Origin of the sequence: Arthrobacter sp. zg-Y1219, from assembly GCF_030125545.1 — a bacterium.
Lineage (GTDB): Bacteria > Actinomycetota > Actinomycetes > Actinomycetales > Micrococcaceae > Arthrobacter_B.
Map to the genome: position 1 here is coordinate 1 of NZ_JASKLY010000010.1, position 55,249 is coordinate 55,249.

Annotated in this window: 55 protein-coding genes and 1 riboswitch (1 of these 56 cut by a window edge); of the genes, 17 read left to right on the top strand and 38 right to left on the bottom strand. The window is 67.7% G+C overall.

What is annotated here, in order from left to right; all coding sequences use genetic code 11:
* Positions 1 to 102: 102 nt before the first annotated feature.
* Entirely contained in the window at positions 103 to 1,122 is a 1,020-nt protein-coding gene (locus tag QNO00_RS06295; protein WP_284023970.1) for a S66 peptidase family protein, read from the top strand.
* Positions 1,123 to 1,126: 4 nt separating this feature from the next.
* Here the strand turns inward: QNO00_RS06295 and QNO00_RS06300 are convergent, their stop codons facing one another.
* Positions 1,127 to 2,662, bottom strand: coding sequence for an MFS transporter (locus tag QNO00_RS06300; protein WP_284023971.1), 1,536 nt, complete (start codon positions 2,660 to 2,662; stop codon positions 1,127 to 1,129).
* Positions 2,663 to 2,883: 221 nt separating this feature from the next.
* Between QNO00_RS06300 and QNO00_RS06305 the strand changes: the two genes are divergently transcribed.
* Complete coding sequence (locus QNO00_RS06305; protein WP_284023972.1) at positions 2,884 to 4,380, top strand: MFS transporter; 1,497 nt, start codon at positions 2,884 to 2,886, stop codon at positions 4,378 to 4,380.
* Here the strand turns inward: QNO00_RS06305 and QNO00_RS06310 are convergent.
* Positions 4,377 to 4,961, bottom strand: coding sequence for a TetR/AcrR family transcriptional regulator (locus QNO00_RS06310; RefSeq protein WP_284023973.1), 585 nt, complete (start codon positions 4,959 to 4,961; stop codon positions 4,377 to 4,379). The two genes, QNO00_RS06305 and QNO00_RS06310, sit on opposite strands and share 4 nt — an antisense overlap.
* Positions 4,962 to 4,987: 26 nt before the next feature.
* On the opposite strand from QNO00_RS06310, the gene QNO00_RS06315 reads away from it, so the two are divergent.
* Positions 4,988 to 6,157: an MFS transporter gene (locus tag QNO00_RS06315; protein WP_284023974.1), complete on the top strand. Its 1,170-nt coding sequence runs from the start codon at positions 4,988 to 4,990 to the stop codon at positions 6,155 to 6,157.
* A gap of 194 nt (positions 6,158 to 6,351) precedes the next feature.
* A complete protein-coding gene (gene map, locus QNO00_RS06325) occupies positions 6,352 to 7,125 on the top strand; it encodes a type I methionyl aminopeptidase (protein ID WP_284023975.1) in 774 nt (257 codons plus the stop codon).
* 50 nt (positions 7,126 to 7,175) lie between these two features.
* Here map and QNO00_RS06330 read toward each other — a convergent pair whose 3' ends face one another.
* The 7 genes from QNO00_RS06330 to QNO00_RS06360 form a co-directional block, all read right to left on the bottom strand.
* Positions 7,176 to 7,607 (bottom strand): helix-turn-helix domain-containing protein, encoded by a 432-nt coding sequence (locus QNO00_RS06330; RefSeq protein WP_229964754.1) that lies wholly within the window; start codon positions 7,605 to 7,607, stop codon positions 7,176 to 7,178.
* 3 nt (positions 7,608 to 7,610) lie between these two features.
* A complete protein-coding gene (locus tag QNO00_RS06335) occupies positions 7,611 to 8,819 on the bottom strand; it encodes an alpha/beta hydrolase (RefSeq protein WP_284023976.1) in 1,209 nt (402 codons plus the stop codon).
* Positions 8,819 to 9,820 carry a hypothetical protein gene (locus QNO00_RS06340; protein WP_284023977.1) on the bottom strand — a complete coding sequence of 334 codons (1,002 nt, stop codon included), beginning with the start codon at positions 9,818 to 9,820 and terminating at the stop codon, positions 8,819 to 8,821. The genes QNO00_RS06335 and QNO00_RS06340 overlap by 1 nt, the downstream gene beginning before the upstream one ends.
* Positions 9,817 to 10,425, bottom strand: a complete 609-nt coding sequence (locus QNO00_RS06345) for a hypothetical protein (RefSeq protein WP_284023978.1) — start codon at positions 10,423 to 10,425, stop codon at positions 9,817 to 9,819. Before QNO00_RS06345 ends, QNO00_RS06340 begins: the two co-directional genes overlap by 4 nt.
* Before the next feature lie 134 nt (positions 10,426 to 10,559).
* A complete protein-coding gene (locus QNO00_RS06350) occupies positions 10,560 to 11,960 on the bottom strand; it encodes an MBL fold metallo-hydrolase (protein ID WP_284023979.1) in 1,401 nt (466 codons plus the stop codon).
* A 12-nt stretch (positions 11,961 to 11,972) separates the two neighbouring features.
* Positions 11,973 to 12,887, bottom strand: a complete 915-nt coding sequence (locus QNO00_RS06355; RefSeq protein ID WP_284023980.1) for a sulfite exporter TauE/SafE family protein — start codon at positions 12,885 to 12,887, stop codon at positions 11,973 to 11,975.
* Positions 12,884 to 13,486, bottom strand: coding sequence for a rhodanese-like domain-containing protein (locus QNO00_RS06360; protein WP_284023981.1), 603 nt, complete (start codon positions 13,484 to 13,486; stop codon positions 12,884 to 12,886). The genes QNO00_RS06355 and QNO00_RS06360 overlap by 4 nt, the downstream gene beginning before the upstream one ends.
* A 126-nt stretch (positions 13,487 to 13,612) precedes the next feature.
* Between QNO00_RS06360 and QNO00_RS06365 the strand changes: the two genes are divergently transcribed.
* On the top strand, positions 13,613 to 13,870 hold the full coding sequence (locus tag QNO00_RS06365) for a metal-sensitive transcriptional regulator (RefSeq protein WP_284023982.1): 258 nt from the start codon (positions 13,613 to 13,615) through the stop codon (positions 13,868 to 13,870).
* A gap of 363 nt (positions 13,871 to 14,233) precedes the next feature.
* Positions 14,234 to 14,605, top strand: coding sequence for a hypothetical protein (locus QNO00_RS06370; RefSeq protein WP_284023983.1), 372 nt, complete (start codon positions 14,234 to 14,236; stop codon positions 14,603 to 14,605).
* 9 nt (positions 14,606 to 14,614) lie between these two features.
* On the opposite strand, the gene QNO00_RS06375 is transcribed toward QNO00_RS06370, so the two are convergent.
* The 5 genes from QNO00_RS06375 to QNO00_RS06395 form a co-directional block, all read right to left on the bottom strand.
* Positions 14,615 to 15,529, bottom strand: a complete 915-nt coding sequence (locus QNO00_RS06375; protein WP_284023984.1) for an LLM class flavin-dependent oxidoreductase — start codon at positions 15,527 to 15,529, stop codon at positions 14,615 to 14,617.
* Positions 15,530 to 15,592: 63 nt separating this feature from the next.
* Positions 15,593 to 16,309: a class I SAM-dependent methyltransferase gene (locus QNO00_RS06380; protein WP_284023985.1), complete on the bottom strand. Its 717-nt coding sequence runs from the start codon at positions 16,307 to 16,309 to the stop codon at positions 15,593 to 15,595.
* 3 nt (positions 16,310 to 16,312) lie between these two features.
* Complete coding sequence (locus QNO00_RS06385) at positions 16,313 to 16,444, bottom strand: hypothetical protein (RefSeq protein WP_284023986.1); 132 nt, start codon at positions 16,442 to 16,444, stop codon at positions 16,313 to 16,315.
* A 9-nt stretch (positions 16,445 to 16,453) separates the two neighbouring features.
* Positions 16,454 to 16,954 carry a GNAT family N-acetyltransferase gene (locus QNO00_RS06390; RefSeq protein WP_284023988.1) on the bottom strand — a complete coding sequence of 167 codons (501 nt, stop codon included), beginning with the start codon at positions 16,952 to 16,954 and terminating at the stop codon, positions 16,454 to 16,456.
* A 73-nt stretch (positions 16,955 to 17,027) separates the two neighbouring features.
* Positions 17,028 to 19,130 carry a PhoX family protein gene (locus QNO00_RS06395; protein ID WP_229964741.1) on the bottom strand — a complete coding sequence of 701 codons (2,103 nt, stop codon included), beginning with the start codon at positions 19,128 to 19,130 and terminating at the stop codon, positions 17,028 to 17,030.
* Between the two features lie 349 nt (positions 19,131 to 19,479).
* Between QNO00_RS06395 and QNO00_RS06400 the strand changes: the two genes are divergently transcribed.
* Positions 19,480 to 20,196: an NADPH-dependent F420 reductase gene (locus QNO00_RS06400; RefSeq protein ID WP_229964740.1), complete on the top strand. Its 717-nt coding sequence runs from the start codon at positions 19,480 to 19,482 to the stop codon at positions 20,194 to 20,196.
* Positions 20,197 to 20,218: 22 nt separating this feature from the next.
* Here QNO00_RS06400 and QNO00_RS06405 read toward each other — a convergent pair whose 3' ends face one another.
* From QNO00_RS06405 to QNO00_RS06415, 3 genes are all read right to left on the bottom strand, one after another.
* Entirely contained in the window at positions 20,219 to 20,485 is a 267-nt protein-coding gene (locus QNO00_RS06405) for a hypothetical protein (protein WP_284023989.1), read from the bottom strand.
* A 103-nt stretch (positions 20,486 to 20,588) separates the two neighbouring features.
* Positions 20,589 to 20,924, bottom strand: a complete 336-nt coding sequence (locus tag QNO00_RS06410; protein WP_284023990.1) for a hypothetical protein — start codon at positions 20,922 to 20,924, stop codon at positions 20,589 to 20,591.
* A 293-nt stretch (positions 20,925 to 21,217) separates the two neighbouring features.
* Positions 21,218 to 22,267 (bottom strand): o-succinylbenzoate synthase, encoded by a 1,050-nt coding sequence (locus tag QNO00_RS06415; protein WP_502863180.1) that lies wholly within the window; start codon positions 22,265 to 22,267, stop codon positions 21,218 to 21,220.
* Positions 22,268 to 22,371: 104 nt separating this feature from the next.
* On the opposite strand from QNO00_RS06415, the gene QNO00_RS06420 reads away from it, so the two are divergent.
* Positions 22,372 to 23,283, top strand: coding sequence for a phosphatase PAP2 family protein (locus QNO00_RS06420; protein WP_229964737.1), 912 nt, complete (start codon positions 22,372 to 22,374; stop codon positions 23,281 to 23,283).
* Here QNO00_RS06420 and QNO00_RS06425 read toward each other — a convergent pair.
* From QNO00_RS06425 to QNO00_RS06450, 6 genes are all read right to left on the bottom strand, one after another.
* Positions 23,255 to 24,532 (bottom strand): MFS transporter, encoded by a 1,278-nt coding sequence (locus tag QNO00_RS06425; protein ID WP_229964736.1) that lies wholly within the window; start codon positions 24,530 to 24,532, stop codon positions 23,255 to 23,257. The genes QNO00_RS06420 and QNO00_RS06425 overlap by 29 nt on opposite strands.
* Before the next feature lie 59 nt (positions 24,533 to 24,591).
* The gene (locus tag QNO00_RS06430) at positions 24,592 to 25,440 is read right to left on the bottom strand and encodes an MBL fold metallo-hydrolase (protein ID WP_229964735.1); all 849 of its coding nucleotides are present in this window, start codon (positions 25,438 to 25,440) and stop codon (positions 24,592 to 24,594) included.
* Positions 25,441 to 25,623: 183 nt separating this feature from the next.
* A complete protein-coding gene (locus QNO00_RS06435; RefSeq protein WP_229964734.1) occupies positions 25,624 to 25,878 on the bottom strand; it encodes a DUF6480 family protein in 255 nt (84 codons plus the stop codon).
* Between the two features lie 196 nt (positions 25,879 to 26,074).
* Complete coding sequence (locus QNO00_RS06440) at positions 26,075 to 26,788, bottom strand: copper resistance CopC family protein (RefSeq protein ID WP_284023992.1); 714 nt, start codon at positions 26,786 to 26,788, stop codon at positions 26,075 to 26,077.
* Between the two features lie 68 nt (positions 26,789 to 26,856).
* Positions 26,857 to 27,504: a hypothetical protein gene (locus QNO00_RS06445; protein ID WP_284023993.1), complete on the bottom strand. Its 648-nt coding sequence runs from the start codon at positions 27,502 to 27,504 to the stop codon at positions 26,857 to 26,859.
* 180 nt (positions 27,505 to 27,684) lie between these two features.
* On the bottom strand, positions 27,685 to 28,452 hold the full coding sequence (locus QNO00_RS06450) for an enoyl-CoA hydratase/isomerase family protein (protein ID WP_284023994.1): 768 nt from the start codon (positions 28,450 to 28,452) through the stop codon (positions 27,685 to 27,687).
* A gap of 245 nt (positions 28,453 to 28,697) precedes the next feature.
* Here QNO00_RS06450 and QNO00_RS06455 point away from each other — a divergent pair, with 245 nt between their 5' ends.
* Together QNO00_RS06455 and QNO00_RS06460 are read left to right on the top strand one after the other, a co-directional pair.
* Positions 28,698 to 29,075: a PadR family transcriptional regulator gene (locus tag QNO00_RS06455; protein ID WP_284023995.1), complete on the top strand. Its 378-nt coding sequence runs from the start codon at positions 28,698 to 28,700 to the stop codon at positions 29,073 to 29,075.
* The gene (locus QNO00_RS06460) at positions 29,062 to 29,784 is read left to right on the top strand and encodes a hypothetical protein (RefSeq protein ID WP_284023996.1); all 723 of its coding nucleotides are present in this window, start codon (positions 29,062 to 29,064) and stop codon (positions 29,782 to 29,784) included. The genes QNO00_RS06455 and QNO00_RS06460 overlap by 14 nt, the downstream gene beginning before the upstream one ends.
* A gap of 22 nt (positions 29,785 to 29,806) precedes the next feature.
* Here QNO00_RS06460 and QNO00_RS06465 read toward each other — a convergent pair whose 3' ends face one another.
* Positions 29,807 to 30,661 carry a patatin-like phospholipase family protein gene (locus QNO00_RS06465; protein WP_284023997.1) on the bottom strand — a complete coding sequence of 285 codons (855 nt, stop codon included), beginning with the start codon at positions 30,659 to 30,661 and terminating at the stop codon, positions 29,807 to 29,809.
* Positions 30,662 to 30,753: 92 nt separating this feature from the next.
* On the opposite strand from QNO00_RS06465, the gene QNO00_RS06470 reads away from it, so the two are divergent.
* Complete coding sequence (locus QNO00_RS06470) at positions 30,754 to 32,925, top strand: S9 family peptidase (protein ID WP_284023998.1); 2,172 nt, start codon at positions 30,754 to 30,756, stop codon at positions 32,923 to 32,925.
* A 22-nt stretch (positions 32,926 to 32,947) separates the two neighbouring features.
* On the opposite strand, the gene QNO00_RS06475 is transcribed toward QNO00_RS06470, so the two are convergent.
* Positions 32,948 to 33,664 (bottom strand): DedA family protein, encoded by a 717-nt coding sequence (locus QNO00_RS06475; RefSeq protein WP_284023999.1) that lies wholly within the window; start codon positions 33,662 to 33,664, stop codon positions 32,948 to 32,950.
* A 695-nt stretch (positions 33,665 to 34,359) separates the two neighbouring features.
* On the opposite strand from QNO00_RS06475, the gene QNO00_RS06480 reads away from it, so the two are divergent.
* Positions 34,360 to 35,451 carry an SGNH/GDSL hydrolase family protein gene (locus QNO00_RS06480; RefSeq protein WP_284024000.1) on the top strand — a complete coding sequence of 364 codons (1,092 nt, stop codon included), beginning with the start codon at positions 34,360 to 34,362 and terminating at the stop codon, positions 35,449 to 35,451.
* A 40-nt stretch (positions 35,452 to 35,491) separates the two neighbouring features.
* Here QNO00_RS06480 and QNO00_RS06485 read toward each other — a convergent pair whose 3' ends face one another.
* Both QNO00_RS06485 and QNO00_RS06490 read right to left on the bottom strand, forming a co-directional pair.
* On the bottom strand, positions 35,492 to 36,559 hold the full coding sequence (locus QNO00_RS06485) for an ATP-dependent DNA ligase (protein WP_284024001.1): 1,068 nt from the start codon (positions 36,557 to 36,559) through the stop codon (positions 35,492 to 35,494).
* Between the two features lie 10 nt (positions 36,560 to 36,569).
* Positions 36,570 to 37,121 carry an RBBP9/YdeN family alpha/beta hydrolase gene (locus tag QNO00_RS06490; protein WP_284024002.1) on the bottom strand — a complete coding sequence of 184 codons (552 nt, stop codon included), beginning with the start codon at positions 37,119 to 37,121 and terminating at the stop codon, positions 36,570 to 36,572.
* Between the two features lie 88 nt (positions 37,122 to 37,209).
* Here QNO00_RS06490 and QNO00_RS06495 point away from each other — a divergent pair, with 88 nt between their 5' ends.
* Positions 37,210 to 38,229, top strand: coding sequence for an LLM class flavin-dependent oxidoreductase (locus tag QNO00_RS06495; RefSeq protein WP_229965048.1), 1,020 nt, complete (start codon positions 37,210 to 37,212; stop codon positions 38,227 to 38,229).
* A 31-nt stretch (positions 38,230 to 38,260) separates the two neighbouring features.
* Here QNO00_RS06495 and QNO00_RS06500 read toward each other — a convergent pair whose 3' ends face one another.
* On the bottom strand, positions 38,261 to 39,646 hold the full coding sequence (locus QNO00_RS06500; protein ID WP_284024003.1) for an acetamidase/formamidase family protein: 1,386 nt from the start codon (positions 39,644 to 39,646) through the stop codon (positions 38,261 to 38,263).
* A gap of 138 nt (positions 39,647 to 39,784) precedes the next feature.
* A riboswitch (SAM riboswitch) is annotated at positions 39,785 to 39,921 on the top strand.
* Positions 39,922 to 39,936: 15 nt separating this feature from the next.
* Here QNO00_RS06500 and QNO00_RS06505 point away from each other — a divergent pair.
* Positions 39,937 to 40,323: a hypothetical protein gene (locus QNO00_RS06505; protein WP_284024004.1), complete on the top strand. Its 387-nt coding sequence runs from the start codon at positions 39,937 to 39,939 to the stop codon at positions 40,321 to 40,323.
* A gap of 97 nt (positions 40,324 to 40,420) precedes the next feature.
* Positions 40,421 to 40,858, top strand: coding sequence for a VOC family protein (locus QNO00_RS06510; RefSeq protein WP_284024005.1), 438 nt, complete (start codon positions 40,421 to 40,423; stop codon positions 40,856 to 40,858).
* 38 nt (positions 40,859 to 40,896) lie between these two features.
* Here the strand turns inward: QNO00_RS06510 and QNO00_RS06515 are convergent, their stop codons facing one another.
* The 10 genes from QNO00_RS06515 to QNO00_RS06560 form a co-directional block, all read right to left on the bottom strand.
* The gene (locus QNO00_RS06515; RefSeq protein ID WP_229965047.1) at positions 40,897 to 41,622 is read right to left on the bottom strand and encodes a CPBP family intramembrane glutamic endopeptidase; all 726 of its coding nucleotides are present in this window, start codon (positions 41,620 to 41,622) and stop codon (positions 40,897 to 40,899) included.
* An 11-nt stretch (positions 41,623 to 41,633) separates the two neighbouring features.
* Positions 41,634 to 42,509, bottom strand: coding sequence for an NAD(P)H-hydrate dehydratase (locus tag QNO00_RS06520; protein WP_284024006.1), 876 nt, complete (start codon positions 42,507 to 42,509; stop codon positions 41,634 to 41,636).
* Positions 42,493 to 43,221 carry a histidine phosphatase family protein gene (locus tag QNO00_RS06525; RefSeq protein WP_229964718.1) on the bottom strand — a complete coding sequence of 243 codons (729 nt, stop codon included), beginning with the start codon at positions 43,219 to 43,221 and terminating at the stop codon, positions 42,493 to 42,495. Before QNO00_RS06525 ends, QNO00_RS06520 begins: the two co-directional genes overlap by 17 nt.
* A 100-nt stretch (positions 43,222 to 43,321) precedes the next feature.
* The gene (locus QNO00_RS06530; RefSeq protein ID WP_284024007.1) at positions 43,322 to 43,975 is read right to left on the bottom strand and encodes a hypothetical protein; all 654 of its coding nucleotides are present in this window, start codon (positions 43,973 to 43,975) and stop codon (positions 43,322 to 43,324) included.
* Positions 43,972 to 44,568, bottom strand: a complete 597-nt coding sequence (locus tag QNO00_RS06535) for a hypothetical protein (protein WP_284024008.1) — start codon at positions 44,566 to 44,568, stop codon at positions 43,972 to 43,974. Before QNO00_RS06535 ends, QNO00_RS06530 begins: the two co-directional genes overlap by 4 nt.
* 117 nt (positions 44,569 to 44,685) lie before the next feature.
* A complete protein-coding gene (locus QNO00_RS06540; protein ID WP_284024009.1) occupies positions 44,686 to 45,915 on the bottom strand; it encodes an MFS transporter in 1,230 nt (409 codons plus the stop codon).
* A 21-nt stretch (positions 45,916 to 45,936) separates the two neighbouring features.
* Positions 45,937 to 46,782 (bottom strand): respiratory nitrate reductase subunit gamma, encoded by an 846-nt coding sequence (narI, locus tag QNO00_RS06545; RefSeq protein ID WP_502863166.1) that lies wholly within the window; start codon positions 46,780 to 46,782, stop codon positions 45,937 to 45,939.
* Positions 46,779 to 47,477: a nitrate reductase molybdenum cofactor assembly chaperone gene (gene narJ / locus QNO00_RS06550; protein WP_284024010.1), complete on the bottom strand. Its 699-nt coding sequence runs from the start codon at positions 47,475 to 47,477 to the stop codon at positions 46,779 to 46,781. The genes narI and narJ overlap by 4 nt, the downstream gene beginning before the upstream one ends.
* The gene (gene narH, locus QNO00_RS06555; RefSeq protein ID WP_284024011.1) at positions 47,474 to 49,276 is read right to left on the bottom strand and encodes a nitrate reductase subunit beta; all 1,803 of its coding nucleotides are present in this window, start codon (positions 49,274 to 49,276) and stop codon (positions 47,474 to 47,476) included. The genes narJ and narH overlap by 4 nt, the downstream gene beginning before the upstream one ends.
* Positions 49,276 to 53,010 (bottom strand): nitrate reductase subunit alpha, encoded by a 3,735-nt coding sequence (locus QNO00_RS06560; RefSeq protein ID WP_284024012.1) that lies wholly within the window; start codon positions 53,008 to 53,010, stop codon positions 49,276 to 49,278. Before QNO00_RS06560 ends, narH begins: the two co-directional genes overlap by 1 nt.
* 139 nt (positions 53,011 to 53,149) lie before the next feature.
* Between QNO00_RS06560 and QNO00_RS06565 the strand changes: the two genes are divergently transcribed.
* Both QNO00_RS06565 and QNO00_RS06570 read left to right on the top strand, forming a co-directional pair.
* Entirely contained in the window at positions 53,150 to 54,103 is a 954-nt protein-coding gene (locus QNO00_RS06565) for a 1,4-dihydroxy-2-naphthoyl-CoA synthase (RefSeq protein WP_229964711.1), read from the top strand.
* Positions 54,104 to 54,114: 11 nt separating this feature from the next.
* On the top strand, positions 54,115 to 55,249 hold the 5' portion of the coding sequence (locus tag QNO00_RS06570; RefSeq protein WP_229964710.1) for an AMP-binding protein. The gene runs 8 nt beyond the window's last position; only the first 1,135 of its 1,143 coding nucleotides appear in the window; the start codon lies at positions 54,115 to 54,117; its stop codon lies beyond the right edge, outside the window.

A 55,249-nucleotide genomic window follows, 5' to 3' on the forward strand; every position in this document is an offset into this window, starting at 1 on the left:
TTGTCGGGGCCCTCGGTGGGGGGCCCCGCCCCGTTGGGCCCCCCGGGGCGCCCCGCGGTCCCGCTTCCACGGTCTGCCGTACAAGGGCGCTAGGTTGGGGGCATGACAGAATCCTCGACCCGGCAGACCATCGTTCCCGCCCGGCTGAAGGCCGGGGACACGCTGCGGGCAATTGCCCCGAGCTGCTCACGAACCTTCGTGATGGAGTACGACAACACCGCGTGGATCAATCAGCGGATGGAGCAGTTGGGCTTTGCCCTGGAGTTCGGCGTCCACATCGAGGCGCACGACGATTTCCTCAGTGCTCCCATCGCATCGCGCGTCGCTGACCTGCACGCTGCCTTTGCCGATCCCCAGGTGAACGGCATCCTCAGCGTGATCGGCGGCTTCAACGCCAACGAGCTGTTGCCCTATCTGGACTGGGAACTGATCGCGGCGAATCCGAAGGTATTCTGCGGTTACTCCGACTTCACGGTGCTGGCGAACGCCGTCCACGCCAAGACCGGACTGTTGACCTATGTTGGCCCGCACTGGTCCTCTTTCGGAATGCGCGACCATTTCGAGCCCACGGGTTCATGGTTCAGCGCGGCCACCGGCGGCGAGCGCTGGAGCATCGAGCCCTCGGAAACGTATACCGACGACCTGTGGTTCATGGACCAGGACGCACGGACGGTGCGGGACGCGGACGGTCCCTGGGTGCTCCGGGAGGGTGAGGCCGCCGGGGTGGTGATCGGCGGCAACCTGTGCACGTTCAACCTGCTGGCCGGCACCGGGCTGATGCCCGAGCTGGCCGGCTCCGTGGTCTTCGCGGAGGAAGACTCCGGTGCGGACGTGCACGAGTTCGCACGCCAGCTGGCCAGCCTGCTGCAGCAGCCCGGCGCCGAGCAGATCGCTGCTCTGGCCATCGGCAGGTTTCAGCAGGCTTCGGAGATCACCCGCGAGCAGCTGGAGGCACTCATCGCGAAGTTCCCGGTGCTGGCCGGCAAACCCGTGGTGGCGAACCTCGACTTTGGACACACCAGCCCGATGTTCACGCTTCCGATCGGAGGCTGGGCTCGGGTGGAAGCCGCCCGCGGCACCTGCGTTTTGGACTTTGCGCACCGCCGGGTCGACTTGCCCTAGTCCCCTAGTCGCGGTCTCCGACGAGCCGCTGGTCGGATTCAGCCTTCACCGCTGCCGCTGTCGCCGCCTGCTGTTCGAGCGTCTGCACCTCACCGGGGCGCGGACGCAACACGGTGCCCGCAAGCACGAGGAGGATCACGATCAGTCCCGCGGATCCGTACAGCCAGGTGTGGAATCCCTGTTCGCCGTAGACGATGCCGCCCGCCGGGGTTTGCCCGATGTACGGCGCCATCAGCGTGAACATGACGACCGGGGCGATGGCGCCCAGGCCTGTCTGCACCAGTTGCACGGTGCCGGCGACAGAGGCTTGGTCGCCCGCAGGCGACGCCTGGATGACGACGTTGGGCAGCGACGCGTTGACCATACCGCCGGCCAGGCCGGCAACGAGGGCACCGATCGTGAGCAGGCCCTGAGTGTCGTTGATCGTGGCCAGCAGAATCGCGGCACACCCCCACAGCATGATGCCGAGCACCATGAACATGCGGGGCGATCGACCACGGGCAACTAGCCATCCGAGAACGAGGCCGGCAAGGGCGGCCATGAGCGCCTTGGGGGTTTCGATCTGTGCGTACTGGACGGTTGTGATGCCAAGACCATAGGTGACGCCGTCGTCGCGCTGGGTGAGCGCGAGCAACGGGATGAGCTGGCCGATCGTGGCCGACATGGCATAACCAACACCACCGAGGACAGCGGCGAAGATGACTGCCCGACGTGCGAACAGGCTGACGTTGATGATCGGTTCCTCGACGCGGCGTGAGCGGAAAAGCGCAGCGGCGAACAGGACCGCACCCCCGATGAGGAAGGACAGCGCGAGTGAGGATCCCCAGCCGTAGCTGCGGCCGACGCTCACGTAGATGAGCATGCCGGCGACGCCAAAGGCGAGGAGAAAGGCTCCGATAACGTCGGGGCGCGCGTTCTTGCGCAGCTGGGATTCAGGAACAAAGAGCGCCACGAGCAGCAGCATGCCGAACGTCCAGACGACGTCGAACATGAACATGCCCCGCCAGCCGAACTGGGCGATGAGCCAGCCGATGAGGATCGGAGTGAGGATACTGAAGAATCCCATGCCGGTGACCGTCAGGCTGGCCGCGAAAGCTGCAGGCTTGGGCGGAAAGATGTCGCGGATGAGCGAGTAGGTCAGCGACAGCGTCGCGAGGATCACGCCTTGGAACACGCGGCCCAGGATGAGAACGCCGAACGTCGGAGCCAGCACACAGATGACCGTGCCGAGGCCCGAGATGGCCATCGTGATCAGGAGCACGCGCTTCTTGCCATAGAGATCGGCGCACTTTCCGAGCAGCGGTGCGGCAACGGCACCGGCCAGATAGTAGGCCGAAGGCAGCCAGCCGCCCTGGTCGGTAGGGAACTCCTGGAGAATGCTCGGTAGGGCGACCGAGATCATGATCGCGCCAATGGCGACCGCTTCCAGGGTGAGGGCAAGCAGCAAGGTCGTCAAGACCATGCTCTTTGTCCATCCATCGGTTGGGGTGCGGCGCGGCCCGGACATCGGGACTCCCGCGGTGGAATCGAGCGTGCTCATTTGAATTCCTTCGCCATTGAGGGACACAAAATGGCCCGACCGGAAAGGCCGGGCTTGCTGTTCAGAGCAAAGCTTTGTTCCGAGCGACAAAAGTTTGTTCGGGTGCGGATGCTAACAAGCCCGACGGCGGCCCACAAGAGACCACGCGAAGCCTCTCTCCACCGGGGGCCAGGTTCATTAACTTCATGAACCAAATTATTGTTCCGTGATATAAAGATCCCGTGAACCAGACTCGAACAGCGCCCTCTCGAGCCGAGCTCTGGCGCGGGCGTCGAGCGAGGGGCGAGGACGGGACTGCAACAACCCTCCTGCCCCGGAAGGCCCCGACCGGTCTGGTTGTGGGGATCCTGAGTCTGGCCGGCCTGGTCGGCGCGTTTATGCACTCGATCCTCATCCCGATTCAAGCGGAGCTGCCCGAACTGCTGGGAGCGTCACGGGCCGAAACCGCCTGGGTCATTACAATCACGATCCTCGTCTCTTGCGTCTGCACGCCCATCTCGGGCCGGCTGGGTGACATGTTTGGTAAGCGCCGAATCATCCTCACGTTGCTCAGCCTGCTCGTGGCCGGATCCCTGTTGTGCGCATTCTCCTTCAGCATCGTGCCGATGATCCTGGGGCGGGCGCTTCAGGGCATGGGCATGGGCGTGATCCCGATCGGCATTGCCCTCCTGCGCGACACCGTTCCCGCCGCTCGGCTGGGATCAGCGATCGCACTGGTCAGCGCCACCATGGGCGTGGGATCCGCCGTCGGGTTGCCCGTGGCAGCCTTCATCACCTCAGTGGGCGACTGGCATCTGCTGTTCATCGTGTCTACCGCCTTGGGCGCCGTGACCCTTACCCTCTGTGCCCTGTTCCTGCCGCAGAGCCAACCTGGAAAAGGCGGCCGCGTGGACGTCGTCGGAGCGGCGGGACTTGCCGCCTGGCTGACCGCCCTGCTGCTTTTTCTGTCGCAGGGCAACGTATGGGGATGGACCTCTCCGTGGGCCCTCGGCTGCGCCGGTGCTGCCGCATTCTTCTTGGGTGCCTGGACCTGGCACCAGTGGCGCAGGTCCGATCCGCTCGTAGATGTGCGGGTGAGCCTTCAACGCCCCGTTCTCATGACGAACATTGCATCCGCGGCAATGGGCTTTGCAATGTTCGTTCCGAGTATCGCTTTTCCGCAGATCCTCACGCTTCCTGCCGCCTCGGGTGGTCTCGGACTCCCGCTGCTCGCGGCCGGTCTCATCCTGATGCCCTCCGGACTCGCCATGCTCGCCATGTCGCCGATTGCCGGCGGCATCATCGACCGTCTCGGGCCTCAGCCTCTCCTGGTCGTCGGGAGCGTGGTGCTGACCGCGGCCTACCTCATCGCCTTGCTCGCACCGACCACGGACTGGACAGTCGGCCTCGTCATGGCGGTGGTCGGCGTCGGCATCGGGCTCGGTTACGCCGCGATGCCGACACTCATCATGCAGGCCGTCCCAGTGACCGAAACAGCCGCCGCAAACGGGCTCAACACACTTGTCCGCGCCCTCGGCACGGCGACCGCGTCGGCGATCGTTGCCGGCGTGCTTGCCCACTCGGCCAGCGCCTCGGGCACCGGAGATCCGACCTCCGGCGGATTCCGCTACGCCTTGTTGCTCGGTGCCACAGGCGCGGTCATGAGCGTCATTCTCGCGCTCGCCGTTCCCCGCGGACGAAAGTCATGGCGGACACACCGCCGGGGCGACTTGCCCTAGCCGTTCCGGCCGGCCGCAGCCCCGATTGCCGCAGCCGCGGTCCGCAGCCCCATGTCGACGGCGGCCTCCGTGTCCGTTCCGCGAAGGATCATGCCGAGCACCCCGGTGAAGATCAGGACCAGCTGCCCGGCCAGGCCGGCAGCGCGGTCGTGCCCGACCACGGGAATGGCCAGCTCGTGCAGCCGGGCGGTCAGCAGCTGCGTGTCGCTGGACAGTGTTTCCTGGAGTGCGTGTCCCGGATGCGCTGATTCCGCCGCGACGCCGAGGAAAGCGCACCACCGTGCGGCGCTGGCGCCTGCCCGGTAGCGTTTGATGGCCGGCAGCACCGCGACAAGTTTCCCCTCCGCCGTCGGAGCCTCGCTGATTTCCTGCTGCCACGCCTCGTCCCAGCGGGTCAGCCGGCGCTGCAGGGCCTGAACAATAAGCCCTTCCTTGTTCCCGAAATGCGAGTACAAAGTGGCCGGAGCTACGTTCGCCCGCCTGAGAATTTCATCCACCGGAGTTGCCGCCACCCCCTGGGTGAAGGCAAGATCGTCCGCCGCATCCAGAAGGCGTTCACGGGCACTCAGTTGTACATCCATCCCCCAAGGCTATAACGTTCGTTTCAATGAAACGCACGTTACAGCCTCAGCGACGGCAAGCGGGCCCGCTGTTCGCGGTGGGCGCCGTCGCCCTCATCGCCGCAACCTACGGCCTGGCCAGGCTCGGATACGGACTCTTCCTTCCCGCCTTTTCGGCAACCTTTGCCCTGACGCCCTCCGTCGGCGGCCTGCTGGCCTCGGGAACTTCGGTGTTGTACTGCGTGTCAGCGCTCGCCGCCGCCCGGTACTCCCCCGGCCATCCGCGGCTCATGACACTGTTGGCCGGCACGACGGCGGCCCTCGGCAGTGCAGGCATCGCCGCCGCGCACGCCACGCCCTTCTTCGTCGTCGCCGTTCTGCTTGCGGGCCTGGGAGCCGGCTTCGCCTCGCCCGCCCTCGTGGAACTGGTCCAGCGCAACATCAGGGCGGAGGACCAGAAGCGGTTCCAGTCGGTGGTGAACTCGGGAACCGGGTTCGGGGTGGTGGCGGCGGGAACGCTCGCCCTGGCTTTCGGAACCTCCTGGCGTTTGGCCTGGGGGCTGATCGCCGTGCTCACGCTGGCGGCGATGATCGCTGTGCTGCGGGCGGACACCTCCGGAGCCGACGCCGTTTCGGGCAGCTCCGACGGTGATTCCGCGCCGCAGCGTTCAAAAGGAGGATTGAGGCCGCTCCGGCGCCCGATCGCCGCCGCCTTCGCCGCGGGGGTGGGCTCCGCCGCCATTTGGGTGCATGGCCGGACACTTCTTGAACAGCAGGGCGGCTTGTCCTCAGGAACATCGGCTATGGCGTGGATAGCCCTGGGTTTTGGCGGAGCCGCTGCAGTGCTGACGGCGCCCTGGCTCGCTCGTCGCACCATTGGAGCCAGCTGGCGGGTGACAGTGCTGGCCCTCGCCGCCGCCACCGGCACCTTCGCGGTGGCGCCGCAGAGTGCCCTTCTCAGCTTCGGCGCATCGGCGCTTTTCGGCCTTGCCTATACGGCGGCAACATCGGTGCTCATTATCTGGGCAACACTGGTTTCGCCCAGCGGTGCCGCCGGGACCTCGGTCCTGTTCACCAGCCTCGTCCTGGGCCAATCAGTGGGGTCAACACTGACCGGCGAGCTCATCGAAGCACTGGGCTTTGGCCCGGCATTCATTATTGCCGCGGGCGTGAGTGCGGCAGCTGCCCTCGGGTTCGCGCCCCGGATGCGGACCTAGTTACGCCTGGGATGCGAGCGGTTCCCGCGCACTGCCACCGGCATCCGCCCGCGCCCCCACTGACTCGGGCCTGTTGATCTCGACCCACACCGCGTCGAGTGAGAGGCCAAGGACATCGGCTATCGCGGCGATGGTGGAGAATGGCCGGGATAGTTATTGGTTACTTTGTTGGTTACCCGAAAGAAAGGCGCCGCATGATCGAGATCATGAGCCCCACCGAAATAGACCGGGCGAGGGTGACGGGCACCCTGGTTGCCGACATTCTGCAGACGGTGAAGAGCCGCAGCACCGTCGGTACAAACCTTCTGGACATCGATCGGTGGGTCAAGGACATGATCCTCGAGGCGGGAGCGCAGTCCTGCTACGTCGACTACGCGCCGTCCTTCGGACGCGGTCCGTTCGGCCACTACATCTGCACTGCCGTAAACGACGCCGTCCTCCACGGACTGCCGCATAATTATCCGCTGGCCGACGGCGACCTGCTGACCCTCGACCTGGCCGTCGCCAAAGGCGGAGTTGCGGCAGATTCCGCGATCAGCTTCATCGTTGGAGACTCGAAACCTTCGAAGAGCGTCGCGATGATCAAGGCCACCGAACGCGCATTGGCCGCGGGGATCGCCGCTGCCCGGCCCGGCGCCCGGATCGGCGACATCTCAGCTGCCATCGGCTCGGTCCTCACCGAGGCGGGATATCCGGTCAACACCGAATTCGGCGGCCACGGCATCGGCTCAACGATGCATCAGGACCCGCACGTCCCCAATACCGGACGGCCCGGCCGCGGCTACAAGCTGCGCCCCGGGCTGCTGCTCGCACTGGAACCGTGGGTCATGGCGGACACCGACGAGCTCATCACCGACGCGGACGGCTGGACGCTCCGAAGCGCCACCGGCTGCCGGACCGCCCACAGCGAGCACACGATCGCCATCACCGACGACGGCGCTGAGATCCTCACCCTGCCGAGCGCCTAGGACCGAGCAATACCTGCCACCCTCATGAAGGCTTCACCGTCGTCCGCTGCTTAGTACTTCTGTGAATCGTCCAAGAGGGCGGCGATGGCATCCAGCGTTTCGTTGTCCACATCGGCTAGCGTCCGGGTGGCGAATTCCTTGACCTTCGCCCGGCGCATGGATGCCAGCAGTTCCAGCTCGTGCTGGATCCGCTCCGGCACTTCGCCGTCGGAGTTGAGCAGGTAATCCGGATTCACCTGGAAGAACTCAGCCAGGGCGATCACCACTTCCGGCGGCTGCCGGACCGTCGCGTCTCCGGTCTTCATATGATGCCAGCGGGTGCGTGAGAGCTTTACGCCCTTTTCGGCCAGGGCCGACTGAATGTCCTGAAACTCGTAGGGCTTTCCCTCGGTCGTCACCACCACGTCCAGCAGCAGATCGATCTTGCGGGCGAGGATCTGGGATTCTTTCAGGTTGCGCTGGGCAGCGCTTTCAGCGGCCATGGACTATTTCGCCTCCGAAATGTGATCGATAAAGTCTTCATTTGCGTTCAGGCCAAGGGAACGGCACCAAGTGCGAACAGACTGGTTCCACAACTGCGGAGCGGCATTCCACTCCAAGGTGTGATGGGCACCTTCAAACTCAACCAACTGAACAGGGCGATTCTGCCTGGCCACAAATCTTCGGGAGAGCTCGACCGGCACGGAATTGTCATCAGTGCCATGAAAAATCATAGTAGGGATATCTGGATGATTTTGCATGGATGTGCCGGGCATCTCTTTCCACCGGATCACGGGGTCGCCTTTGCGGCGGACCAGGTTGACGGTGTGCGGCAGCCATTTGGCGAGGACCTTGGGAACGCCGTTGCGCTGCAGCTGGGCGGAAAGGATCGCCGGCCAATCCAGTGCCGGCGACACCAGGACGACTCCGGCTGTGCTGCCGTCCCGCGCGTGCGATACGGTGCGGAGCACGATGGAGGCTCCCAATGACCACCCGACAAACAGAATCCGACGCGCGCCGCGGGCCAATGCGTAGCGCCTCGCCGCTTCGATGTCCCTCCACTCGCTGACGCCGAGATGGCTGCGGCCCGGTTCCGGTGAGACATCCAGCGACGTTCGGTAGGACGGCAGCAGCGATGTGCAGCCCAACCCGGCGAAGGCTTCCACCCCGCGCAGGCACTGGCTCCGCGAGCTCCCCAGCCCGTGAACGTGAATGACCCACACCCCGGCGGTTCCGGCGTCTCCAGTGCCGGCGTTTCCGCTGTCCCCGGCGTCTCGCGGGCCGTCGGTCGGTTCGGGCGCGGGGATCACCCAGGCCGGCAGCTCCTGGATGGTCACGTCCTCGTAGCGAAAACCGAAATCGGCCGGGGTCTCACCCAGATGGCCGCTGAGCTGGCCCTCTCCCTCAGCGATGACGCGGGCGGCGTCGCCCCGCTCGACGGTCCGCCGCAGCGGGTCCCCCGCAGTGGCCGGGCTCAGAACCAACAGCTCGCCTCCGGTCGCCGCGCGCATGCTCAACCGCCCCGGATGGGAGGCGAAGCCCTCAGGATCGAACTCCAGATAGTCCCGCCCCGCGGACCGTCCGTGCCCGCGAATCGGCACCAGTCTTTTACTCCGGCCGGCATCAGTTGCCTTGGCACGGAGCGCCAGACCGGCCAACGCCGGCAGGGCAGCGACGACGACGCCGACGCCGAGTGCCGGGCCGACCCTGGCCATCAGAGCGCCTTTCTCTGCCGCAGGCACAGAGCTTCCGCCTGTTTCAGCGCGGCCAGCGCCGCCGGAGAAAGCCCCGCAGCGGAGTCTCCGTTGACGTTGATCCAGTCGTGGATTTCGATCACCAGACGATGAAGGCTGTCGGTGGCCTCCCGCGTGTTTTGAGGACCGGCATTGAGGGTCGGGGCGGTGGTTCCCACCAGGCTGACCGCGGGGGTTTTGGCGACGGTGGCCAGCCAGAGCGCCGTGACCTGCGGCTCCACGGCCCCGATTTGCCGCCGGATCCTGGCGTCACTCAGGATCCGTCCCAGCGGCGGAACCGCCAGGCCTGCGGACAACAGCACGACGGTCAGCGGATACAGCACGTCATAGACGGCACCGACGCCCCGCATGATGCCTTCCTGCCCCGCCACGTGCGTCACGTCCATGACAATGACGGACAGGCAAAGAAGCAGACCGACGCCGCATCCCCAGCCAATCATTCGGAAGCCCACCCGGAAGCGCTTCCGCCGCATCTGCGGCACATTCCGAACGCAGGTAACGAGCGTTGCCGACATGACGGCGAAAATGTAGAGGTACTGGATCGCCGAGTAGAGGCCGGCGGCAGGCTGGTCCCCGTAGTCCAGCATGAACTTGGTCGAGGGCTCGGGATTGTCGATGAACGCAAAGCTCACGATCATCACGGTGATTGTGACCAGGGCGGCCCCCGAGGCCCGCAGCCCTCCCCTGTTCCAGTCGGCATCGCGGGTCCTGGCCCCGGCGATGATAGCCCGCGACAAATAGTAGACACCCACGATCAGCAGGACATTGGAAGCCAGGTCCAGGGCATTTGGCCAGGGCCACCGCTCCGCTGCCCACAGATAGAAGCCGTCGATGTTGGTCGTCAACGAGGCCGCGATAACCACAGCGGCCTTGAGCATCGTGTTGTCGGGGCGGGAACGGGCGCGCAGCGAAAGCGTCAGCACCAGCAGCCACATGAAGGCCGCGACGAGAAGGTTCATCATTCGAAGTACGCCTCATACCTAAAAATTTCGGAATCGGATTCCCGGAGTGCCGCCGCCAGGAGATCGGCCAGATGTTCCGCGGCAACCTCCAGCTCGGAGCGGAAATCGCCCCGTGCCAGGGCCTTGGCCACCACCTCGCCCGACAACTCCTGAAAGACCCTGATCCCCTGCCAGGTGGCATCGGCGGATTCGTCATGGCGCAGAATCATGTGTGAAAGTTCGTGGAGGATCAGCTGCTGGCGGTGCAGAATTCCATTGGTGACGGCGTGATAAACCACGTCAACGTGTTCCCGCGGAATCCACAGGCCGCAGATTTTCTTGCCGGTCAGCTTTTCACTCTCGATAATCACGATTCGGCGCCGGCGGATCTTCTCCACGTGCCCCACCAAAGACTCGAGAGTTATGCGCGCGGGCAATTGAAGACGCTTGAACGCCGCTCTCGCTGTTTCGCGTACCTGCTCATCCACGGCAATCCCCAATTTGTCCGGCTTCACACTCCAGTGTAGTTTGGAACATGTTCCGATCATGTAGCGCAGGAACGCCGGCCCGCGCTGAACATTGCGAAAGTTGGGGGACTTTCGAGTTTTCGCAGCTGTGTTCAGCACGGGCCGGACCTATTTTTCCCGGCGGGGCACCGGACGCCGGGTCAGCCTTGCTGAGCCGCGATCAGGGCTCCGGCGCCGGAGATGAACACCGGCGGAGTGCTCATAAGAGGAATGCAGACGAAGCAGCGGAAGCGTTAGCTGGCCGCAGCGTCCTCCATTTCGGCAGCCCAGGCGGCGTAGCTGCCGTCCAGTTCGACGACGTCGTACCCGGCACGGCGCAGCGCACTGGCGGCCACTGAATTGCGGAGTCCGCTTTGGCAGTAGGTCACGATGGTTCCGGATTCCGGCAGCTCATCCAAATGCCACATGACGCGGCCGCCGCTGAGCTGGCGGGAGCCCGGAATGTGCCCGGCGGAGTGCTCGGTGCGATTGCGGACATCCAGCACCAGCGCGGCATTGAACCCGGCGAGCTCGGCGGGCCGGATCAGCGGCGGGGTGAAGGCGGGCAGGCCCTCGATGCCGGTGACGTAGCCGGCCACCTTGTCGATGCCGACGCGGACCAGATGATCGGCCATCTCCTGCGCGGCGGCCCGGTCCGCGGCGAGCAGCACCAAGGGATTGGAATCCGTTTCCGGATTCACCGCCCAGGCGCCGAAGCTGGCCACCGACTTGCCGGCGGGGATGTTCAGGGCGCCGGCCACAGTGCCGTCGTGGACCTGGGCGTGGGACCGGGTGTCCACGAAGGTGACCGTTCCGGCGGCCAGTCCGGTGACGACGTCGGCCGGCGGAAGTTCGCGCAGCGGCGCGCGGTCGCCCAGAATCGCCGGGCCGTGGCGGTTTTCGCGCTTCATCCGGCCGAAGTAGGCGTGTGCGTCGGGCTGGCCGTCAAGCAGTTCGCCGATGAAGCCCTGCTCGTCATTGGCCGCCAGATACGGACCCCACCAGGCGAAGCGGCGCTCGTACCCGACAGTGGTGGACGGGATGGCGCCGAGGGCCTTGCCGCAGGCGCTGCCGGCACCGTGCCCGGGGTGCACCTGGACAAAGTCGGGCAGGGTCAGGAACTTGTCCCGCAGGCTGGCGAACAGCTGCTTCGCGCCTTCAAAGCGGGTGTCGACGCCGCCGGCTGCCTCGTCCAGCAGATCCGGGCGGCCCAGATCGCCGGAGAAGACAAAGTCGCCGGAAAGCAGGTAGCCGGCCTCGTTGCTGAACGCCCCGTCGGTAACCAGGAAGGAGAGGTGCTCCGGGGTGTGCCCGGGAGTGTGCAGGGCCTGAACGCGAATATTGCCCAGCGTGATGGTGTCGCCGTCGTGCAGGCGTTCGCCGTCGAAGTCGTACTGCCAGTCCGGGCCGCCCTCTCCGGAGACATAGATGGCCGCGCCCGTGGCCGCGGCCAGTTCGCGGGTGCCGGAAAGGAAATCGGCGTGGATATGAGTTTCGGTGACGGCAGTGATTTTCATGCCGTTGGCGGCGGCCAGCGCCTGGTAGCCGGCGATGTCGCGGCGGGCGTCGACGACGATGGCCTCGCCCTTGCGCTGGCAGCCGATCAGGTAGCTGGCCTGCGCCAGGTCTTCGTCATAAATGCGTTCAATAAGCATGGGGGTCTCCCTTTAAGGATGGAAAAGTTTGCGACGCAGCGGACATGCCGGGACGCACAGCCAGCAAACCGCTGCTGCGACGGCCACCAGCGCGGCCACTGCGGCTGCAAGGATCCAGCGGAAATCCGCCGGCGCCTGCTGCAGGAGCACGAAGGCGCCCATGCCCAGGACAAACCAGCCGAACGCCTTGCGCAGTGCCGCTTCGGGGATCCGGCCGGAGAGTTTGGCGCCGATGAGGGAGCCGACAATGGCCGCTGCCGTCACGGCCAGGATCAGTGGCCAGTCGAGCTGGACCGTGGTGAGATAGCCGGCGAGGCCGGCGAAGGACTTCATGCTGATGACCACCAGCGAGGTGCCGACAGCCACTGACATCGGCAGTCCGCCGAGCAGGGCCAGGGCGGGAACCACGAGGAATCCGCCGCCGGCTCCGACCAGGCCGGTGACCAGGCCGACGACGGCGCCGTCCAGCAGCACGCGCCCCAGCGGCAGTTCGGCGCGCCGGCCGGCGCCGTCGCCCGGGGTGGTGCCGCCGTCGTCGTCGAAGCCGCGGGCGGCGGGTTTCTTCTTCCGGCCGCGGAGCATGGCCACCGAGGTGGCAACCATCATCAGCGCGAAGGCGATCATCAGGATCTCGCCGGGAATCCGGCCGCCCAGCAGCCCGCCGACGAAGGCGCCGACCATGCCGGCGGCGCCGAACAGCAGCCCGGTGCGCCACATCACCCGGCCGCTGCGGGCATGGCTGACCACGCTGACCGCCGATGTCACGCCGACGACGAACAGTGAGGCGGCGATCGCCTCCTTGGCGTCGAATCCGGCCACGTAGACCAGGATCGGCACGGTCAGGATCGACCCGCCGCCGCCGAGTACACCCAGCGACAACCCGATCAGGACCGACAGGGCGAGCACCATGATCAGCGTGGAGGTCATGACTGGGGCAGCTGCGCGACGGCTTCCGCGCGGGTCGGCTCGGCGGCGGCCTTGTTCCACGGCATGACCGAGAGGGCCTTGCCCATGGCGCAGGTGTTGGTGGCGGCCGAGAAGGTCAGGCCGGTGCCGATGCCGCCGGCGAGCAACCGGAGCTTGGGCGTGACGAACCGGCCGCCGAGCACGCCCACGAGCACGAGGGAGCCGGCAGCGAGCCGGACCTGGCGTTCCATGTCCCAGCGTGCCTTGCCGCGGACGACGTCGCCGCCTGCTGCCGCGAATCCGGGCACTCCCCCGGCAAGGACGGTGGCGGTGCTGATGCCTGCGGCGGCCAGGTGCTGCCGGGCCTGCTCGGCGCGTACGCCGGACTGGCAGGCCAGCACGATGCGGCCGCTGAGTCGTGCGGCGAAGTCCGCCGTGTCCTCCGAGAGCAGCGGCAGCGGCACGTTGTAGGAGCCTGCAATGTGCACGGATTCAAACTCGGCGGCCGAGCGGACATCGAGGACGACGACGTCGCCGGGCTCCTGCTGCCAGTCGAGCAGGGTCTGCGGATCGATCGGAGAAACGGCCGGTGCGGAAGCTGAGGGGAAAGCGGAAGTCATGGGAGTCCTCTCGGGACAAGGCGTTGGGTGGATACCCCACCGAGTATGTCGGATACCCCCGGGGGTAGTCAAAACACCGGGTGGGGTATAGCCTTGGGAGCAAGAACCCTACGTTTGGAGACGTCCGTGCAACTCGATCCCACCGAACTCACCCCGGTGATCAACCGGCTCAAGCGCGCGCAGGGCCAGCTGACCGCTGTCACCCGGATGCTGGAGGAGGGCCAGGACTGCAAGGACATCGTCACGCAGTTGGCCGCCGTCTCGAAGGCGCTCGACCGGGCCGGTTTCGCCATCATCGCCACGGGCCTGGAGCAGTGCCTCACCCAGAAGGACGGCAGCATGGACAAAAAGGACCTGGAGAAGCTCTTCCTCTCGCTCGCCTGAGCGGGAAGGCTTCCGCTGGCGGTGCCGCGACGGCAGGTCGGTCGGCACGGATGCACGGGTTTCGGCGAGGCCTTGTTTCCGGAGGTGACACAGGGCGAGCCTTAAACGGGTACCGGCTTATCCTCTGACGAAGGAATCGTCATGAAACCCACCGCAAAATTGACTGCCGCCGCAGCCGCTGTCTGTATCAGCCTGGCGGCCTGTACCACCAACCCCAATGGGACAGCCGAAGCACCTGATTCAACGGCTTCATCGGCGCCGGGCCCAACCTCAACCGATGCGCCCAGCCCCGCCCCTAGTACTGCGCCACCTCCAAGCACCCCACCGGCTCCCACCTCCGACCGCTCCAAGTCGGCTCTGGAGATGACGCCAGAAGAGGCCATGTACGCGGTCCTCAACGGGAAAATTTCCATGGATGAGTACTGCGACCGGGACACATTCTTCACCTCCGGAGACACGCAGATGTGTTACTTCTACAAGAATCCCCAAACCTACATGCCGCCGGACTATCCCGACGTGCCGATGGATTACGGCGGCAACGCCTGGCAGGAAAGTCCCACCAGATTCCGCTTCGCCACCCATGCCGAGGCCTACAACGCGTGGCAGCAGGGAATGCCCTATTACGAGGCTTTTTGCCTCAACTACGTGCCCGTGACACCCGGCGGGGTTTCCCAGTGCGAAGGCATCCAGGCAGGAACGGTTGATTCCTACACGGGAGAGTTCGTCGGCCCCTGACTGGACTGCTCACTTTCCGACTCGGAGCCCGCCCCGCGCAGCGGCAACCAGCTCCCGAACCTCCGGCGCCACCTCCTGCCCGAAGCGGTCCAGGTCCTCGGTGTTGTCGGTGGCGAGAAGAAAGCCGGAAATGCCGTGCTCCAGGGCGATCTGCGCCAGCTCCTGCGCCCACTGGCCCGGCGGCCCCCGCAGCAATCCACCGCCGGCAGCGGAGAAGCTGCCGCTGAAGTTCAGCAGCCGGCGCACGACGGCGGGATCGCGGCCCGCTGCGGTGGCGGCGTCGTCGATCCGGGCGTTTAGCGCTGCCAGATCGGCCGGCCCGCCGGGCAGATATCCCAGCGTGGGCACCCACCCGTCAGCCGTTTCCCCGGTGAGCCGGAGCATGCGCGGCTTGTAGGCACCGAGCCAGATGCCGACGTCGTGCGCCGGAGCCGGACCGCGCTTGGCACCGTTGACGTGATGCACGCGCCCGTCCACCCGCAGCGGACTGCGGTCCGACGCCTCCCAGACGCCGCGGATGATCCGGATCGCCTCCGCCAACCCGGTGACCGCTTCGCCCGGTTCCAGCCGCTGCCCGCCGACCGCCACGATCGCGTCCCAGAACGCTCCGGCGCCGAGTCCGAGCTCGAACCGGCCGCCGCTGAGCAGATCCAGGCTGGCCGCACTGCGGGCCACGAGCACCGGCTGGCGGAGCGGCAGGTTCAGCACGTTGGTGGCCAGCATGATCCGCTCGGTGCGGGCCGCGGCATAGGAGAGCAGGGTCCAGGTATCCAGGAACCGCGGCTGGTACGGGTGGTCCTGGAAGCTGGCCAGATCCAGTCCCGCAGCCTCGGCCGCTACGGTCAGCTCCACGGCCCGGTGCGGCGGCGCGGCGGCCGGGGTGAGGAAGGCGCCGAAGAGCAGTGTGCGGCCGTAGTCGGGCATGGGGCGCTCCTCGGGCTCGGCGGGTCACGGTGAGGGTGCCCAGTGTAGACCGGCGGGGTGCGGCTAGACCGGGTGGGTCAGGAAGATCCATTCCGGCGACTTCGGGTTTACCGGACTGCGGTCCCAATCGCCCCAAGTCCGGTCCACCGTCAGCCCTGCCGAGTCCAGCCCCCTCAGAATGTCTTTCCGGGAGGGGAACCTCAGGGTTTCCGTTGTGGTCCAGGTGCGGGCGCCCTGGGCCCAGCAATCGACGTGGATTATCAGGTCGCCGTCACGGTGGACTTCCGTGCGGACCGTCCCCCGGGCGGTGCGGCGGCTGCCCGCCGTCTGCCAGTTCCGCCAGGCTTCCGCCGCGGGATTGCGCACTTCAAAAGCCAGGCGGCCGCCGGGCCTCAGGGCCCGCGCGGCCTGGGCCGCCCCTGCTGCCCACGCCCCGTCGTCCAGGAAGTACTGGGCAACGTGGCCCGTCATCAGGACAAGGTCCGCCCAATCTGCCGGCAGCTTTTCGGCCGTTCCGTGCAGCCACGAAACGGAGGCGCCATGTTCCTGGCGTTCCGCCACGGAGAGCATGGTGCGTTCCGGCTCGACGCCGACTACCTCGTGCCCTTCGCCGGCCAGCAGGCTGCACAGCAGACCCGTTCCGGCCCCGATGTCGGCAATCCGTGCTGCGCCCAGCCCGGCGGCCAGGTCCAGGTAGAAGTCCAGGTCGCGGCGGCCCTCGCTGTCGGCGTCGTAGGCGGCCGCGAGTTCGGGAGTGGCGTAGTAGTTGCCGGGGGTCATGGCTTATCCCCGGACCAGGTTCTCGACCGGCGACTCCGGCCGGCCCAGCCTGGCGCCGGCGACGGCGACCCGTTCACGAAGCGGCGGATCGTGCACCAGCGTGCCATCGAAGATCACTGAGTCAAAGGTGGGCATGGGAGAAACCTATCCGAAGCTGATTCCCAGCACCTTCCGCCGGCCGTCGGCACGGAGGGCGTCTTCCACGTCCCGGAGGCCGATTTTTTCGGCAACGCGCCGGGAGGCGGCGTTATCGGGATGAATGATGGCAACCAGCTCTTGGACCCGCAGCTCGTCTCGGGCATGGTCCCGGCACGCCGCAGCCGCTTCCGTGGCGTAGCCCCGCCCTTGAACGTCGACGCGCATATGGTAGCCAACCTCCAGTTCCGTCCGGCCGTTGACATCCTGCCAGGTCAGGCCGCAGTCACCCAGGAAGGTTCCGGCGAGGCTCTCCACGATCCACAGGCCGTGGCCGTGTTCCGTGTAGTTCTTCTCGTTCCAGGCGATCCATCCCAGGGCTTCGTCCCGGGTCTTGGGCGCCGGGTAGTAGGTCATGACGGCGGGATCGCCAAGGAGCGCTGCCATGTTCCCGAGGTCCGCTGCGGTCATTTCACGGAACCGGAGCCGGGCCGTAGGAGGAGGAATCATCTCCACACCCTATGCGCCGGAGGGACGAAGGCACACCGCCCCTCCGGCGTTCCGGGTTTGTCCGGCGCCGGGCCTAACCGCGGCCCTTTCCGCCGCGCCCCTTTCCGCCGCGTCCCTTGTGACCCGGCCGCCCCGGATTGGTGTCCTGGCTGAAGACCTGCACCACCGCCGGGCGCGGAGCCCGGACTTCGCCGCGGGCCGGCGCCCCGCCGTCGGGCACGTAATCCGGAAAGTAGGAGGTGTGCGCGCCGTAGCTGCCGTCCTCCCCGGGGTGCTGCACGGCCACGAACACCATGGATTCCTCATCGTGGATCACCGGCCCGCAGGTTTCGCCGTCGCGCGGGACCGACAGGAACTGTTCCACCTTCCCGCGTTCCCGCCCCGCAAGCCCGACCTTGAACAGTCCGTCGTTGTAGCCGATGCCCGACGGCGCCCCGTCGGTGGAGATCCAGAGGTTGCCGGCGGAATCGAAGGCCAGGTTGTCCGGGCAGGAAATGGGGCTGACCTTGTCCCGGGGATAGCCGCTGAAATAGGTGGCGCCGCCCTGGGCCGGATCCCCGCAGAGCATCAGCAGGTTCCAGCGGAAGTCGGTGGCCGTTGCGTCGTCGCGGGCCTCCATGATTTCCACGATGTGTCCGTCGCGGTTTTCCCGCCGCGGGTTGGCCTCGTCGGCGGGCGCCGTCGCGTCCACACCGCGGTTGGAGTTGTTGGTGCAGGCCACATAGACGCGCCCGGTGGCGGGATTGGGCTCCACGTCTTCACAGCGGTCCATCTTGGTGGCACCGGCCTTGTCAGCGGCCAGCCGGGTGTAGACGAGCACTTCCTCCACGCTCATGCCGGCAACCGTCGACTTGCCGCGCACCACAAGGGGCAGCCAGGTGCCTCGCCCGTCGAATCCGCCGTCGGACGGAACGGCTCCCGTGCCGTCGATTTCGGCCGCCGGCGAGTTGCCGGCGAACCGGGCAACATACAGGTCGCCTTCGCTCAGCAGCGTCATGTTGTGGCGCTTGTCGTTCTTCCGGTACTTGTTCTTGGAGACGAACTTGTAGAGGTAGTCGAAGCGCTCGTCGTCGCCGGAGTATGCCACGGCCTTGCCGTTGCGGGCGATGATGACGTTGGCGCCCTCGTGCTTGAACCGGCCCAGGCTGGTGTGCTTGCGCGGCACCGACGCCGGGTCCTCCGGGTCCAGTTCCACGATGTAGCCGAACCGGTTGGGCTCGTTCCGGGTTTCCGGGCTGCGGGCGTCAAACCGCGGGTCTTCCTTTTCCCAGCCCATCGCCGTGGGCTGGCTGCCCAGCCCGTACCGCTTGTCCTCCGCGCTGCTGCCCTCGGTGCGGAAGAAGCCGTTAAAGTTTTCCTCGCCGGAGAGCACCGTGCCCCACGGGGTGCTGCCGCCGGCGCAGTTGCCCAGCGTGCCGGACACGTACCGGCCCTGCGGATCGGCTGCGGTTTTCAGCAGGTCGGAGCCGGCCGCCGGTCCGGTGAGTTCGAAGACGGTGTCCAGGGTGATGCGGCGGTTCAGCCGGGCGCCGCGGACGTAGGACCAGGGCGTGCCACGCGAGCCGCGTTCCAGTTCCACCACTGACATGCCGACGGCGCTGCGGAAGATGTTGCGCCGCTCCGCTTCCTCCGCGGCCGAGGCCGGAGCCGCCGGAAACATGATTTCCGGGTTCACGTACTCGTGGTTGCAGACGAGCAGGCCCTTTTTGCCGTTCGGCTGGCGCAGGATTTCCAGATAGTCATTGTTGTAGCCGAACTGGCGGGCCTGCGCGGCGGCGTTCTGCGCGCCGAAACTGAACTCCGGCGAATCCGCAAACAGCGGATCACCCCAGCGGAGCAGCGGTTCCCAGTCATAGCCCGCGGGGACGTCGAAGCTGTCCACCGCGGCGTCCACCGGAGCGATGGGCGTAAAACCCAGGCGTGCGGTCTTGGCTCCGCGGCCCGACGACGGCGCTGCCGCTGCCGCCGTCGGCGTCGGACCGCTCAGGGCCAGCACGGCCGCGCCCAGCACCCCGGCCGCACCGGCGCCCAAAGCGGTGCGCCGGGAGAACTCCGCCGACACGATGTCCCGGAAGTAGCTGTTGGCGGAGGTGTTGCACACGGCTTTGCTGCAGGCGTTGTCGCACTTCAGGGCGCAGGTGACCGCGCTGCGCTTGCCGCGGGTGTGTCCCAGCATCGGCAGCAGCCTTTTCCGCGGGGCGGGGCTGGCCGGTGCGGGGTTTGGGGCGGGGTGTTGTGCGGCATTCGGCGCGGCAGTCGGTGCGGCAGCGGGTTCGGGGTTCAACAGGTTCGACAAGGGTTCGGGCCTTCCTCCGGCGGTTGTGTCGCTGCCCACGCTCGCAGTGCCAGGCGACGTGCAGAAGGATGATTGTTGAACGCCGGATGAACATGTCAGGCAGGGAGTCCGTTCCGGCACGACTCCCCGCAGGGAATTCTGCAGGGGAACGGGAGGTTTGACCCAAGGGAGCCGCGCGCCGGCACGGCGCACCGCCCGGACCACTGAACATTTGTTGAAGGGAAGAGAAATGCCAACGCTTGGAATCATCGGAAGCGGAAACATCGGATCGGCAATTGCCCGGCTCGCCGTTGCAGCGGGGATGAACGTGGTCATCGCGAACTCGCGCGGCGTCGACTCGCTGCAGGGGCTCGTTGCCGAACTCGGACCGCTGGCGAAGGCCGGCACTGTCGAAGAGGCAGCCAGCCTTGGTGATGCGGTGGTGCTTTCGATTCCGCTGGCCGCCGTCGAGGATCTGCCGGCCGGACTGCTGCAGGGCAAGATTGTCCTGGATACGAGCAACTATTACCCCTCCCGCGACGGCCGCATCGCGGAGCTCGACAACGGAAGCAAAACGACGAGCGAACTGGTGCAGGAACTGCTCGGCGGCGCGCGCTACGTCAAGGCGTTCGGCAACATCCTGGCGCATCACATTCCCCTGCTGGCCCGCCCCAGCGGTGCTCCGGATCGCACCACCCTGCCCATCGCCTCCGACGATGCCCGCCTGAAGGCCGAAGCCGCCGCGCTCATTGACCTGCTGGGCTTTGACACGCTGGACGCCGGAACGCTGGCCGACTCCTGGAAGTTTGAGCCTGAGTCCGCAGGCTACACACGCATCTATCTCGCGGATCAGAGCACCCCCGACCAGGAGCTGATGTCCTCCGTTCCCGCTCCGACACCGGCCGACCGGGTCAAGGCTGCCCTGGATTCCGCGACCCGGGTGAACGTCGCCGAGCGGGCCTTCTGAGCAGTCCTGCCGCTTGAGCTTGTCAGCGGCTCGGGTCGGTAGCGCGGATGCCGTCAGCGATCGTTGCGCCGGGATGGCTGGAACGGTATTCCCGAACTTGCCGCGGATCGATTCCTCCGGCTGAGGCGGCTTCGGATCCCACCCGTCCAAGGACGCTGGGCGCGCCGGCCCACAGCACCAGCGCCAGCGCCGTCATTCCCAGACCCAGCAGAAGATTGTCCGCAACGATCCAAGCGGCCAGGCCACCGGCGGCAAGGAACAAAACCGCCAAGGAAAGTGCATATTTCACGATTTGCCTCCCTGTGTGGAAATCCCCATCGTTGCGCCGCGGTACTTTTGTGTCAAAACGAAAGGGGCGAAACGCTGCCCGGCCGCCGCGCGTCCAACTCGTGCTAACGACCCGCGTTGGAGGTCCGGTATAGGCGGCGCAGGTACCGCGTGTGGACGAAGTCGCGCTTCACCCATGCCCAGTATGAAAGTCCGGGTTCCAGGCCAAGTTGCTGCCACAGCCTGCCTCCGCAAAGGACCGATCCCCCAAAGACGGCGACCAGAAAGAGAAGGGCTTCGACCAGGGAAATCTCCCAGAGAATCAGAAGGGCCGCATAGCTCCAGGCTGTCAGGACGGCAGAGCCCAGCCAGGGAATCCATTTCATGTCCGGGATGCGCGCCGGGCTGCTCGCAACGCCCAGGCTCAGCCCGATAAGAACGATGACACTTAGCTGCAACACTTGCATGGTTCTGCGCCCCCGTGATCGGCCGTGGACCTGCTCTCGTAGGTGCGAGGCTACCAAACGCGCTACCTGACGAGCCGAAATCCTCCCTTCTGGGAAAAATCGACCGTTTTGGGATTCTGCTGCCACTGCGCAGTGGGAGGCGGATACCCACACGGCGGCCGGAAGCCCAACAGGGAGGGGGAACCGCTAAAACCGCGCCTTTTGTGGTTTGCGCCGCCCCCGCCGCAGGGGCAGCAGAATCCCAAAACGGCAGCAGAATCCCAAAGTGGCAGGGAAACCGCGGCGAACTACTGCTGCGCGGCGCCGGGAAGGCCAGAAGCCCCCGGAACCGCAGGCAGCTGCGCGTACACCCGCGCCAGCCGGTCCAGCCACCATCGGGTCACGTCTTCATCGGCGGCATAGCGCTCCAGCAGCTCCTCCGACACGGGCACTTCGCGCACCGCCAGTGCTCCGCCGTCGGGCAGCAGCGATTCCTCCGTCACGTCGCCGGTCATCAGCGACAGCGTGCCCAGCCCGCAGGCGTACGGCAGCTCGGGCAGCGACGCGGCCAACGCCACGCCGGCACGGATCCCCACCGAGGTATCCAGCGCCGAGCTGACGACGGCGGGCAGGCCGGCCGCGGCCACGATGGCCAGGGCCCGGCGCACTCCGCCCAGCGGCGCCACCTTGACCACGATCAAATCCGCGGCGTCCTCGCGCGCCACCCGCAGCGGGTCGGTTTCCTTGCGCACGCTCTCATCAGCGGCAATCAGGACCGGAATGCCGCGGCGGGCGAGTTCTTCCCGGACCGCGCGCAGCCCGGCGATGTCCGGCACCGGCTGCTCGGCGTATTCCAGCCCGGCCTCGGCCAGGGCTTCCAGGGCGGCGACGGCGGTGGGCACGTCCCAGCCGCCGTTGGCATCCACGCGGATCCCGGCGTCGGGCAGCAACCGGCGGACCTCGGCCACCCGGGCCAGGTCCTCGGCGACGGTCTGGCCGCGCTGGGCCACTTTCACCTTCACGGCTGACACCGCGCCGAAGCGGGAAAGGATGCCTTCGACCTGGGCCACGCCGACGGCGGGCACGGTGCCGTTGACCGGCACCGTGGTGCGGACGGGCTCGGGGTACCCCTCCCCCGCCGCCTCCAGGGCGGCGGCAAGCCAGGGCGCGGCCTCGTCGTCGTCGTACTCGGGGAACGGGGAGAACTCGCCCCAGCCGGCCGGGCCGGGCAGCAGCAGGACCTCGCGGTGCAGGATGCCGCGGAACTCCACCCGCATGGGCACCGAGACGACGCGGGCCTCGGAGAGCAGGACGGAGAGATCCGGACGGAACCCGGTCACCGGGGGAATATCAGGGATAGCCACCCAGCCAGCCTAGTCCCGGCCAGTGCACGCCGCCGCATAAGGCCGGTCGCGGCGGTCGTTCAGCCAAGTGCCAAGATCCAATGGCAGACTAGTAGGCGATGAATACCCGCAATCTCCTGAACAGCCGTGCTCCGATCCAGCGCCGCCCTGCCCACAACGCTGCTGTGTTCCTGTTCGGTGCCCTGCTGTGCGCGGCCGCTGTCGCGGTGACCTACTGGGCGTTTGTCCGCACCACCACCGGCCAGCTCGCGGATGAATCAGCCTGGCGCGAAGCCGAGCTGGTGATGCCCGGCAGCCGGGTTCCGGTCCTGGAATTCCTCGACAGCCTGCCGCTGCTGTCGGTGTTCATTGCCGGCGCGGTCGTGCTGGTGACCACGGTGCGCCGACGGCGGCTGGCCCCTGCGGTGGTCGCGCTGAGCACGTTCGCTGCGGCCAACATCAGCAGCCAACTGCTCAAACGGTTCTTTTTCGACCGCCCGGACCGCGGCGTCATCACCCTGGACTTCAATTCGCTGCCCTCGGGCCACACCACCCTGGCGGCCTCCGCTGCCGCTGTGGTGTTCCTGCTCGCATCTCCGCGCTGGCGTCCGGCGGTGGCGGCATTCGGCGGCAGCTACGCGGTGCTCGCCGGAGCGGCGACGTTCATCAACCTGTGGCACCGCCCGGCCGACGTCGTCGCCTCCTTCCTGGTGGTGGGCACCTGGACGCTGATCGGCGGGCTGGTGCTGCTGCGGACCACGCCTGACTGGAACTACTGGCCCGCCGGAGGGAAGGGCCGGGGCAGCGTTCCGGTGTTCGCCGCGCTCTGCTCGATTCCGGGGCTGCTCGCGCTGCTGGTTGCCGTCGGCTCCTACCTGTATGCCACCAGCGGAGCAACGGTGCTGGGCAGCAGCGAGTCCATGCTGCTGTACTTCTGGTCCGGGTTGAGCCTGATCATCGGGGTGGGGTACGTGCTCAGCGCACTGGCCTGCTGGCTGTTCTCTATGCAGGCGGGAGATCGGACCCGCTGACCGGCCCGGCGGGTTTACCCTCGGGCCCGCTGACCGGCCCGTAGCCCGGCCGCCCCTTGGGCACCCACCGCCACAACGCCGCCGCACCCAGCACGCCCAGCACCGCTGTGGCACCGATGCCGGCCGAGAGGGAGACCAGGGCGGTCACCGCGGAGAGCAGCGCCGGCCCGGCCATGGTGCCGCTGTCGGCGAGCAGCCGCCAGATGCCCAGGAACTGCGGGCGCCCCGGCGACGGGGAGAAGTCAGCGCCCAGCGTCATCACGATGCCGGACCCGATTCCGTTGCCGAAGCCCAGGATCAGGGACACCAGCAGCAAACCCGTGCCGTCGCTCGTCAGCGGCATCAGCGCCAGTCCGGCCGCCATGGTCAGCATGCAGGGCACGGCCACCCAGCGCCGGCCCTTCAGGTCCATGACCTTGCCCGCCGGATAGAAGATCAGCATGTCGATCGCGCCGGACAGCCCGTAGATGAGAGCGGTCTGCGTGGGATCCAGGCCGATGTGCTGGGCCCAGAGCGGAATCACTGCCTGCCGCGAGGCCCGCACCGCTGCGATCAGCAGGATGCCGAGACCCAGGGTCCGGAACACCCGGCCATGGCTGGCCAGGACGGAGCGAACCGTCGGCGCCTGCGGCGCCGGCACCGCAGGGTTTCCGCCGGCGGTGTGCCGCATCCTGTCTGCCGGGACACGGAGTTCGGGGACCTGCAGGCTGATGATGGCCGCCAGCAGTGCCGCCGCGGCGCCCACCCAGTAGGCGCCGGGCGTTCCGGCGATGTGGATGGCGCCGGCGGCGGCGAAGGGCCCGGCGAAAACGCCGATCCGGTTCACCCCGCCCAGCGTGGACAGCGCCCGGGCCCGGTAGTGGATCGGAACGGCCTCGGTCAGATAGCTCTGCCGCGCCAGGCCGAACACCGACCCGGCCATGCCCACCATGAACACGGCCAGGGCAAAGAGCCAGAGCACCGGGGCCAGGGCTGCGGTGGCCATGGCGGCGGCGCACCACAGCGCCGCGATGACCAGCGCCCACTTCTCCCCGAACCGGGTGGTGAGCACCGTGGCCGGAACGTTGGTCAGCAGGGATCCGATGCCGGTCAGCGTAATCACCAGTGCCGCCAGCGCCACAGTGGCGCCCAGGTCCCGCGCGGTCAGCGCGATGACCGGCAGAATGGCGCCGGTGGCCAGGCCATACAGCAGGGTGGGCCCGAATGCCGGGACGGCTATGGTCTTGAGGCTGAAGGAATCGGCAGGCACCGATTCAGAGTATCGCTCTTACTCTTTGAGGAATTTCCGGCTGGTTGCAGAATTTCCGATCACTTGAGCCATTTCCAGCGGGCCAGGGTCCGCAGCCGCATCAGCAGGGATCGGGACTGTTCCGGGCCGTACGGCAGGATGGGGATGGCCTTGGTCATGTCGGTGGAGGCCTGCTCCATGGCGCTGCGGGTGACGGTGACGGCGGCACGCATCTTGTTCATCTGCGTCGTCACAAAGTCCACGGTCACCGGAGCGCCGTGGCCGGGCACGAACAGGCTGTACAGATCGTCGAGGGCAGCCATTTTGCCCAGCGTGCGGATCCATTCCTTGGGAAAGGAATCTTCAAAGGACGGGTCGGCGCCCTCTTCCACCAGGTCTCCGGTGAACAGGACGTCTCCGGCGCCCACCAGCAGGTCATGGTCTGTGTGGCCGCGGCCCAGATGGAACAGCGTGACGGATATGCCGCCAAGGTCCAGGTCCACCGGAGCGCCGTCCACCAGCCGGTTGGGCGCCAGGATGGCGGTGTGGGCACCGCTGCCGGCGGCCATCTCCGGTTCCAGGGCGGCGACGGCGGAGCGCTGGGAGTCACCGTGCTCGCTGATGGCGGCGGCGCAGCTGCTGGTGGCCCAAATGTCCTCGACGCCGCTGGCCGCAAGGATGGCGTTGCCGAAGCAGTGATCGAAGTGAGCGTGTGTGTTCACAACCGTCAACGGAAGATCGGTGTGTTCCCGGACGGCCTCCAGAATGGCCGCTCCCTGCCGCGGGCCGGCGCCGGTGTCGATGATCAGGGCGCGCTCGTCGCCGATGACCAGGCCGGTGTTCATGCCGAACCCTGGGTTGGTGCGCACGAGTACCCGCGGAGCCACCTCCCGCCACGTTGCGGTTTTCTGCCCGGTTGCGTCGGTCATTGGTTCGTCCTTTGGGTCCGTGAGCTGCTGTTTCCTCCAACCTATCGCGGCCACGCCGGCGGAGCATGCCGGAACGCAATGTTGCGGAACCGGCCGGTCAAAGGTCGGCGAACACAAAAAAGCGGCGCCCCGCACCGGAATGATTCCGGGTGCGGGGCGCCGCCGTCGTCGTGCCGGGGACTGTCAGTCTTCGTCGTGCCCCTGGTCCATGCTCATCTGGTCTTCCGCGGGAGGGGTCTCCCCCGGAGGAACGCCGCCGCCGGGCTCGAGGCCGGTGATGTTGCCGGCCGCGGGATCAGGATTGGCATGCTCGCCCTTTTCGGTGCTGGACGCGGCGTTGCCGGAGCCTTCCCGGGCGTTGTCCTGCAGGTTTTTCCCGGCGTCCTTGGGCTTGTCGGGATTGGCCGGGTCATTGTTCGGATCATAGCTGTCCGCCATGTCTGCCTCCATCTATCCGTGCCGACCGCCGCCAACGGAACCTGGCGGCGAATCATCAGCATGCTGATCATCAGCTTCCAACCTAGTCTGGGCCGGCCGGTGAGACAACCCCGGATTTCCCGCCGGCCCCGGGCCCGGCTCCGGGCCCGGCTCCGGGCCCGGCTCCGGGCCCGGCTCCGGGCCCGGCGGCTGGCGGTTACTCGTTCCCGCTCCGCGCCCGCCTGCGGGACACGACTGAGTACACGGCCAGAATGACCAGGCCGGTCACTCCGCCAAGGATTCCGGGAACCAGCCAGGCGGGAAGTCCGCCGTCGTCGGATGCCTCGGTGCTGTCGGCGGTCTCAGCGGTTTCCGCGCCCTCCGAGGCGCCGTCCGAGGCGCCTTCCGAGGCACCGTCGTCCGGTGCTGCGGCGCCGGATTCGGCCGGCAGCGCAGTGGCGGCGGAGCCGGCAACGGCGTCGGCGCCGACGAGGAACTCGTAGCTTCCGGTGATCGGGTGCCCGTCAGAGGAGACGGCACGCCAGCGCACCGAGTATTCTCCGTTGGGCATATTTGCCGGCAGCGGCTGAACGAGGGTTTCGCGGGTCAGGACGGGGGCGCTTTCCGCCCAATTCCGACCGTCAGCGTCCAGCACCAGGATCTGGTTGCCCAGGTCCATCAACGGGGAGCTGAAGGCGAGTTCCAGTTCCGCCGGAGCCGCGTCGAGGCGCTCTCCTGCGGCGGGTACCGTGCCGACCAGCTCGTCATGGGCGTGTGCGGGCGGGGCCGAGGCCAACACCGCGCTGAGTCCGGCAAACAGCAGGGCGGCGAGCACAAGGGCGCGGACCATCACCGGATGCAAAGAGCCGGAGGAGCCGCGGGTTTGTGTGGACAAAGACTGGAACGGGTTGAGCGGGTGGTACGAAGACATGGCTGCTTCCTGCGCCGGCGTGGTGCCGGCGACTGCTGGAGGGAAGGCGCGTGCGGATCTGCGCGGGCCTAGAGGGAGGCGGCAGCAGTCGGCGGTCCCCGATGTCGCATCGCCAGCAGAGGGACGCCGAGATTCCCGAGGGGAGCAACCGGGACCAGGGTGGAAAGCTTGGGGATCCGCGGGCCAGGGGGCAGCGGAAGGAGAATCGGGAGGATGGCGGTGATCCGCAGCCGCATGGCTTCCAGAATGCGCAGCAGGGCGGCCTCGCCATTGCGGATGGCTGCCACGGTAGCGGCTGCGGCGAGCAGGTGTCCGATCCACATCAGCGCCGAGGAATGTCCGGCAGCAGCCATCCCGGCTCCGGCTTGTCCGGCCTCTGCCAGCTGCGCCAGGGCGCCTGGATCCGCGTGGGCAGCGTGACCGGACTGGTTCGCGGCTGCGGAAGGAAGGGAGCCGGAGGGGATTCCCGCACCGCCGACGGTGAAGAACAGGTGGAAGATCCCCTGGCTGGCCAGAACCGCCCCGGCGGTGCCCGGCAGTGACATCGACCGGCCTGCCAGCGCGCAGGAGACCATCGCGGAGAGCGCCAAGCAGAACAGCACGATGGACGGGTGCGGAATGGAGCCGCCGGCCAGGACATGGGAGGTTGCCGCCACGGCGGTGGCCACGAGTGCTGCGGCCCAGCCGCGCATCAGGCGTGCGGCGCGCGTGCTCATGATCCCTCCCGGATATGGCTTGGGCCGGGCGGACACAATGTCCTGCTCCGGCTGCAGAACATTCTTCCCGCATTTCTACAGGTTGTCGAATACGGTGACGGCGAGGCGCGAGGCGCGGGGCGCTAGGCGCTGCGCCGTGGCAGTGCGCCGGATCCACGCCGCCGCATCCTCTTCCAGGGGTCAGCCCTGGAAGAGGGGTTTGCGTTTCTCAATGAACGCGGAGAAACCCTCGGCATAGTCCCTGGTGCCGCTGAGGACGCCCTGCGCCCGGCTTTCTTCCTCCATGGCCGTCCACAGTCCGATCCGGGAGTCACGGATCTCGGCCACCAGCGCTTTTGAAACCCGCATGGCCCCGATGGACCCGAGGGCCACCCGGGCCACGATCTCGCGGGTCTGCTTCAACAGGGTATCGGCCGGAAAGGTGCGGCTGAACAGACCGGCGGCCACGGCTTCGGCCCCGCTCATCAGGTCGCCGGTGTAGATCAGGTCCAGCGCCCGGTGGGCTCCGAGCCGTTCGGTGAACAGCCAGTGGCCGCCGGAATCCAGGGTGGCGCCCAGATTGGCGAACGGGGATCCGATCTTGGCATTCCCGGCCACGTACACCACGTCGGTGGCGACCAGCAGGCCGAGTCCTGCCCCGATGCAGGCGCCGTGCGCTGCGGCGAAGGTGGGCGCCGGGAACCCCGCCATCTTCTGCATCAGCGGAGTCAACCGCTCCCCCAGATACGCGTAGGCGTCATCGTTGGCGGGGTCGACACCGGAAATGTCCCGCCCGGCGCAAAAGACCCGGCCCTCCCCGCGCAGCAGGAGCGCGCGCACTCCGGGAAAGGCGGCGTGGTCGTACGCCTGCGACAGCTGCGCCAGGTCCGCCTCGTTCAGGGCGTTCAGTTTGCGGGGCGCGTTCAGGACTATTTCGGCAACGCCGTCCTTGACGTTCAGGTCGATCATGGAGTTTCCTCAGCGTCGCAATCCACGGTGGCGTCCCGGCTGGCGGGCCGGCGCAGTTTTCGTCCCTCTCCACTGTGCCGCTGACAACTTTGGCGCGGCAAGTGCCGCAGCACTCCCGGCGCCGGCACGCGGCACATCACCCGCCGCGCCGGCCGGACGGAGCCATTCGTTGGCGGCCCGCAGGGGCCGGCCGCACAAGTCGCAACTAGGTAGACAGCCGAACTAGTACATGTCAGTATCTAGCCATGCAGAACACTTCCTGGCCCAGCGACTGGATGCGGGCAACGCTCGGCCTGAGCGTCCTGAAGGCGCTCGACGGCGGTGCCACCTACGGCTACGCCATCGCCGCTGAGCTTGAGGAGCAGGGTTTCGGAACCGTCAAGGGCGGCACTCTGTATCCGCTGCTGACCCGGTTCGAAGCCGCCGGCTGGGTCACCACGCAGTGGCGCGCCGGCGACGGCGGTCCGGGCCGCAAGTACTTCTCCCTCACCGCCCCCGGACGCCGGGAACTGGCCGATCAGCGCGAGCTGTGGGCCCGGTTCGCCGCCACCGTGGACGGTTATCTGAACCAGCCCGGACACCATACCCGGATCCCGGAAGGGGGCACCGATGGAAATCCGTGACAACCGAGACAACACGACGCCGGAGAAGGCCACGCGCCGCTGGTTCGACGACTTCATGGTGGAGCTGCGGCTTCTGGACGTGCCGGGCGATGCCATCGGCGATGCGGTGGCCTCGGCTCAGGAATTCCTGACCGACGCCGGCGGCACGCCCGCAGAGGTTTTCGGTGATCCGCGCTCCTACGCCGAGAGCCTGGACCTGCCCCGCCGCCGCATGTCGCGCTCCGCCTGGGCCGCCCTGATGGTTCCCACCTGCCTCGGCCTGCTCGGCTTCTTCGCGGTGGCCGCAGCAGTCAGTTCCGCTGAAGCCAGCGTCCACGTCACCGTGCCCGGATTCCTGATCGTGCTGACCGCACTGCTTCTGCTTGCCTGCGCGCCGCTGTACATGGGGTTCCTGCTCCGCGGTCCGCTCTGGCGGGCGGGTCTGGCCGGCGCTGCCGTTTTCGGCCTGCAGGTCGCGATCTTGCTGCTGGCCGGCGACGTGGTGCTCTTTGTGCTGCCGGCCGCCCCGACGGCACTGGTCGGCGGCGCCGTCCTGCTGGCCACCTCCCTCTGGGGACAGTTCAGCAAGCAGTCAGCGGACGACCCGGTGGTGGAGCCGGTGTCCGGCCGTCCGCGCTCGTCCTTCGGCCATACGCTGCTGGGCGTGCTCGGCAACTGGCTGCTGTTCCTCAACGCTGCCGCCGTGTCAGCCTGGTTCCTGCTGCGCTGAAAATCTCAGCCTGACCGCAGCGTCAGGCCCAGACTTCGCGGATTCGCCCGGCCTCGGCTGCCGCCGCAGCGTAACCGGCACGGGCCGCAGCCGCCCGCCAGGCCGGATCCAGGGAGTGCCGGCCCATGGTTGCGGCTGCGGCGCGGTCCGGGGTGAGCGCCACGCTTCGGGTTCCGGAACCCAGGGCAGCCAGTTCGGCATGGATGCCCCAGCGTCTGCGCACCGCCTGCGCGACGGGCGCCACCGCGACGACAGCGGCGGCGCCGGCGGCCAGATCGGCGTTGGTCGAGGACACCGATCCGCCGTCGATGTACTTCCGTCCGGCGATCGGAATGGCCGGCCACACGGTGGGCACCGCGCAGCTGGCGGAAACGGCGTCCACAAGGCTCACTCCGCTGCTCCGGTTCCACACCCGGCGTTCCCCGCTGACGGCATCAATCGCGGTGATCAGCAACGGCCGCTCCGGCCAGCCCCCGCTGCCGATCCGCTTTTCGATCACCGCCCGGCGCACGTCCGGGTCCACGGTCCGGGCCCGCAGCGCCGACCGTCCGATCCGCCGACCGACGGCGGTGTCGGATCCGCCCAGCAGCTTCGGACCCACCAGCAGCGCAATGCTGCGCAGGTTCAGCGCCGCCGGAATTTCGCTGCCGGACGGCTCCAGCTGCCGGCGGTAGGCATCCTCCAGCGCCACTTCGCTGCGCAGCCGGGCTCCCACCACCGACCCCGCTGAGGTGCCGATCACGACGTCGGCCGCCGTCAGGTCCACGCCGCGCTCCGCGAGCCCCAGCAGCAGGCCAATCTCCCAGCCGATCCCGCTCAGCCCTCCGCCGCCCAGCACCAAAGCCCTGCCGGTGTTGCCCGCTTCCCCTGCTGCCATGGCGTTCTCCCCTGCCGGTCGCGTCGGTAAGCCCCCAGCATAAACAGCGCGGGACCCTTCGTCCCCCGGACAGGGGTCGATATATTCGGGGCATGACTACTTCCTCCCATCCTCCCGTTGCTCCAAAGGTCCCCACCGAACGCGTCCATCACGGCGACACCTTCGTTGACGACTACGAGTGGCTGCGGGAGAAGGAAAACCCCGACGTCGTGGCTCATCTGAAGGCCGAAAACGCCTACATGGAGGAGATCACGGCGCACCAGGAAAAGCTGCGGCAGGAAATCTTCGACGAGATCAAGAACCGCACCGAGGAAACCGACCTCTCGGTGCCCGCCCGCAAAAAGGGCTGGTGGTACTACTCCCGCACCGAAGAGGGCAAGCAGTACTCCATCCACTGCCGCACCGCAGCGCAGGACACCGGGGATCTGGACGCGGACTGGACCCCGCCCGTCGTCGAGCCCGGCGTTCCGGTGCCCGGCGAGCAGCTGCTGATCGACGGCAATGCCGAGGCGGAGGGCAAGCCGTTCTTCTCGCTCGGCGGGCTGGCCGTGACCGAGGACGGGAACCTGCTGGCCTACTCCGAGGACAACGCCGGCGACGAGCGCTTCACCCTGCGGATCAAGGATTTGCGCACCGGCGAGCTGCTGCCGGACACGGTGGCCAACGTCTTTTACTCCCTCGCCTTCTCCCCCGACGGCACCCGCGTGTTCTACACCGTCGTCGACGATTCCTGGCGCCCCTACCAGATCAAGGCGCACACGCTGGGCACCCCGGTGGAGGACGACGTCGTCATCTACCAGGAGGACGACGTCGCCATGTGGACCGGCTTCGACCTCTCCGCGGACCGCCGGCAGCTGCTGATCGGCATCAGCAACTCCGAATACTCCGAGTACCGCGTCCTGGACTTCGAGGATCCCGCCGGCGAGGTCCGCACCCTGATCCCGCGCAGCGAGCGCATCCTGTACGAGGCCGAGCCCGTCACCCTGGCCGGCGAGCGCCACTACCTGATCACGCACAACAAGGATGCACTGAACTCCATGCTCTCGTTGGTGGCCGAAGCTGACTTCGCGCTGCCGCTGGCCGAGCAGCACTGGAACACGGTGGTGGCGCACGACGACGCCGTCCGCGTCAACGGCGCGGCCGTCACCAGGACCCACGTCATCGTCTCGGTCCGCAAGGACACCACCGAGCGGGTGCAGGTCCTGCCGCTGGAGGGCCTGGGCACCGAGATGCAGGGCGATCCGGTGGAGCCGGCCTTCGACGAGGAGCTCTACACCGCGAACCTGGCCAACGCCGAGTTTGATTCCCCGATCATCCGGCTCAGCTATACCTCCTACCTGACGCCGCCGCGCGTCTATGACTATGTGCTGGCCACCGGTGAGCTGGAGCTGCGCAAGGAGACTCCGGTCAAGGGCGGCTACAACGCGGCCGAGTACGTGGCGGAGCGCGCGTGGGCCACGGCCGACGACGGCACCCGGGTACCGCTGTCAGTGCTGCGCCGCGCGGAACTGAAGCAGGACGGCAGCAATCCGGCCCTGGTCTACGCCTACGGCAGCTACGAGATCAGCATGGATCCGGCCTTCAGCGTCGCCCGGCTGTCGCTGCTGGACCGCGGCGTCCTGTTCGTCGTCGCGCACATCCGCGGCGGCGGCGAGATGGGCCGCACCTGGTACGACCAGGGCAAGAAGCTGCAGAAGAAAAACACCTTCACCGACTTCGTGGCGGCCACCGACTACATTGCGTCCTCGGGCTGGGCGGATCCCTCCCGGATCGCGGCCATGGGCGGTTCGGCCGGCGGCCTGCTGATGGGCGCCGTGGCGAACCTGGCGCCGGAGAAGTACAAGGCCATCGTGGCGCAGGTGCCCTTCGTGGATGCCCTGACCACCATTCTGGATCCGGAGCTGCCGCTGTCGGCGCTGGAGTGGGAGGAGTGGGGCAATCCCATCACCGATCCCGAGGTATACCGGTACATGAAGGAATACACCCCGTACGAGAACATCCGGGCTGTTGACTATCCGCGCATTGCCGCGGTGACGTCCTTCAACGACACCCGGGTGCTGTACGTGGAGCCGGCCAAGTGGGTCGCCAAGCTGCGCGAGGTGACCACCGGATCCGAGCCGATCGTGATGAAGATCGAAATGGACGGCGGCCACGGCGGCGCGTCCGGACGGTACGAGGCATGGAAGGACCGGGCCTGGGACTACGCGTTTGTGCTGGACGCCCTCGGCGCCACCGAGCCGATCAGCGCGGACAGCCGGAACTGATAACCGCGCCGGAGCGGGCGACTCAGTCGCCCGGCTCCGGCGCCGGCTTGTTCGGTGCCCGGGGCCGGGCGGGCTTGTTCGGGGCCGGCTTCGGGGCCCGGGACCGGGCCGGGGCGGAGGCACCGGACCGGCGCTGCTGCAGCAGCGTGAGCGCAATGGTCGCTGTGGTGAGCAGGACGACTCCCACGATGAGCAGGTCCAGATGGTCGCGGATAAAGGGGAACCGGTTCCCCAGAAGGTAGCCCAGCAGCGTCAGCCCCATCCCCCAGAGCAGGGCACCGGCGGCGTCGAAGGCCACATACACGGGGTAGCGCATCCTCGCCACCCCGGCCACCACCGGAGTGAAGGTCCGCACGATTCCCACGAACCGGGCAAGGGTCACCGCCTTGCCGCCGTGACGGGCGAAAAACTGCTCGGCCCGGTTTACGTTCTCGCGCCGGAAAATGCGCGACTCCGGCCGGGAGAACACCGTGGGACCGGCCGTCCTGCCAATCCAATAGCCCAGCTGGTCGCCGGCGAACGCGGACGCTGAAATAAGCAGCCCGAGCACCCACACACTGGCGTCAACCGTTCCGGTGGACACCAGCAGCCCGGCCGTGAACAGCAGGGTATCGCCGGGCAGGAAAAAACCGACCAGCAGTCCGGTTTCGGCAAACACGATGGCGCACACCAGCAGGACAACCCACGGCCCCAGCGCCGGATCCGCCAGGAACACCTGTGGATCCAGCCAGTCAGGCACGTGGCTCCCGGTGCATCAGAGTCATTTTCCCGCCGTTGGCCCCAGCCTCACACGCAGTCACGTCTTCAAACTACGGCACTGCGGTGTGCGCTGTCCCGCCGCTGCACAAACCCGCGCATTCACCACTGCTCCCCGTCAATTCGTGCTTGGCGCACAGGTTCCCACTCCCTGTGGCAGGTGTTGCCTTCTGGGCCCCACCAGCCCCGCGAGTGCTCAAACAGTGGAACCCGTGCGCGCGAGCGGGCCAACGACAGCACCTCGGTCGATACGGCGGAGTGACGGCGACGGCGATGGCGATGGCGGCCTTGGAGGACCGGGGTCGGGAACCGAAACGATAGTCGGGGGCAATAACCCTGCCCGGGTCTGAGCTGCCGCACCCGGCACGCACTGGTTCCCACTCTCTGTGGCAGGTGTTGCCTCCTGGGCCCCCACCAGCCCCACGAGTGCTCATACAGTGGGAACCCGTGCGCCGGAGCGGGCTGATGACAGCGCCGCAAGTACGGCGGCGCCCCGCAACCCCGCGCCCTTGGCAGGCAGACAGGGCAGGAGACACTTGGCGCCGCACGCCCTGCAAGCTCGCCAAAGCAGCACGGCAACAACGGGGAATTTACCCGCTTCTGCGCTCCGGGACTCCTGCCCGGGCCCTCCGCCGGACTAGTTTGGTGTCGCACATCCGGACCAGCAAAGGAACTGCCATGCGCGATTTGGACCAGAGCGCCACGACCAACCTTCATCCCACGCCCACGCCGCCACCCGGGTTGCGCCGGGCAGGATTCATCGGCGCGCTGGTACTGAGCCTCACCGGGTTGTTGCCGGGCGCCGCGGCAGCGCCGGCAACTGCGGCAGAGTCGGCCCCGGCGGGCGGCTCGGGACAGCAGGCACAGCCCGACGGACGCGGCGGCGGCTGGGCCGGCGGAGGCGACGGCAAGGGCCACGGCCACGGCGACCACGGCGGGAAGGGCCACGGCCACGGCCACGGCCACGGCGAAAAGGGCCACGGCCGGGACCGGACCGTCGACTACGTGGCGTTTGGCGACTCCTTCGCCGCGGGCGTCGGCGGCGGGCCGGCGCTGGACGCCTGCGGCCGCACCGCCGAGGGATATCCGGCCCTGCTGGATGCCCTGCCGCGCGTGGAGCTGGACAGCAACCAGTCCTGTACCGGTGCCACCGCCCTGACCACGCCGCCGGCACCGCCGGCCGGTCCGGTGGATCTGCCGGAGCAAATTTCCGCCGCCGTTTCCGCGGATCTGCTGAACCACCGGACCGATCTGGTGACGGTCACGATCAGCGGCAACGATGTGCTGTTCGGCCCGGTGGCGGCGGCGTGCGCCGGGCCGGTGCTGCCGGCCGCCTGTGCCCCGGCAATTGCCGCGGCACAGGAGTACGCGGAGGCCGCCGTCGTTCCCCAGCTGCAGGCGAGCTTCGCCGCCATCGAAGCGGCCGCGCCGCGGGCTGAACTCGTGGTGGCCGGCTATCCGCACCTGTTCGAGGGCACCACCCCCGGCGTACTGAGCATTGAAGCGCAGAACCTGTTCAACGCCGGCACCGACATATTGAATGCGCTGGTCGCCGGGCAGGTGGGTGACGGAACGTTCGTGGATGTCACGGAGGTCTTCACCGGTCACGGAATCGGCTCCGCGGATTCCTGGATCGTCCCTGCGACTGAACCGTTTGGCCTGCATCCCACTGCCGCCGGCTACCGCGAGGGTTATCTGGCAGCCATCACGGAGACAGTGGAGCTGTTCGACAGGGACGGGCACGGCCGGGGCTGCCGCGGACGCGGTTAGGAAAGGCCGGGTTCCAGCCGCCAGCTGATCAGCACCGCCGCTAGCTGATCAGCACCTCGGCCAGGTCAAACTTCACCGGCTCCTCCAACTGGTCATAGGTGCAGGACTCCGGCGCGCGGTCCGGACGCCAGCGCAGGAACTGGGCGGTGTGGCGGAAGCGTTCGCCCTCCATGTGGTCGTACTTGACCTCCACCACCCGCTCGGGCCGCAGCGGCACGAAGGACAGGTCCTTGTCTCCGCTCCAGCGGCTGCCCTCGGAGTTGCGCGGCGTACGGGTCCCGGTTTCCTGCTTCTCCGCCGTCCAGGGATGCTCGGCGGAGTTGGAAATCAGCGGCTGCAGTTCGGAGAACAGTTCACGCCGCCGAGCCATGGTGAAGGCTCCGGCGACGCCCACATTGGTGAGGGCGCCGTCGTCGTTGTAGAGGCCCAGCAGCAGGGAACCCACCGCGTCGGGCCCGCTCTTGTGCACCCGGTAGCCGGCCAGGACGCAGTCAGCGGTGCGTTCGTGCTTGAACTTGGCCATGGCTCGCTTGCCGGGCGAATAAACGTCCCCCAGCGGCTTGGCGATGATGCCGTCCAGTCCGGCCCCCTCGAACTCCCCGAACCAGCGCCGCGCCGTGGCCGGATCGGTGGTGCGGTTGGTCAGGTACACCGGAGCCGCGGCGCCGGCCAGCGCCTGTTCCAGGGCGCTGCGTCGTTCGGCATAGGGACGGTCCAAGTAGCTGGTGTCCTCCAGCGCCAGCAGATCAAAGGCCGCGAATGCCGCCGGCGTCTGCTCGGCGAGCAGCTTCACCCGGCTGGCGGCCGGATGGATGCGCTGCTGCAGCACCTCAAAGTCCAGCCGTTTCCCGGAAGCACTGATCAGGATGATCTCGCCGTCCACCACGCAGCGCTCCGGCAGATTGTCCTTCAGCGCCTCCACCAGCTCGGGAAAGTACCGGGTCATCGGCTTTTCATTGCGGCTGCCGATCTCCAGCTCCTCACCGTCGCGGAAGATGATCGAGCGGAAGCCGTCCCACTTGGGCTCGTAGGAGTAGTCCCCCTCGGGCAGGGCGCTCACGGCTTTGGCCAGCATCGGGGCCACGGGCGGCAGTACCGAAAGTTTCATGGGCCCATTCTTACCCGGAGAACACGCTGGCGCCCAGCCCCGCGGCGAAGGCGGTGAGCAGGTGCCGGCCCTGCGGCCAGTCGCCGATGCCGCTTTCGTCGTTGAGGTGGGTGAACGGGCCGGCGTCGATCAGCGGAACATCCCAGCCGAGGGCCAGAACGCGCGCGGCCGGCAGCGGGCAGTACGGATCGTTTTCGCTGGCGACCAGCAGCGCGGGCACCGGCAGCGGCTGCAGCCGCGGGTTCCGGAACGACGCCGCGCTGTCCGGAAACTCCGGCTCGGCCGGATCCGGCGGAGCGACCAGCAGCACGCCGCGGGCTCCGCCGGGATGGCGCAGCAGCCATTCCGCGGCGGCCAGGCAGCCCAGGCTGTGGGCCACCAGGATGGTGTCGCCGCGGCGGGGCCCGGCGGCGGCGTCGAGCGCTTCCATCCAGTTTTCCAGCTCCGGGTCGTCCCACGACGACGGCGAAATCCGGGACACGTCCGGCTCACCGCCCTGCCACAGGCTCTGCCAGTGTGCTTCGTTGGAGCCGCCGATGCCGGGGACCATGGTCAGATGCATGCTTCTTCCTCGCTTCCGGTGCGCCGGACGCTCGGGACTCCGGAGCATCCGGGGGAATATCTCTTGGGAAACCGGCGCTGTGCTGAACATGAAAAAGATCGGTTTCCTGTCCTTTGGACATTACCGGGATGTGCAGGGATCTTTTGTCCGCACCGCCCGGGACGCGCTGCTGCAGACGATTGATGTGGCGGTGGCGGCCGAGGAGCTGGGCATCGACGGCGCCTACCTCCGGGTCCACCATTTCGCGCCGCAGTTCGCCGCACCGTTCCCGCTGCTGTCCGCTCTGGCCGCCCGGACCAGCCGGCTGGAACTGGGCACCGCGGTGATCGACATGCGGTACGAGAATCCGCTGTACATGGCCGAGGAAGCCGCGGCGGCGGATCTGATCAGCGGCGGCCGGCTGCAGCTGGGCCTCAGCCGGGGATCCCCCGAGCCCGCGCTGCGCGGCTACGAGGCCTTCGGCTATGTCCCGGCCGACGGCAGCACCGACGCCGATGAAGCCCGCAAGCACACCCTGGTGTTCCGCGCCGCGATCGCCGGTGCCGGTCTGGCGGCCTCCGATCCGGTCATGACCGGCGCCTCCGGAACGCTGCCGGTGGAACCGCAGTCCCCCGGGCTGAGCAACCGGATCTGGTGGGGTTCGGGAACGCGGGCCACGGCGAAGTGGACGGGCCAGCAGGGCATGAACCTGATGAGCTCGACCCTCCTGACCGAGGACACAGGCGTGCCCTTTGACCAGCTCCAGGCCGAGCAGATTGAGGTGTTCCGCGCCGCCTGGGCGGAGTCCGGGCACGAGGGAACGCCGCGCGTATCCGTCAGCCGCAGCGTCATTCCCCTGGTTACCGAGGAGGACCGCCGGTATTTCGGGCTGCGTGCCCAGGCCGACACCAGGGACCAGGTGGGCCGGCTCGACGGCGGACTGGCCCGGTTCGGCAAGAGCTACATCGGTGAACCGGAGGTGATTGCGGCCCAGCTGGCCGGCGACGCCGCGGTGCAGGCCGCGGACACGGTCCTGATCACGGTGCCGAACCAGCTGGGCGTTGACTACAACGTGCAGCTGCTGGAGAGCATCCTCAAGCATGTCGCTCCGGCGGCCGGCTGGCGCTGAACATTCGGCGCTGACCCCTTCGGCTGAGGCATCAGCCGAAGTCGGCCTTGCGGATCAGCCCGTGCACGCCCACGGTCCGGTCCACGACCTGGGACACGGCGAAGTCGGCGGCGGCGGACAGGTAGGCGTAGGCGACGGCGCGGTCCATGCCTTTTTCCTGCTCGAGGAAGTCCAGGGCATTGACCACTGCCCGCCGCATGGCCACGTTCAGGTCACTGCTCACCCCACCGGCGCCCAGGCCGTCGGGGTCGGAGAGGCCGATGGGAATCCAGGCATCTGCGGTTTCGCCGAACGGATACCGGTGGGCCAGGGCCGGCGCGTCCCCCGAACCGGGTTTGCAGACGGTCAGCCGGAAGGTGCCGCGCAGGGAACCTTCCATGGCGGTCAGCGCCACTTCGCCGTCGCCCATGCCCATGTGCGGATCGCCCACGTAGAACAGGGCGCCGTCGGCCTTGACCGGCAGGTAAAAGGTGGACCCGGGGCCCAGATGGCGGATGTCGATGTTGCCGCCGCCGAGCGTGGGCGGCACTGAGTTGGCCTCGGGGCCGGTCAGGCCCTCGTTCTCGGAGAAGGCCACGCCCATCATGCCCATGAACGGGCGCAGCGGAAAGCGGATTTTCATGTCGCCGCTGGTCATAACGCCCTTGCCGTCCTCGATTGCGGTGAAGACCGAGACGTTGCCGTAGTCCGTCGGGACGCCCGAGGACCGGTTGTCCGCGGCCGCCGGCGGCATGACTTCCTCCAGGGTGATGCCCTCCGGTGCGGCCGGGCCGTTCTGCAGCGCGAGCGCGCCCTTGCCGTGGCGGCTGGAGACGACGCCGTAGGGGACCCGGGGCACGGCCGCGAGGGTTTCGATCTTCAGGACGTCACCGGGCTCGGCTCCTTCCACGGCAACGGGACCGGTGACGATGTGCGGCCCGTCCGTGTCGAAGTTCCGCGGCGTGCGGTTGTAGCCGGCGGCAATGTCCAGGGCGTCCTGCAGCACCCCGTCCGCCGCGACGCCGTGGCCCCCGAAGAAGGACAGCGGATCCCGGCCCTGGTCCTCCAAGATCCCCTCATGCGAGAGGGCGTCGATGGTGACGGTCTGCCCGGATTTCATCCGGGCCACCGGCGTGGCATGCACAGTCGGCACGTAACCCCAGAGCACTTCGTCCGGGGTGGAGGCGAGATAGAGGTCCCCGGGCATGTCTCCGGAGTGCGGCTGCAGGATGGCCCCCGGCCTCGGGCCGGCCGACCCGGGCGACCCGGCAGCACCGGCGTCCGCAGCTGCCGCGGAAGAATCCTGCGCCGGTTTCGCACTGCATCCCGACCCCACCGCCAACATGCCAAGACCCGCCGCGGCTCCGAGGAATCCCCTGCGGCCCAGGCCCTTGGTGAGTACCGCTGCGGCCTCGCGTCCAATCAGCATTCGGTTCATCGTGTCCTCCAATAGCTCGTGCCATCAAGCTAGCCAAACGGAGTTTCGAGGCTGTTTCCGGCGGATGAACGGGCCACGCACATCACGGCGGACCACGGCGGTTCCCAGTGTCGGCGTCGTGCGCTAGGGTGGTCTCAGCTTCACGAGAGGTGGCCACCGGCCCGGATTCGTCCGGCCGGAAAAGCTCCGACTGGCCTCACACCAACCCCACTGTTCGGCGGGTGGTTCGGATGACGAAGCGGCCCGCTGCCGCCCGGCGCGGGCAAGGACACTCTGTAAAGGACCACGCTGTGAGCATTTCCAGTGACACCCGTTGCGTCAGCTTCACCCCCGGCCACAACGTCCACCTCATCCACGGCAAAAAGCTGGCCGGTTTTGATGACTGGGTGGATGCCCGGGCCTACGCCGATGTTGAGCTGGACCTGATCCAGCTGATTGTGGACGGTGAGCAGCAGCTGATGTGGTTCCACGACATCCCCGCCCTGGCACTGGCCCTGGCGCACTCCGGCGGAGAGGCACAGTGGTGCGCACGCTACTCGTCGCTGTTGGTGCCCGGCGGCTTCGACAGCCCGGCCCGGCGCTCTTTTTTCTACTTGGCCACGCCGGAAAGGGTGCATCCCTGTAAACGGATCGCCGCAGGCGCCGGCGCTGCCGCTCAAGAGCAGCTGCGGGGCTGACCCCCGGCGATCGCTTCCGGGCCGCGCCGGCGTCTGCGGACAGTAACTGTCCGCAATCCTTCCGGGCAGGAGCCTGCCGCTGGCTAGGCTCCTGCCCATGACGTTCAATATCCAGATATGTGTTGACTGCGCCGACCCCCACGCCCAGGCCGATTGGTGGGCCGAAACCCTGGGCTGGGTCCCGGAGCCCCTCGACCAGGCCCTGATCGATTCCCTGCTGGAACAGGGCGCCGTAAGCCCGGACCTGCTGATCGAGCACAACGGACAGCGCAGGTGGCGCGACGGCGCCGCAATCTGCCGGGAAAGCGAGGTGGGTTCCCCGGGACGCCTGCGAATCCTGTTCCAGCCCGTGCCCGAACCGAAGACGGTGAAGGACCGCATCCATCTGGACATCCACCTCGACGGCGGAGACAAGGACGCGATGCGCGCGGCGCTGGAGGCGCGGGGTGCCACGTTCCTTTACGCAGCCGAGCAGGGTCCGTCCTCCTGGTACACGATGGCCGACCCCGAGGGCAACGAATTCTGCATCGCCTAGTCCGCCGACCGGCGGATCCGACGCCGCACCGCCAACGGTTATCCCAGCAGCTCTGCCGGGATCGCGTAGGTCAGCAGGACGGCGAGCAGGTTTTTCGCGGCGTGGACCGCGTAGGACAGGATGAAGTTGTTCCCCGCCCAGACGTAGATGCCCACCAGAACCGCGCCCATGGCCAGGTACGGAAGCAGCACCGGCAGCGTCAGCGATTCCTTCCCCGCGATGTGGATCCCGGCGAACAGCAGCAGCGAGATCAGGCAGCAGACCCAGATGTTGAGGTATTTGCTGAGCTTGCCGATCAGCAGGTGGCGGAAGATGTACTCCTCGACAAACGGCGCAATCACCACCAGCAGGGGAATGATCAGCAGCGGAGGCAGGGAGACGACCAGCCCCTCAACCGCCTCCTGGTTCACCGCGGTCTCCGGCGGGCCGGAAATCAGGACGACGACGGCGGTAAGCAGCAGCATCGCGAAAACGCCGCCGGGAATGATCGCCAGGGTCAGCCACGGGCGGGTAGCCAGGATCCGGGTCTCCCGCACCGCATAGCGCCACGACGCCCAGGCCGCCAGCGCGCCTGCGGACAGGTAGAACGCCAGGTTCACGGCGTAGCCGGCCAGCAGCGGATCAGGGATCAGCTGCATCAGACCGGGAACGCCAAGGCCCGGGGCAAAGCTGAAGATCAGGAGGAACAGGACATAGAACCCGGCGGCAAACCCGTCCCGGGGCGTGAAGGTGTAGGGCAGGGGCAGGATCGCCGGCCGGTTCATTCTCGGCACCGCTAGACGGTCAGCTCCGCCATCACGCGGGGCATCGCTTCGAGCAGCTCTCCGGCGAGGAAGCTCAGCGGCCCCTGGGCTGCGGAAAGCCGGTCGCCGGCGGTGGAATGCAGGTAGGTGCCCCAGCAGGCGGCCTGCTCCGGGGACGCTTGGCGGGCGAGGAATCCGCCGACCGCGCCGGCCAGGACGTCGCCGCTGCCGGAGGTGCCCAGCCCGGGATTTCCGGCCGGAATTTCCCAGCGGCGACCGTCCGGGGCGGCGATGAGCCCGTGCAGGGCCACCACTGCCTGGTACCTGGCAGCGATGTCGCCGGCGGCCTGCTCCATCTCGAGGTCGGCCTCCGGATCCGCGTCCAGCAGGCGCGCGGCTTCGTTCTTGTTCGGCGTCAGGACCAGGCGCCCGGCCCAGCGTTCGTAGACTTCCGGCAGCCCGGGCAGCACGCCGAGGGCGAAGGCATCCAGGACGACGGCGGCGGAACCGTTCAGCAGCGGACCGATCCCCCGGAGCAGCTCGGCGGCTTGCTCGGCGTCGTCGAGGCCGGGTCCGATCACCACGACGTCGGCGCTTTCCAAGGCAACGGCCAGAGCCTTCGCCGCCCGCTCGCCGGAGATGACGCCGTCGTCCTCCGGCAGTCCCACGGCGCCCGATTCCGGCACCGCCACCGCGACGGCCACCGCGGCGGACTCCGCCACGGCCAGCGTCAGCCGGCCGGCGCCGACCCGCAGCGCCGCCCGCCCGGCCAGCATCGCGGCGCCCGGCGAAAACCGTGCCCCGCCAACCACCAGGACGGTGCCGCGGTCAGACTTGTCGGCCGCGTCCCGGTTGACCTGCCAGTTCTTCAGCAGTGCCGGTGTTACGACTTCAGCGGGGCTGGACATGCTCTTCATCTCCTGCATGCTCGGTGACGGGGGCGCCGCCGGACTCCAGATGGTCCACGGCGTTGAAGCTCTTCAGGGTCCAGCGGCCGTGCCCGGAGGGCCGAACCAGCCGCGTGACGGAGGCGTTGCGGACGCTGGTGCTTGCCGCGATCTCCAGCAGCTCCTGCTCGCTGAGGCGTTCGCAGATGTAGCGGATCAGCATGATCACCGCATCGTGGCAGACGACGGCGACCCGCCCGCCGTCCTCGTCCTCGTCGAGGTCGCGCAGGACCGACCGCAGCCGCAGCGCCACATCGGCCCAGGATTCCCCTCCCGGCGGACGGTAGGAGAACTTGCCCAGCCAGTTCCGGCGCTGCGCCTCATCCGGGAACCGGGCGGTCACGCCCGCCGAGGTCAGCAGATCCAGGATGCCCAGCTCGCGGTCGCGCAGCCGTTCGTCAACGCGCAGGTCCTGCAGTCCGGCCAGTTCGGCCGTCTGCCGGGCCCGCAGATAGGGCGAGCACCACACGGAGTCGGGGCGTTCAGCTCGCGGCAGGCCGTCGAAGAGGCGGCCCAGTGCCTCCCCCTGGAGGACGCCGTCGTCGCTGAGCGGAACGTCGGCGTCGCGCAGGTCGATGTCGATGACTTCAGCGCCGGAGCGCATCGCTGCGGTGGCGGCAAGGTTGCCCGCGCTTTCACCGTGCCGGATGAGGATCAGTTCAGTTGCACCCATTCTCCGACTCTACTCTGCAGGCCGTTGCCGTTGTCGTTGCCGCTGCCGGGGCCTGCGTCCGGGCGGCGTTTTCCTGACCATCTCCGCGCGGCCCTTCCTGCTACCCGTTGGCGGTGAGGCGTTCGTCCCACTTGTCGCTGCCGAATAATCCGTGCCACAGGCCGCTGGCGATTGCCAACTTCTTGTTGAAGGTCTTCGGTTGGGGCTCGCGCGGGGAGCCGGGGAGGCGAGGCCCGGGCGGCGCCGGAGGAATTTTCCGCTCTTCGGATTTGACCGCCTTCAGTGCGGCGGCCACCGGAGCGCTGAAGACGAGGGAATCCATGATGGCGTCGAACTCCGCCAGCCCGAAGTCGCCGTGCCGGTTCCGGCCCGTCACCTTGTAACCGGATTTCAGGCCTCTCAGGGGAACCCCCTCGCTGAGGGACAGGAAGAGCCAGGATCCGGCGCCGCAGTCCACTGCCAGGTGTCCGGTTCGCACCAGGTGCTTGAAGTCCTTGGCCGTGACGGCGGGCGTGCCGGGAAACTGCTCCTTGAGCTTGAAGACGAAGGACTTAGTGTCGTGCCGGCAGGCGAGGAAGCTGATCACCACCCTCAACACTTCGCGCAGGAGCATCAGGACGACCAGCCAGGACAAAAGGCTCCCCGGCCATATGCCGGCAATCACCAAGGCTGCCACTGCTGTTGCCCGAAGGATCAGGCGTACCCAGCTGTAGGTGCCGGTACTGGTAATGAACGGGAAGTGGAGAGTTTTCACTGCACCGGCTCCCGCTGCAGGGCGGTCAGGGCTTCCGCCTCGTAGGTCAGCCGGGTGGCGTCACGCACTCTGCCCTCCAGCTCCCAGGTCACGGAGGCCGGAATGGGCGGCAACACGGCGGGCGCATGGCCGGGCAGATGCGCACCCACGGTCCGCAGCCGGTCCCGGTACCCGCGCTTCAGCTCGCGGAGCTTGGCCGTGTTGGCCTGTTCCAGCATGGCCTCCGAAAGCCGGTCGGCGGCGGCATCGATATTGGCCAGCATTTCCGAGGTGCTCTGCTGCCGTTCCGCTGCGGCGGCGCGGGCTTCAATGACTCCGGCCTTGACCTGCTCAACGTCGGCCTGCAGCCGCTCCGCGGTGCTTGCCAGGTCCGCGGCAGAGCCGGCATCCTGCGGCTGCGCTTCGGCGGCGGCGAGCAGGTGGTTCCTGCGGCGTGCGAACCGGGCGGCAAGGCCCGTGAGATGCTCAATCTGCCCGTCCAAGTACTCCAACTGCCCAGTGGCTTCCCGGTGCGCGTCAGATGCCGGGATCCGCGCGTGTTTCAGGCGTTCCAAGGCAGTCCCGGCAGCAGTGACCTTCGTCCGTTTCCCCACAACACTCCCCCATTGATAATTCATGGAGAACAATACCAACACCCCCGGGTTTCCGGTGCACCCCCGACCCGCCGCACGGGGTGCAGGACGGGCGGTGACGGCGCTGGCTTCGCCGGCTCAGGTACGGGTGCGCTCGTCCACCTTGCCGCCGTTGCGCACAGTGAAGGTCAGCAGCAGGGCAACCGCGGCGAAGGCCGCCAGCAGCATCAGTCCCACGAAATAACTGCGGTTTGCGGGATCATAGGTTGCGCCCATGACCAGCGGCGGAAAGTAGCCGCCCAGGCCACCGGCGGCGGCAATAATGCCGCCCACCGTCCCCACGTCCTGCAGCGGAGCAGCGCGTCCCACCCAGGCGAACACGCCACCGGTGCCCAGGCCCAGGAACAACGCCATCAGGATGAAGGCGGTGCCGTAAACACGTTCCTCCTCGGGACGCAGCGCGACGACGACGGCCAGCACCACGGTGCCGGCCAGGGACGCGAGGGTGACCAGTTTGGGCCCCACCCTGTCAGCGATCGAGCCGCCGATTGGCCGGGCGATCACGGCTGCGACGGCGAAACCTGCAGTTCGGGTGCCGGCGGCCGTCGCGTCGTAGTCGTAGACGTTGCCGAGATACGTGGGCAGGTAGTTCGAAAACGCCACAAACGCGCCGAACACCACCCCGTACAGGAAGCACAGCTGCCAGGTGGCCCGCAGGGTGAACGCGTGCGTGATCTTTGGCAGCACCGGTTGCGTGGGAGCGCTCCACGCCGGGGAATTCCGCAGTATCAGCCAGCTCAGCAGCGCCATAGCTGCAACGACGACGGCGATGATGATGTGTGTGCCCATGTAGCCGACGGCGGTGACCAGTCGGGGCGTGAAGAACGCCGAGACAGCGGTGCCCACCATGCCGGCGCCGAAGACGCCGGTGGCGAAGCCTTTGCGGTTGCGCTCGTACCAGGCGGAGCAGAACGGGATGCCGATCGCGAACACAGTGCCGGCAATGCCGAGGAAAAACGCAATGACCACCAGAAACGGAAAGTTCTCCAGCTGCCCGACGATTCCGGTGAGCAGCACCAACGGTGCCGTGACGCCCAGGATGACGGTGAACATGACGCGGCCGCCGAAGCGGTCGGTCAGCGCACCCACCGGGATGCGCGCCACCGAGCCGACCAGGATCGGCATGGCCACCAGGATGGAGGTTTGCCCCGGCCCCAGGTCCATGCCGGAGGCGTACCGGCTGGAGAGCGGGCCGATGATGGTCCAGGCCCAGAACCCCACGGTGGAGGCGACGGTAGCGACGATCAGGTTCCGGAGCTGGCCGGTTTTCAGGTTTGCGGCGGATGCCGGGGTCTCTGCTGATGACATGGCGTCGGTCCTTACTGCCGGTCAGGGGCGGGGAGTGCCTTTTCGGTCGCGGTCCGGGGTGCCCACCGGCGCCCAGCTGCCGCGGGGCGTGGCGGCTCCTGACGCGGGGCGCTTCCCCCGTGAGCGGTACACGATGTAGGGCCGGAACAGGTACTGCAGCGGCGCAGTGAAGGCATGCACCAGCCGGGTGAACGGCCAGAGAGCAAACAATGCCAGGCCCCACAGCGTGTGGATCTTGAACGACAGGGAGGCCGCGGTCATCGCGGTGATGTCCGGCTGGAAGATGAAAATTGACCGAAACCAGGGCCCCACCGTGTCCCGGTAGTTCACGATTCCGGAGTCGAAAACCGAGAAGACCGTCGTGGCCAGGCCCGTCAGGATTGCGGCGAGCAGGAAGAGGTACATCGCCTTGTCGTTGCGGGTGGTGGCCATGAACACCGGTCCGGTGGTGCGCCTGCGGTAAATGAGCAGCACGATCCCCACCAGCGTGGCGAGTCCGGCAATCGACCCCACCGAGAGGGCAAAGAAGTGGTATCTGTCCTCGTTGATGCCAATGTCATCCATCCAGGTTTTAGGGAGCACCAGCCCCATGAAGTGCCCCACGATCACCGCCAGGATCCCAAAGTGGAACAGCGGGGAGGCGATGCGCAGCAGCCGGGACTCATACAGCTGGGACGAACGCGTGGTCCAGCCGAACTGGTCATAGCGGTACCGCCAGATCGAGCCCAGAACCAGCACAGCCAACACCACGTAGGGCAGCACGCCCCACAGCATCACATCGCCGAGCCCCACCTCCACATTGGCCGGCGGGGGAACATCCAGGGGAACATCCAGCGGGACATCCGGCGGCAGGTTCGCAGGCCTCATGGGGAGTTCCTTTCAGAAACCGGCAGCAGCCGTGAACTGTAGGGTTCAAGGCCAACGCTCTCCGTGGGCGGGCCGTATCCTGCCCTGTGCATGACGGTCTGCCGGTCCTCGGGCGATACGCCGGGCAGCGTGGAACAGACCAGGGCCAGTGCCCCGGAATGGGGCAGTCCGTCGTCGCGAAGGGCCAGCCGCAGCAGTTCCAGCGACGGGCGGTAGCGTTGCAGCAGTTCGTAGCCGTCCGCCGGGGACACCTTCGCTGCGAACTCCAGCACCAGCGGCAGGTAGTCGGGCAGCTCCGTTCCCTCGGGCAGCGCCCCGTGCGCCCGGTAAACCTCCTTGAAGGCCGCCAGGGCCTCGCCGCGGCGGCGGGTGTCACCGTCGGTCCAGTAGGTCAGGTGCAGGCTGTGCCGTTTGGAGAGGTCGAATTCCTGGACATACTCCGACTGCACCTCGTGCAGGGGACGGTCCGTCAGCGAGGCGAAGAGCTCCTCCACGGGCCCCGTGTCGGCTCCGGCTTCCCCGAGCGCCTCCCGGAGTGCCGGGACCAGGTCCACCAGCGCCTCATCGGGATATTCCAGCAGCAGGCCCGCGGCCTGCCGGACGACGGCGCTGCGCCGCGGGCGGGCGTCCCTGTACGGCTCCGGGTCGAAAGTCCCCTTGCCTGCCTTGCCCAGCAGTTTCTCCAACAGGCTCATTCCGCGCCCCCTCCGCCGGCCGGCCCGGCACCGCGTCCGCGGTCGGACTGCGGCCGGTCACCCTCTGCTTGGTCGTACACTGCACCCTTGCCGTCGCCGGTCGAACCGCCGGTGCCGCCGGCCGCCGTGTCCGGGGCTCCGCGGTTGTTGCCCGCCGGGAACAGGCCCTTGGGTGAACCTCGGCCGTCCCAGTTGAGCAGGTTCACCCGCCCGCCCAGGTTTCCGTTGCCGGTGGGGTCTTCGCCGCGCTGGCGTGCCTGCAGGGCAGCAAAATTCTCTACTGCCACGGGCACGGGCCGCCCGGATGCTTCGCCGAAGACTCCGGTCTGCCCCATTCCGGGCCCGCCCTCCACGTCCAGGGAGCAGCCAATTTCCTCCAGGTTGTGGGCGTCCTCCAGATGGGCGCTGGGAATCACGTAGCGTTCCTCGTATTTGGCCACGGCCATCAGCCGGTACATCGCCACGATTTGCTCGCCGGTCATCCCGACGTCGGAAGCAATCTTTTCGTCCGGAAGGTCGCCGAGGGTGATGCTGCGCATGTAGGCCCGCATGGCGGCGAGCTTCCGCAGCACGCCAGTGACCAGGTCCGTGTCGCCGGCGGTAAACAGCTCCGCCAGATATTCCACCGGGATCCGCAGTGCCTCGATGGCGCCGAAGAGGTTGTCGGCGCTCTCGCCGTCGTGCCCCTGATCCTTGAGCACGTCAACGATGGGTGAGAGGGGCGGCACGTACCAAACCATGGGCATGGTCCGATACTCCGGATGCAGCGGCAGGGCCACCCGCAGCTCCTTGGCCAGGGCGTACACCGGCGAGCGCCGGGCCGCGTCCAGCCAGTCCTCCGGGATTCCCTCGGCCCGGGCGGCGGCGATGACGTCCGGGTCATTCGGGTCCATCATCAGATCCAGCTGGGCCTCGTACAGGTCCTGCTCGTTCGGGACGGACGCCGCGGCGGTGACGCGGTCGGCGTCGTACAGGAAGATGCCGATGTAGCGCAGCCGGCCCACACAGGTTTCGGCGCAGACGGTGGGCAGCCCCACCTCGATGCGCGGATAGCAGAAGGTGCACTTCTCCGCCTTGCCGGAGCGGTGGTTGAAGTACATCTTCTTGTACGGGCAGCCCGTGACGCACTGCCGCCACCCGCGGCAGCGGTCCTGGTCCACCAGCACAATGCCGTCCTCCTCCCGCTTGTAGATGGCTCCGGAGGGACAGGAGGCCATGCAGGAGGGATTCAGGCAGTGCTCGCAGATCCGGGGCAGGTAGAACATGAACGTGGAATCGTATTCCAGCTTCACCTTCTCCTCCGCCTCCCGGCGCATCTTCTCCAGCACCGGATCCCGGAGCTCCGTGCGGCCCGATCCGCCGAGGCTGTCATCCCAGTTGGCGGACCAGGTGATCTTCATGTCCTCGCCGGTAATCAGGGATTTGGGCTTCGCCACCGGGAAATCGTTGCCGGCCGGAGCATTGATCAGGTTTTCGTAGTCGTAGGTCCAGGGCTCGTAATAGTCGTTCAGTTCCGGCTGCACGGGGCTGGCGAAGATGCCGAACAGCTTGGCGAGCCGTCCGCCGGCCTTCAGCTTCAGCTTGCCGCGGCTGTTCAGTTCCCAGCCGCCCTTCCACTTCTCCTGGTCCTCGTAACGGCGCGGATAGCCCTGCCCGGGACGGGTCTCCACGTTGTTGAACCAGACGTACTCGGTGCCCGCCCGGTTGGTCCAGGCCTGCTTGCAGGTCACCGAACAGGTGTGGCAGCCGATGCACTTGTCCAGTGCCATCACCATTGCCGTCTGCGCCATGATTCGCATCAGTACCGCACCTCCTGGGAACGTTTGCGCACGACTGTCACGATGTCGCGCTGGTTGCCGGTGGGGCCAAGGTAGTTGAAGGCCCAGGACTGCTGCGCGTAGCCGCCGATCATGTGCGTGGGCTTGACCAGGATCCGGGTCACCGAGTTGTGGATCCCGCCGCGGCGGCCGGTGGCCTCGGATTTCGGCGTGTCGATGATGCGTTCCTGCGCGTGGTGGACATAGACGACGCCGGCCGGCATCCGGCTGCTCACAATGGCCCGGCCCACCAGCACCCCGTTGGTGGACACGCACTCCACCCAGTCGTTGTCCTCCACTTCGATCAGCGCGGCGTCGGAGGTGCTCATCCATACCGCCGTACCGCCGCGGGAGAGCGAGAGCATCAGCAGGTTGTCCTGGTACTCGGAGTGGATGGACCACTTGTTGTGCGGGGTCAGGTAGCGCACCGCCACTGACAATTCACCGCGGGTTCCCAGCTGCGGCTCGCCGAACAGCCGGTGCATGTCCAGCGGCGGCCGGTAGATCGGCAGCGCCTCACCCATGTCCTGCATCCAGTCATGGTCCAGGAAGAAGTGCATCCGGCCGGTCAGCGTGTGGAAGGGCTTCAGCCGCTCAATGTTGATGGTGAAGGGGGCGTAGCGCCGGCCGCCGGTCTCCGAGCCGGACCATTCCGGCGAGGTGATCACCGGCGTCGGCCGGTCCTGGGTGTCGCGGAAGGTGATCTGCTTGTCCTCCGCGCCCTCGGCCAGGTCCGCCAGCGGCGTGCCGGTCCGTTTCTCCAGCGTCCGGAACCCCTGCACCGCCAGCTCCCCGTTGGTGGTGCCGGAGAGCAGCAGGATGGCCTCGGCCATCCGGGCGTCGGTGTCCACGGCCGGGCGGCCGGCGGCGGCGCCGCGGTCAAAGACCCCGTGCTTGCGGGCCAGCTGGGCCAGCGGCTTGGACACGTCGTACTTCACGTACTTGGTGGTGAACCCCAGCTTGTCCGCCAGCGGACCGACGGCGGCGAACTTCTCGCCGATCGCCGCGTAGTCCCGTTCCACCACGGCCAGGGACGGCAGGTTCTTGCCCGGAATCGCCGGAATGTCCGTTCCCTTCCAGTCCGGGGCGTGCCCGCCGGGCTGCGCGATTTCACCGGGCGTGTCATGGGTCAGCGCGGTCGCCACCAGGTCCCTGCGCACCCCCAAATGGGTGGCGGCCTGCCGGGAGAACTCCTCGGCCAGCAGCCGGAACAGGTCGTAGTCGGTCTTCGCCTCCCAGGGCGGGGCGATCGCCGGGGTGAACGCATGCACGTAGGGATGCATGTCGGTGGAGGACAGGTCGTACTTCTCGTACCAGGTCGCCGCCGGGAACACGACGTCGGAGAGCAGGGTGGAGCTGGTCATCCGGAAGTCCGCCGACACCAGCAGATCCAGCTTTCCCTGCGGCGCGTTCTCGTGCCAGACGACGTCGGCGGGCCGGGATTCGCCGTGGTCCTTGCCCATCACGTTGTTCAGGGTGCCGAGCAGGTGCTTCTGAAAATACTCCTCTCCCTTGGCGGAGGAGCCCAGCAGGTTCGAACGCCACAGGATCAGCGTCCGCGGCCAGTTTTCCGGAGCGTCCACGTCCTCGACGGCGAAGCGCAGCCGCCCGTCCTTGAGCTGTTTGGCGACCCAGGACGCTTCGTCAGCCGCCTCGCCGCGGGCCACCCCGGCCGCGGCCTCGTCCGCCACGTCCAAAGAGTTTTTCGCGTCGAATTGCGGAAAGAACGGCATCCAGCCCATCCGGGTGGACTTCGCGATGACGTCGGCGGTGTGCAGACCGCGCAGGTGCCCCTGCGCCAGCGGGGACTGCAGGGAGTCCGAGGAATAGCCGTCGGAGCGGAACTGGTCGGTGTGCATGTACCAAAAGGCGGTGCCGATCATGAACCGGGGCGGCCGGTTCCAATCGCCGGCCGAGGCCATCGCGGCCCAGCCGGTGATGGGCCGGCACTTCTCCTGGCCCACGTAGTGCGCCCAGCCGCCGCCGTTGCGGCCCTCGCACCCGGTCAGCATCAGCAGAGCCAGGATCGCCCGGTAGGTGACGTCCCCGTGGTACCACTGGCAGATGCCGGCGCCGAGGATGATCATCGAGCGGCCCTTGGACTTTTCCGCGTTGGCCGCGAATTCCCGGGCGGTCCGGAGCACCGCTTCGGGTGCGACGTTGGTGATTTCCTGCTGCCAGGCGGGGGTGTAGGGGGTGCCGGCGTCGTCGTATCCCGCGGCCCACTCCCCCGGCAGGCTCTCCCCTCCGAGCCCGGGCCGCGCCACGCCGTATTGCGCGAGCATCAGGTCAAAGACGGTCGTGACGGTGCGGCCGGCGATGCTCGTCACCGGGACGCCGCGGTGCAGGACGGAGCCGGCTCCGCCGGGGTCGGTGAACGCCGGGAGCTCCACCCGGCTGGTGTGCCCGGGCCACGAAGCGGCGTCAGCGATGGACAGGGCCGGAACGACGCCCTGCAGGTCAAGGTTCCATTTGCCGGCGTCGGCCTCGTTGTACCGGAAGCCCACCGAGCCGTTGGGCACCACCGGGGTGCCGGCGTCGCGGTCCAGGAGCACCGTCTTGAACGCGGCGTCGGAGGCTTTCGCCTCGCGGCGGCCCAGATCGGCGGCGGTGAGGAACTTCCCGGGCACCACGCTGCCGTCGTCGCGCGTGTCCAGCGTGACCAGGAACGGCAGGTCGGTGAACTGGCGGACATAGTCCTCGAAGAACGGCACCCGCCGGTCCACGAAGTTCTCCTTCAGGATGACGTGCCCCATGGCCATGGCCAGGGCGCCGTCCGAGCCGGCCTGCGCGGGCAGCCATTCATCGGCGAACTTGGTGTTGTCGGCGTAGTCCGGGCTGACCGAAACCACCTTGGTGCCGCGGTACCGGCCCTCCACCATCCAGTGCGCATCGGGGGTGCGGGTCACGGGGATGTTTGATCCCCACATCATCAGGTACGTCGCGTCCCACCAGTCACCGGATTCGGGCACGTCGGTCTGGTCGCCGAAAACCTGCGGGCTGGCCACGGGCAGGTCCGCGTACCAGTCGTAAAAGCTGTTCATCACCCCGCCGATCAGGTTGATGAACCGGGCGCCGGCGGCGTGCGAGACCATGGACATCGCCGGGATCGGGGAGAAACCGGTGCAGCGGTCGGGTCCGTAGTTCCGAATCGTGGAGACGTGGGCGGCGGCAGTCATTTCGAGGGCTTCGGCCCAGCTGGAGCGCACCAGTCCGCCCTTGCCCCGGGCCTGCTGGTAGGTCCGGCGGCGGTCGGGGTGGTTGATGATCTGTTCCCAGGCCAGCACCGGGTCGCCGGTCTCGCGTTTGGCCGCGCGGTACATTTCCAGCAGCACGCCGCGGATGTAGGGATAGCGGACCCGGGTGGGCGAATAGGTGTACCAGGAGAATGCTGCGCCGCGGGGGCAGCCGCGCGGCTCGTATTCGGGCCGGTCCGGGCCCACCGTGGGGTAATCCGTTTCCTGCGCCTCCCAGGTGATGATCCCGTCTTTGACGTAGACCTTCCAGGAGCAGGATCCGGTGCAGTTCACCCCGTGAGTGGACCGCACCACCTTGTCGTGGCTCCACCGGTTTCGGTAGAAAGCGTCCCCCTTCCGGCCGCCTTCCCGGAACACGGCCCTCCCGTCAGCGGTCTCGTCCCAGCGGGTGAAGAACCTGCCGAGCTTGAGCATTGCGTCGGATGCGGGGCCATCAATCCCCGGAGCGGAGCCAGCCATGGTGCAAAGGTAGGGCAGCGCTGCACCCGGTGACAGGGACCCGGGCGGAATACGGGATGACACAGCGGAAACTATCGGCAAACCGGCCTCGGGAACGTGCGCAACCGCCGGTTTGGGGCGGAACGATAAACTCGGAACTGTGAGCACAGAACTTCCAGAACAGGTGTCCGATATTTTCGACCCGCAGCAGTGGCGTCTTGTCTCCGGGTTCGAGGACCTGAAGGACATGACCTACCACCGCCAGGTGGAGCGCACGGCCGACGGCGGCATCGTGCGCGACCTGCCGACGGTGCGCATCGCGTTCAACCGTCCGGAAGTCCGCAACGCCTTCCGCCCGGGGACCGTCGACGAGCTCTACCGTGCCATGGACCACGCCCGGATGACGCCCGACGTCGCCACCGTCCTGCTGACCGGAAACGGCCCCTCCCCCAAGGATGGTGGCCACTCCTTCTGCTCCGGCGGCGACCAGCGGATCCGCGGCCGTGACGGGTACAAGTATGCCGAAGGCGAGACCAGGGAAACCATCGATCCGGCCCGCGCCGGACGGCTGCACATCCTGGAGGTGCAGCGCCTGATGCGCACCATGCCCAAGGTGGTTATCGCCGTCGTCAACGGCTGGGCCGCCGGCGGAGGGCACAGCCTGCACGTCGTCTCGGATTTGACCATTGCGTCCCGTCAGCACGGCAAGTTCAAGCAGACGGACGCCACCGTGGGCAGCTTCGACGCCGGCTACGGCTCCGCGCTGCTGGCCCGGCAGATCGGCCAGAAGAAGGCCCGCGAAATTTTCTTCCTGGCCCGTGAATACTCCGCCGAGGACATGGTGGCCATGGGCGCCGTGAACGAGGCCGTGGACCACGAGAACCTGGAGAAGGTGGCCCTGGAATACGCCGCCGACATCGCCCGGCAGTCCCCGCAGGCCATCCGCATGCTGAAGTTCGCCTTCAACCTGGCCGACGACGGCCTGGCCGGACAGCAGGTCTTCGCGGGCGAGGCCACCCGGCTGGCCTACATGACCGACGAGGCGGTGGAGGGCAAGGAAGCCTTCCTCGAAAAACGGGACCCCGACTGGTCCTCCTTCCCCTACTACTTCTAGGCCGCCGCTACATGGAACTGCTGACCGTCCATACTCCCGCCGGCTTCAATGCCGAAACGCTGCTGGCCCCGCTGGCCGAAGCCCTCGCCGGCGAAGGCCCCGCGGTGGCCCCGCACGCCAACCCGCACCAGACCTTCTCCGGTGAGCTGCCCAACGATGACATTGCCCTGGTCATCAGCACCTCCGGGTCCACGGGCACGCCCAAACAGACCATGCTCACCACCGATGCCCTCGCGGCTTCCTCCATGGCCACGGCGATGGCGCTGGAGGCCGACGGCCAATGGCTGATGGCGTTGCCGGCGCACTACATTGCCGGAATCCAGGTGCTGATCCGGTCCCTGTACGCCGGAACGCAGCCCGTCTTCATGGACACCTCCGGGTCCTTCAGCGCCGCGCGCTTCACCTCCGCGGCGGCCGAGATGACGGACCGGAACCGTTTCACCTCCCTGGTTCCCACCCAGCTGCACCGGCTGCTGAGCAACCCCGAACCCGAGACCCTGCGCGTGCTGCGCCGCTTCAACGCCATCCTGCTCGGCGGGGCGCCCGCCGGTGCGGGGCTGCTGGCCGACGCCGCGGCCCTGGGCCTGAACGTCGTCACCACCTACGGCATGAGCGAAACCTGCGGCGGCTGCGTGTACGACGGCGTTCCCCTGCCCGGGGTCGACGTCGTCGTCGAATCCGGCTCGCTCTGGATTGCCGGGGACATCCTGGCCGAGGGCTACATGGGCCAGCCGGAACTGACCGCCGAGCGGTTCCGCTTCAATTCAGGAAGACGCTGGTACCGCACCGATGACGCCGGCAGCGTGGAGAACGGACGAGTCACGGTGTCCGGCCGGCTGGACGACGTGATTGTCAGCGGCGGCATCAAGATTTCCGCGGCCGCCGTTTCAGCTGCCATCGAACAGCTGCCCGAAGTCTCCCAGGCCGTGGTTTTGGGCCTGGACAGTCCGGAGTGGGGCAGTCTGGTGGGCGCCGCCGTCGTCGGCTCCGTGGATCCCGAAAAGGTCAAGGACGCAGTCCGCTCAACCCTTGGAAAGCCCGCGGTGCCCAAGGTGGTGCTCCTGCTGGAGGCCCTGCCGCTGCTGCCCAACGGCAAGACGGACCGGCTGGGGCTTCGCCGCCTGCTGGCCGCCGCCGGACACACGC

Excerpts from the sequence above, each read along its gene's own strand:
- QNO00_RS06295 (WP_284023970.1), top strand. The coding sequence starts at position 103 with ATGACAGAATCCTCGACCCGGCAGACCATCGTTCCCGCCCGGCTGAAG.
- QNO00_RS06300 (WP_284023971.1), bottom strand. The coding sequence starts at position 2,662 with ATGAGCACGCTCGATTCCACCGCGGGAGTCCCGATGTCCGGGCCGCGC.
- QNO00_RS06310 (WP_284023973.1), bottom strand. The coding sequence starts at position 4,961 with ATGGATGTACAACTGAGTGCCCGTGAACGCCTTCTGGATGCGGCGGAC.
- QNO00_RS06315 (WP_284023974.1), top strand. The coding sequence starts at position 4,988 with ATGAAACGCACGTTACAGCCTCAGCGACGGCAAGCGGGCCCGCTGTTC.
- map (WP_284023975.1), top strand. The coding sequence starts at position 6,352 with ATGATCGAGATCATGAGCCCCACCGAAATAGACCGGGCGAGGGTGACG.
- QNO00_RS06330 (WP_229964754.1), bottom strand. The coding sequence starts at position 7,607 with ATGGCCGCTGAAAGCGCTGCCCAGCGCAACCTGAAAGAATCCCAGATC.
- QNO00_RS06335 (WP_284023976.1), bottom strand. The coding sequence starts at position 8,819 with ATGGCCAGGGTCGGCCCGGCACTCGGCGTCGGCGTCGTCGTCGCTGCC.
- QNO00_RS06340 (WP_284023977.1), bottom strand. The coding sequence starts at position 9,820 with ATGATGAACCTTCTCGTCGCGGCCTTCATGTGGCTGCTGGTGCTGACG.
- QNO00_RS06350 (WP_284023979.1), bottom strand. The coding sequence starts at position 11,960 with ATGCTTATTGAACGCATTTATGACGAAGACCTGGCGCAGGCCAGCTAC.
- QNO00_RS06355 (WP_284023980.1), bottom strand. The coding sequence starts at position 12,887 with ATGACCTCCACGCTGATCATGGTGCTCGCCCTGTCGGTCCTGATCGGG.
- QNO00_RS06360 (WP_284023981.1), bottom strand. The coding sequence starts at position 13,486 with ATGACTTCCGCTTTCCCCTCAGCTTCCGCACCGGCCGTTTCTCCGATC.
- QNO00_RS06370 (WP_284023983.1), top strand. The coding sequence starts at position 14,234 with ATGACGCCAGAAGAGGCCATGTACGCGGTCCTCAACGGGAAAATTTCC.
- QNO00_RS06375 (WP_284023984.1), bottom strand. The coding sequence starts at position 15,529 with ATGCCCGACTACGGCCGCACACTGCTCTTCGGCGCCTTCCTCACCCCG.
- QNO00_RS06380 (WP_284023985.1), bottom strand. The coding sequence starts at position 16,309 with ATGACCCCCGGCAACTACTACGCCACTCCCGAACTCGCGGCCGCCTAC.
- QNO00_RS06385 (WP_284023986.1), bottom strand. The coding sequence starts at position 16,444 with ATGCCCACCTTTGACTCAGTGATCTTCGATGGCACGCTGGTGCACGAT.
- QNO00_RS06390 (WP_284023988.1), bottom strand. The coding sequence starts at position 16,954 with ATGATTCCTCCTCCTACGGCCCGGCTCCGGTTCCGTGAAATGACCGCA.
- QNO00_RS06395 (WP_229964741.1), bottom strand. The coding sequence starts at position 19,130 with ATGCTGGGACACACCCGCGGCAAGCGCAGCGCGGTCACCTGCGCCCTG.
- QNO00_RS06400 (WP_229964740.1), top strand. The coding sequence starts at position 19,480 with ATGCCAACGCTTGGAATCATCGGAAGCGGAAACATCGGATCGGCAATT.
- QNO00_RS06420 (WP_229964737.1), top strand. The coding sequence starts at position 22,372 with ATGAATACCCGCAATCTCCTGAACAGCCGTGCTCCGATCCAGCGCCGC.
- QNO00_RS06430 (WP_229964735.1), bottom strand. The coding sequence starts at position 25,440 with ATGACCGACGCAACCGGGCAGAAAACCGCAACGTGGCGGGAGGTGGCT.
- QNO00_RS06435 (WP_229964734.1), bottom strand. The coding sequence starts at position 25,878 with ATGGCGGACAGCTATGATCCGAACAATGACCCGGCCAATCCCGACAAG.
- QNO00_RS06440 (WP_284023992.1), bottom strand. The coding sequence starts at position 26,788 with ATGTCTTCGTACCACCCGCTCAACCCGTTCCAGTCTTTGTCCACACAA.
- QNO00_RS06445 (WP_284023993.1), bottom strand. The coding sequence starts at position 27,504 with ATGAGCACGCGCGCCGCACGCCTGATGCGCGGCTGGGCCGCAGCACTC.
- QNO00_RS06450 (WP_284023994.1), bottom strand. The coding sequence starts at position 28,452 with ATGATCGACCTGAACGTCAAGGACGGCGTTGCCGAAATAGTCCTGAAC.
- QNO00_RS06455 (WP_284023995.1), top strand. The coding sequence starts at position 28,698 with ATGCAGAACACTTCCTGGCCCAGCGACTGGATGCGGGCAACGCTCGGC.
- QNO00_RS06460 (WP_284023996.1), top strand. The coding sequence starts at position 29,062 with ATGGAAATCCGTGACAACCGAGACAACACGACGCCGGAGAAGGCCACG.
- QNO00_RS06465 (WP_284023997.1), bottom strand. The coding sequence starts at position 30,661 with ATGGCAGCAGGGGAAGCGGGCAACACCGGCAGGGCTTTGGTGCTGGGC.
- QNO00_RS06470 (WP_284023998.1), top strand. The coding sequence starts at position 30,754 with ATGACTACTTCCTCCCATCCTCCCGTTGCTCCAAAGGTCCCCACCGAA.
- QNO00_RS06480 (WP_284024000.1), top strand. The coding sequence starts at position 34,360 with ATGCGCGATTTGGACCAGAGCGCCACGACCAACCTTCATCCCACGCCC.
- QNO00_RS06485 (WP_284024001.1), bottom strand. The coding sequence starts at position 36,559 with ATGAAACTTTCGGTACTGCCGCCCGTGGCCCCGATGCTGGCCAAAGCC.
- QNO00_RS06490 (WP_284024002.1), bottom strand. The coding sequence starts at position 37,121 with ATGCATCTGACCATGGTCCCCGGCATCGGCGGCTCCAACGAAGCACAC.
- QNO00_RS06495 (WP_229965048.1), top strand. The coding sequence starts at position 37,210 with ATGAAAAAGATCGGTTTCCTGTCCTTTGGACATTACCGGGATGTGCAG.
- QNO00_RS06500 (WP_284024003.1), bottom strand. The coding sequence starts at position 39,646 with ATGAACCGAATGCTGATTGGACGCGAGGCCGCAGCGGTACTCACCAAG.
- QNO00_RS06510 (WP_284024005.1), top strand. The coding sequence starts at position 40,421 with ATGACGTTCAATATCCAGATATGTGTTGACTGCGCCGACCCCCACGCC.
- QNO00_RS06515 (WP_229965047.1), bottom strand. The coding sequence starts at position 41,622 with ATGAACCGGCCGGCGATCCTGCCCCTGCCCTACACCTTCACGCCCCGG.
- QNO00_RS06520 (WP_284024006.1), bottom strand. The coding sequence starts at position 42,509 with ATGTCCAGCCCCGCTGAAGTCGTAACACCGGCACTGCTGAAGAACTGG.
- QNO00_RS06525 (WP_229964718.1), bottom strand. The coding sequence starts at position 43,221 with ATGGGTGCAACTGAACTGATCCTCATCCGGCACGGTGAAAGCGCGGGC.
- QNO00_RS06540 (WP_284024009.1), bottom strand. The coding sequence starts at position 45,915 with ATGTCATCAGCAGAGACCCCGGCATCCGCCGCAAACCTGAAAACCGGC.
- narI (WP_502863166.1), bottom strand. The coding sequence starts at position 46,782 with ATGAGGCCTGCGAACCTGCCGCCGGATGTCCCGCTGGATGTTCCCCTG.
- narJ (WP_284024010.1), bottom strand. The coding sequence starts at position 47,477 with ATGAGCCTGTTGGAGAAACTGCTGGGCAAGGCAGGCAAGGGGACTTTC.
- narH (WP_284024011.1), bottom strand. The coding sequence starts at position 49,276 with ATGCGAATCATGGCGCAGACGGCAATGGTGATGGCACTGGACAAGTGC.
- QNO00_RS06560 (WP_284024012.1), bottom strand. The coding sequence starts at position 53,010 with ATGGCTGGCTCCGCTCCGGGGATTGATGGCCCCGCATCCGACGCAATG.